This window comes from Streptomyces sp. NPDC051173 (genome assembly GCF_040689515.1).
Classification (GTDB): Bacteria; Actinomycetota; Actinomycetes; order Streptomycetales; family Streptomycetaceae; genus Streptomyces.
In genome coordinates this window covers 1-55,157 of sequence record NZ_JBFBBD010000008.1, presented here as the reverse complement: position 1 = coordinate 55,157, position 55,157 = coordinate 1, and the positions used below count along the sequence as shown (strand labels likewise).

51 protein-coding genes and 7 tRNA genes are annotated in these 55,157 nt (G+C 72.8%); 21 read left to right on the top strand and 37 right to left on the bottom strand.

The window, feature by feature from the left end:
* The first annotated feature begins 1 nt into the window (after position 1).
* Positions 2 to 724 (top strand): 3'-5' exonuclease, encoded by a 723-nt coding sequence (locus AB0435_RS07690; RefSeq protein WP_366426441.1) that lies wholly within the window; start codon positions 2 to 4, stop codon positions 722 to 724.
* Between the two features lie 88 nt (positions 725 to 812).
* Here AB0435_RS07690 and AB0435_RS07685 read toward each other — a convergent pair.
* From AB0435_RS07685 to AB0435_RS07670, 4 genes are all read right to left on the bottom strand, one after another.
* Positions 813 to 884, bottom strand: a tRNA-Val gene (locus AB0435_RS07685).
* A 62-nt stretch (positions 885 to 946) separates the two neighbouring features.
* Positions 947 to 1,429 (bottom strand): SRPBCC family protein, encoded by a 483-nt coding sequence (locus AB0435_RS07680; RefSeq protein ID WP_366003008.1) that lies wholly within the window; start codon positions 1,427 to 1,429, stop codon positions 947 to 949.
* A 67-nt stretch (positions 1,430 to 1,496) separates the two neighbouring features.
* A tRNA-Val gene (locus tag AB0435_RS07675) sits at positions 1,497 to 1,568 on the bottom strand.
* A gap of 60 nt (positions 1,569 to 1,628) precedes the next feature.
* Positions 1,629 to 2,096: a TIGR02611 family protein gene (locus AB0435_RS07670; protein ID WP_366426440.1), complete on the bottom strand. Its 468-nt coding sequence runs from the start codon at positions 2,094 to 2,096 to the stop codon at positions 1,629 to 1,631.
* 192 nt (positions 2,097 to 2,288) lie between these two features.
* Here AB0435_RS07670 and AB0435_RS07665 point away from each other — a divergent pair, with 192 nt between their 5' ends.
* Together AB0435_RS07665 and AB0435_RS07660 are read left to right on the top strand one after the other, a co-directional pair.
* Entirely contained in the window at positions 2,289 to 2,702 is a 414-nt protein-coding gene (locus tag AB0435_RS07665) for an SsgA family sporulation/cell division regulator (protein WP_003959770.1), read from the top strand.
* A 200-nt stretch (positions 2,703 to 2,902) separates the two neighbouring features.
* Positions 2,903 to 3,469 carry a CGNR zinc finger domain-containing protein gene (locus tag AB0435_RS07660; protein ID WP_366003010.1) on the top strand — a complete coding sequence of 189 codons (567 nt, stop codon included), beginning with the start codon at positions 2,903 to 2,905 and terminating at the stop codon, positions 3,467 to 3,469.
* Positions 3,470 to 3,642: 173 nt separating this feature from the next.
* Here the strand turns inward: AB0435_RS07660 and AB0435_RS07655 are convergent, their stop codons facing one another.
* A complete protein-coding gene (locus AB0435_RS07655) occupies positions 3,643 to 4,101 on the bottom strand; it encodes a hypothetical protein (protein ID WP_366003011.1) in 459 nt (152 codons plus the stop codon).
* Positions 4,102 to 4,290: 189 nt separating this feature from the next.
* On the opposite strand from AB0435_RS07655, the gene AB0435_RS07650 reads away from it, so the two are divergent.
* Complete coding sequence (locus tag AB0435_RS07650; protein WP_366003012.1) at positions 4,291 to 4,806, top strand: DsbA family protein; 516 nt, start codon at positions 4,291 to 4,293, stop codon at positions 4,804 to 4,806.
* A 185-nt stretch (positions 4,807 to 4,991) separates the two neighbouring features.
* Here the strand turns inward: AB0435_RS07650 and AB0435_RS07645 are convergent, their stop codons facing one another.
* The 3 genes from AB0435_RS07645 to AB0435_RS07635 are packed head-to-tail and all read right to left on the bottom strand — an operon-like array spanning position 4,992 to position 7,721.
* Positions 4,992 to 5,819, bottom strand: a complete 828-nt coding sequence (locus AB0435_RS07645; protein ID WP_366426439.1) for a GNAT family N-acetyltransferase — start codon at positions 5,817 to 5,819, stop codon at positions 4,992 to 4,994.
* A gap of 40 nt (positions 5,820 to 5,859) precedes the next feature.
* On the bottom strand, positions 5,860 to 6,681 hold the full coding sequence (locus tag AB0435_RS07640; RefSeq protein WP_366426438.1) for an aminodeoxychorismate lyase: 822 nt from the start codon (positions 6,679 to 6,681) through the stop codon (positions 5,860 to 5,862).
* Positions 6,678 to 7,721: a chorismate-binding protein gene (locus tag AB0435_RS07635; RefSeq protein WP_366003067.1), complete on the bottom strand. Its 1,044-nt coding sequence runs from the start codon at positions 7,719 to 7,721 to the stop codon at positions 6,678 to 6,680. Before AB0435_RS07635 ends, AB0435_RS07640 begins: the two co-directional genes overlap by 4 nt.
* 175 nt (positions 7,722 to 7,896) lie before the next feature.
* On the opposite strand from AB0435_RS07635, the gene AB0435_RS07630 reads away from it, so the two are divergent.
* The 4 genes from AB0435_RS07630 to AB0435_RS07615 all read left to right on the top strand — a co-directional run bounded on the left by AB0435_RS07630 (position 7,897) and on the right by AB0435_RS07615 (position 8,248).
* A tRNA-Gly gene (locus AB0435_RS07630) sits at positions 7,897 to 7,969 on the top strand.
* A 37-nt stretch (positions 7,970 to 8,006) separates the two neighbouring features.
* Positions 8,007 to 8,080, top strand: a tRNA-Cys gene (locus tag AB0435_RS07625).
* A gap of 1 nt (position 8,081) precedes the next feature.
* Positions 8,082 to 8,153, top strand: a tRNA-Val gene (locus AB0435_RS07620).
* 23 nt (positions 8,154 to 8,176) lie between these two features.
* Positions 8,177 to 8,248, top strand: a tRNA-Val gene (locus AB0435_RS07615).
* A gap of 218 nt (positions 8,249 to 8,466) precedes the next feature.
* Here the strand turns inward: AB0435_RS07615 and AB0435_RS07610 are convergent.
* Positions 8,467 to 8,673, bottom strand: a complete 207-nt coding sequence (locus tag AB0435_RS07610) for a hypothetical protein (protein ID WP_366003015.1) — start codon at positions 8,671 to 8,673, stop codon at positions 8,467 to 8,469.
* 609 nt (positions 8,674 to 9,282) lie between these two features.
* Between AB0435_RS07610 and AB0435_RS07605 the strand changes: the two genes are divergently transcribed.
* Complete coding sequence (locus AB0435_RS07605; protein ID WP_366003017.1) at positions 9,283 to 10,569, top strand: serine/threonine-protein kinase; 1,287 nt, start codon at positions 9,283 to 9,285, stop codon at positions 10,567 to 10,569.
* Positions 10,570 to 10,585: 16 nt separating this feature from the next.
* On the opposite strand, the gene AB0435_RS07600 is transcribed toward AB0435_RS07605, so the two are convergent.
* The 8 genes from AB0435_RS07600 to AB0435_RS07565 form a co-directional block, all read right to left on the bottom strand.
* The gene (locus AB0435_RS07600; RefSeq protein WP_366003020.1) at positions 10,586 to 11,404 is read right to left on the bottom strand and encodes an RNA methyltransferase; all 819 of its coding nucleotides are present in this window, start codon (positions 11,402 to 11,404) and stop codon (positions 10,586 to 10,588) included.
* A 31-nt stretch (positions 11,405 to 11,435) separates the two neighbouring features.
* Entirely contained in the window at positions 11,436 to 12,686 is a 1,251-nt protein-coding gene (gene cobA / locus AB0435_RS07595; RefSeq protein WP_366426437.1) for a uroporphyrinogen-III C-methyltransferase, read from the bottom strand.
* A 385-nt stretch (positions 12,687 to 13,071) separates the two neighbouring features.
* The gene (cobT, locus tag AB0435_RS07590; RefSeq protein ID WP_366426436.1) at positions 13,072 to 16,962 is read right to left on the bottom strand and encodes a nicotinate-nucleotide--dimethylbenzimidazole phosphoribosyltransferase; all 3,891 of its coding nucleotides are present in this window, start codon (positions 16,960 to 16,962) and stop codon (positions 13,072 to 13,074) included.
* 218 nt (positions 16,963 to 17,180) lie between these two features.
* Entirely contained in the window at positions 17,181 to 18,434 is a 1,254-nt protein-coding gene (gene cbiE, locus AB0435_RS07585; protein WP_366003023.1) for a precorrin-6y C5,15-methyltransferase (decarboxylating) subunit CbiE, read from the bottom strand.
* Positions 18,435 to 18,598: 164 nt separating this feature from the next.
* Complete coding sequence (locus tag AB0435_RS07580; RefSeq protein WP_366003024.1) at positions 18,599 to 19,240, bottom strand: GNAT family N-acetyltransferase; 642 nt, start codon at positions 19,238 to 19,240, stop codon at positions 18,599 to 18,601.
* A gap of 187 nt (positions 19,241 to 19,427) precedes the next feature.
* A complete protein-coding gene (locus AB0435_RS07575; RefSeq protein WP_366003025.1) occupies positions 19,428 to 20,294 on the bottom strand; it encodes a MetQ/NlpA family ABC transporter substrate-binding protein in 867 nt (288 codons plus the stop codon).
* Between the two features lie 89 nt (positions 20,295 to 20,383).
* Entirely contained in the window at positions 20,384 to 21,160 is a 777-nt protein-coding gene (locus AB0435_RS07570) for a methionine ABC transporter permease (RefSeq protein ID WP_366003026.1), read from the bottom strand.
* Complete coding sequence (locus AB0435_RS07565) at positions 21,157 to 22,206, bottom strand: ATP-binding cassette domain-containing protein (protein ID WP_366003027.1); 1,050 nt, start codon at positions 22,204 to 22,206, stop codon at positions 21,157 to 21,159. Before AB0435_RS07565 ends, AB0435_RS07570 begins: the two co-directional genes overlap by 4 nt.
* A 614-nt stretch (positions 22,207 to 22,820) precedes the next feature.
* Here AB0435_RS07565 and AB0435_RS07560 point away from each other — a divergent pair.
* Together AB0435_RS07560 and AB0435_RS07555 are read left to right on the top strand one after the other, a co-directional pair.
* On the top strand, positions 22,821 to 23,180 hold the full coding sequence (locus tag AB0435_RS07560) for a hypothetical protein (RefSeq protein ID WP_366003028.1): 360 nt from the start codon (positions 22,821 to 22,823) through the stop codon (positions 23,178 to 23,180).
* A 2-nt stretch (positions 23,181 to 23,182) separates the two neighbouring features.
* A complete protein-coding gene (locus AB0435_RS07555) occupies positions 23,183 to 23,614 on the top strand; it encodes a hypothetical protein (protein WP_366003029.1) in 432 nt (143 codons plus the stop codon).
* Positions 23,615 to 23,749: 135 nt separating this feature from the next.
* On the opposite strand, the gene AB0435_RS07550 is transcribed toward AB0435_RS07555, so the two are convergent.
* The 3 genes from AB0435_RS07550 to AB0435_RS07540 all read right to left on the bottom strand — a co-directional run bounded on the left by AB0435_RS07550 (position 23,750) and on the right by AB0435_RS07540 (position 26,156).
* Positions 23,750 to 24,244, bottom strand: coding sequence for a GNAT family N-acetyltransferase (locus AB0435_RS07550; protein ID WP_366426435.1), 495 nt, complete (start codon positions 24,242 to 24,244; stop codon positions 23,750 to 23,752).
* Positions 24,245 to 24,326: 82 nt separating this feature from the next.
* Complete coding sequence (locus tag AB0435_RS07545; RefSeq protein ID WP_366003032.1) at positions 24,327 to 24,851, bottom strand: sigma-70 family RNA polymerase sigma factor; 525 nt, start codon at positions 24,849 to 24,851, stop codon at positions 24,327 to 24,329.
* 105 nt (positions 24,852 to 24,956) lie between these two features.
* The gene (locus AB0435_RS07540) at positions 24,957 to 26,156 is read right to left on the bottom strand and encodes a glycerophosphodiester phosphodiesterase (protein WP_366426434.1); all 1,200 of its coding nucleotides are present in this window, start codon (positions 26,154 to 26,156) and stop codon (positions 24,957 to 24,959) included.
* A gap of 234 nt (positions 26,157 to 26,390) precedes the next feature.
* On the opposite strand from AB0435_RS07540, the gene AB0435_RS07535 reads away from it, so the two are divergent.
* Positions 26,391 to 27,068 (top strand): lysophospholipid acyltransferase family protein, encoded by a 678-nt coding sequence (locus AB0435_RS07535; RefSeq protein ID WP_366003034.1) that lies wholly within the window; start codon positions 26,391 to 26,393, stop codon positions 27,066 to 27,068.
* Positions 27,069 to 27,098: 30 nt separating this feature from the next.
* On the opposite strand, the gene AB0435_RS07530 is transcribed toward AB0435_RS07535, so the two are convergent.
* From AB0435_RS07530 to AB0435_RS07510, 5 genes are all read right to left on the bottom strand, one after another.
* Positions 27,099 to 27,926: an alpha/beta fold hydrolase gene (locus AB0435_RS07530; RefSeq protein ID WP_366003035.1), complete on the bottom strand. Its 828-nt coding sequence runs from the start codon at positions 27,924 to 27,926 to the stop codon at positions 27,099 to 27,101.
* 326 nt (positions 27,927 to 28,252) lie between these two features.
* Complete coding sequence (locus AB0435_RS07525; RefSeq protein WP_366003036.1) at positions 28,253 to 29,803, bottom strand: MFS transporter; 1,551 nt, start codon at positions 29,801 to 29,803, stop codon at positions 28,253 to 28,255.
* On the bottom strand, positions 29,800 to 30,348 hold the full coding sequence (locus tag AB0435_RS07520; RefSeq protein ID WP_366003038.1) for a helix-turn-helix domain-containing protein: 549 nt from the start codon (positions 30,346 to 30,348) through the stop codon (positions 29,800 to 29,802). The genes AB0435_RS07525 and AB0435_RS07520 overlap by 4 nt, the downstream gene beginning before the upstream one ends.
* Before the next feature lie 73 nt (positions 30,349 to 30,421).
* Positions 30,422 to 31,858: an argininosuccinate lyase gene (gene argH / locus AB0435_RS07515; protein WP_366003040.1), complete on the bottom strand. Its 1,437-nt coding sequence runs from the start codon at positions 31,856 to 31,858 to the stop codon at positions 30,422 to 30,424.
* Positions 31,859 to 31,945: 87 nt separating this feature from the next.
* A complete protein-coding gene (locus AB0435_RS07510) occupies positions 31,946 to 33,139 on the bottom strand; it encodes an argininosuccinate synthase (protein ID WP_366003041.1) in 1,194 nt (397 codons plus the stop codon).
* A gap of 160 nt (positions 33,140 to 33,299) precedes the next feature.
* Here AB0435_RS07510 and AB0435_RS07505 point away from each other — a divergent pair, with 160 nt between their 5' ends.
* Both AB0435_RS07505 and AB0435_RS07500 read left to right on the top strand, forming a co-directional pair.
* Entirely contained in the window at positions 33,300 to 33,842 is a 543-nt protein-coding gene (locus tag AB0435_RS07505; RefSeq protein WP_366426433.1) for a Uma2 family endonuclease, read from the top strand.
* Positions 33,843 to 33,938: 96 nt separating this feature from the next.
* A tRNA-Pro gene (locus tag AB0435_RS07500) sits at positions 33,939 to 34,012 on the top strand.
* A 63-nt stretch (positions 34,013 to 34,075) separates the two neighbouring features.
* Here the strand turns inward: AB0435_RS07500 and AB0435_RS07495 are convergent.
* From AB0435_RS07495 to argC, 7 genes are all read right to left on the bottom strand, one after another.
* Positions 34,076 to 35,260, bottom strand: coding sequence for an amidohydrolase family protein (locus tag AB0435_RS07495; RefSeq protein WP_366426432.1), 1,185 nt, complete (start codon positions 35,258 to 35,260; stop codon positions 34,076 to 34,078).
* A gap of 168 nt (positions 35,261 to 35,428) precedes the next feature.
* Positions 35,429 to 35,971: an arginine repressor gene (locus AB0435_RS07490; protein WP_361526946.1), complete on the bottom strand. Its 543-nt coding sequence runs from the start codon at positions 35,969 to 35,971 to the stop codon at positions 35,429 to 35,431.
* Between the two features lie 68 nt (positions 35,972 to 36,039).
* The gene (locus tag AB0435_RS07485; protein ID WP_366003044.1) at positions 36,040 to 37,224 is read right to left on the bottom strand and encodes an acetylornithine transaminase; all 1,185 of its coding nucleotides are present in this window, start codon (positions 37,222 to 37,224) and stop codon (positions 36,040 to 36,042) included.
* Positions 37,221 to 38,186 (bottom strand): acetylglutamate kinase, encoded by a 966-nt coding sequence (gene argB, locus AB0435_RS07480; protein ID WP_366426431.1) that lies wholly within the window; start codon positions 38,184 to 38,186, stop codon positions 37,221 to 37,223. The genes AB0435_RS07485 and argB overlap by 4 nt, the downstream gene beginning before the upstream one ends.
* Positions 38,183 to 39,334: a bifunctional glutamate N-acetyltransferase/amino-acid acetyltransferase ArgJ gene (gene argJ / locus AB0435_RS07475; protein ID WP_366426430.1), complete on the bottom strand. Its 1,152-nt coding sequence runs from the start codon at positions 39,332 to 39,334 to the stop codon at positions 38,183 to 38,185. The genes argB and argJ overlap by 4 nt, the downstream gene beginning before the upstream one ends.
* A complete protein-coding gene (locus AB0435_RS07470; RefSeq protein WP_366426429.1) occupies positions 39,331 to 39,489 on the bottom strand; it encodes a hypothetical protein in 159 nt (52 codons plus the stop codon). Before AB0435_RS07470 ends, argJ begins: the two co-directional genes overlap by 4 nt.
* Positions 39,486 to 40,514, bottom strand: coding sequence for an N-acetyl-gamma-glutamyl-phosphate reductase (argC, locus tag AB0435_RS07465; RefSeq protein ID WP_366426428.1), 1,029 nt, complete (start codon positions 40,512 to 40,514; stop codon positions 39,486 to 39,488). Before argC ends, AB0435_RS07470 begins: the two co-directional genes overlap by 4 nt.
* A gap of 98 nt (positions 40,515 to 40,612) precedes the next feature.
* Between argC and AB0435_RS07460 the strand changes: the two genes are divergently transcribed.
* From AB0435_RS07460 to AB0435_RS07440, 5 genes are all read left to right on the top strand, one after another.
* Positions 40,613 to 41,569, top strand: a complete 957-nt coding sequence (locus AB0435_RS07460) for a helix-turn-helix domain-containing protein (RefSeq protein ID WP_366003051.1) — start codon at positions 40,613 to 40,615, stop codon at positions 41,567 to 41,569.
* Positions 41,570 to 41,672: 103 nt separating this feature from the next.
* Entirely contained in the window at positions 41,673 to 42,671 is a 999-nt protein-coding gene (gap, locus tag AB0435_RS07455) for a type I glyceraldehyde-3-phosphate dehydrogenase (RefSeq protein ID WP_366003052.1), read from the top strand.
* Positions 42,672 to 42,835: 164 nt separating this feature from the next.
* Positions 42,836 to 44,020 (top strand): PP2C family protein-serine/threonine phosphatase, encoded by a 1,185-nt coding sequence (locus AB0435_RS07450; RefSeq protein ID WP_366426427.1) that lies wholly within the window; start codon positions 42,836 to 42,838, stop codon positions 44,018 to 44,020.
* Positions 44,021 to 44,155: 135 nt separating this feature from the next.
* Entirely contained in the window at positions 44,156 to 45,355 is a 1,200-nt protein-coding gene (gene rodA / locus AB0435_RS07445; RefSeq protein WP_366003054.1) for a rod shape-determining protein RodA, read from the top strand.
* A gap of 98 nt (positions 45,356 to 45,453) precedes the next feature.
* Positions 45,454 to 47,673 carry an NADP-dependent isocitrate dehydrogenase gene (locus AB0435_RS07440; RefSeq protein WP_366003055.1) on the top strand — a complete coding sequence of 740 codons (2,220 nt, stop codon included), beginning with the start codon at positions 45,454 to 45,456 and terminating at the stop codon, positions 47,671 to 47,673.
* Positions 47,674 to 47,929: 256 nt separating this feature from the next.
* On the opposite strand, the gene AB0435_RS07435 is transcribed toward AB0435_RS07440, so the two are convergent.
* From AB0435_RS07435 to AB0435_RS07420, 4 genes are read right to left on the bottom strand one after another with little or no spacing between them, the layout of a single operon-like run.
* Positions 47,930 to 48,598, bottom strand: coding sequence for a response regulator transcription factor (locus AB0435_RS07435; protein ID WP_366003056.1), 669 nt, complete (start codon positions 48,596 to 48,598; stop codon positions 47,930 to 47,932).
* Positions 48,595 to 49,881 carry a sensor histidine kinase gene (locus tag AB0435_RS07430; RefSeq protein ID WP_366003057.1) on the bottom strand — a complete coding sequence of 429 codons (1,287 nt, stop codon included), beginning with the start codon at positions 49,879 to 49,881 and terminating at the stop codon, positions 48,595 to 48,597. The genes AB0435_RS07435 and AB0435_RS07430 overlap by 4 nt, the downstream gene beginning before the upstream one ends.
* Positions 49,882 to 49,892: 11 nt before the next feature.
* Positions 49,893 to 51,047, bottom strand: coding sequence for an acyltransferase (locus tag AB0435_RS07425; RefSeq protein WP_366426426.1), 1,155 nt, complete (start codon positions 51,045 to 51,047; stop codon positions 49,893 to 49,895).
* Entirely contained in the window at positions 51,040 to 52,008 is a 969-nt protein-coding gene (locus AB0435_RS07420; protein WP_366426425.1) for an alpha/beta fold hydrolase, read from the bottom strand. The genes AB0435_RS07425 and AB0435_RS07420 overlap by 8 nt, the downstream gene beginning before the upstream one ends.
* Before the next feature lie 314 nt (positions 52,009 to 52,322).
* Here AB0435_RS07420 and AB0435_RS07415 point away from each other — a divergent pair, with 314 nt between their 5' ends.
* A complete protein-coding gene (locus AB0435_RS07415; RefSeq protein ID WP_366426424.1) occupies positions 52,323 to 53,546 on the top strand; it encodes a beta-ketoacyl-[acyl-carrier-protein] synthase family protein in 1,224 nt (407 codons plus the stop codon).
* Positions 53,547 to 53,606: 60 nt separating this feature from the next.
* Here AB0435_RS07415 and AB0435_RS07410 read toward each other — a convergent pair whose 3' ends face one another.
* The gene (locus AB0435_RS07410) at positions 53,607 to 54,062 is read right to left on the bottom strand and encodes a carboxymuconolactone decarboxylase family protein (protein WP_366003061.1); all 456 of its coding nucleotides are present in this window, start codon (positions 54,060 to 54,062) and stop codon (positions 53,607 to 53,609) included.
* A gap of 91 nt (positions 54,063 to 54,153) precedes the next feature.
* Between AB0435_RS07410 and AB0435_RS07405 the strand changes: the two genes are divergently transcribed.
* The gene (locus AB0435_RS07405) at positions 54,154 to 55,014 is read left to right on the top strand and encodes a sigma-70 family RNA polymerase sigma factor (RefSeq protein WP_366003062.1); all 861 of its coding nucleotides are present in this window, start codon (positions 54,154 to 54,156) and stop codon (positions 55,012 to 55,014) included.
* Positions 55,015 to 55,157 lie beyond the last annotated feature (143 nt).

Sequence of the window (55,157 nt, the reverse complement as noted above, 5' to 3'; positions counted from 1 at the left end):
CATGTGCTGGTTCGAGGGACCACTCGCCGCTTTCGACACCGAGACCACGGGAGTCGATGTCGAGCACGACCGGATCGTCTCGGCTGCGCTGGTGGTGCAGCCGTCGGAGGGGGCGACGCCGTTGGTCACGCGCTGGCTGGTGGATCCGGGGGTTCCTGTGCCACCGGGGGCGATAGCGATACACGGCTTGACGGACGAGCACCTCCAGCGGAACGGGCGCTGGCCGGCGCCGGTGATGGAGGAGGTGGCGCGGGCCCTGGCCGAGCAGTCGGCGCACGGCATACCCCTGGTGGTGATGAACGCGCCGTTCGATCTGACCTTGCTGGACCGGGAGTTGCGGCGGCACCGGGCCTCGACGCTGGCGAGGTATCTGGGGCCGCACGCGCTGTGCGTGCTGGATCCATGGGTGCTGGACAAGCACCTGGACCGCTATCGCAAGGGCCGTCGTACGCTGACGGATCTGTGCGCGCAGTACGGCGTGGAGCTGACGGGCGCGCACGACGCGGCCGCGGACGCCTTGGCCTCGCTGGAGGTCGTGCGGGCGGTGGGCCGTCGTTTCGCGGCGCGGCTGGAGCGGCTGACGCCGGCGGAGCTGCACACGCGGCAGGCGGTGTGGCACGCGGCGCAGGCGCGGGGGCTCCAGGCGTGGTTCGCCCGCAACGGCTCGGAGGAGGAGTGCGACCCGGCGTGGCCGCTGCGGCCGGAGCTGCCCGCCGCGGCGTGAGGGTCGGCGGGGGCCGCCCGGGCCGACGACAGGTCGCCGGTCAACGCACAAGGCCGGTGCGTCAGTTGACGTACCGGCCTTCTCGGGGTGGGCGATACTGGGTTCGAACCAGTGACCTCTTCGGTGTGAACGAAGCGCTCTCCCACTGAGCTAATCGCCCGAGTGTGTTTCGGGGTCTCCCCCGGCAACGCACTGAACAATACAGGCCGTGGCGGCGCTTCATCAAATTCGGTCGGCTCCGGCCTCCAGCCGGGTGCGCAGTCCGCGCCGGCCGGCGCGCATCATCCAGGCGTGATTGGCGACGAAGAGCGGCCGCGCGGGTATGGCGAGGCGTCTCATCAGGGGTTTGCGTACCTCGACGTCCTGCTCGAAGCGGGCCTGGCTGCCGGCGCGGCCGTACGGCAGGACGGTCCAGCGCGCCCAGCCCTCCAGGTCGCCGGTCATGGCGATCTCCAGGGTGCGGGCGACGGGGTCGCGGCTCGCGCCGTGGACGGCGAAGGCCAGCTCGTACGGCAGGAAGGAGCGGACCCGGAGGGTGCCGGTGTCGGCGCCGGTGCGCGTGGCCTCCCGCACCTGCGGCCACCAGGAGGGGTAGCTCTCCGGGATCTCCAGGCAGGCGTAGAGGACGTCGGGTGCGACGGCGAAGGTCCACGTGGCGCGGAAGCGGTACCGGTTCGGGGCGATGAGCGCCGACGGCAGGGGCATGGGCTCAGGACACACCTAAAAACCGAGGGTCCGCAAGGGGTGAACCTTGCGGACCCTCGGTCCTGTGTGGGCGATACTGGGATCGAACCAGTGACCTCTTCGGTGTGAACGAAGCGCTCTCCCGCTGAGCTAATCGCCCGGGCGCACCGCAAACATTACCGCATGTCAGACGGTGTTCGGTACCGGTTCGGGCGGGGGCTCAGCGGCGGGCGTTCCACGGCATGGTCAGGCCGTAGCGCGAGAGATAGACGCCCACGAGCACGCCGGCGACGGCGAGTCCGGTGACGGTGAGCGCGATGTTGCGTCTGCGGACGGCGGGGTCGAGGGCGTGCTGGGCGGCCTCGGTGACCTTGCGCCTGGTCCAGCGGAGCACGAGCTGCGCCCAGACGAACTCGGTCGCCCAGATCGCCATGCCCGCGAAGATCACCAGCCAGCCGGGGCCGGGCAGGGGCAGCATGATGACGCCGGCCACGACCACGGCGAGGCCGGCCACGAAGACCCCGGCCTGCCAGCTGATGTGCAGGGCGCGGGAGCGCTTGATGAAGTGCGGGGCCCGGGAGCCGAGGGCCGGCGGCCGGTCCGTGGTCCGCTCCCCGGGCGCGGGTGCCTCGGCCCGATCGCCGGCCGCCGTCGCGCGGGGCCGCCGCTCGTCACTCTCCGCATTCATGCTCCCCAACGTACCGGACCGAACCGGATCTCACCGGAATGGCGGTATTCGCCGGAGAACGGCTCCGCCGTACGAGGTATCCGAACAGTCCCAAATCGGTCAGAGGGGTTTACAACGACACCGTAGGTGGCATGTCGATTTCGCCGACGTGCGAATCCCCGAGCGCACACTGAGCGAAAGGCCCTGGCGCTTATGAACACCACGGTCAGCTGCGAGCTGCACCTGCGCCTCGTCGTGTCGAGCGAATCCTCACTGCCTGTTCCCGCAGGCCTGCGGTACGACACGGCCGATCCGTATGCCGTGCACGCCACCTTCCACACCGGAGCCGAAGAGACGGTCGAGTGGGTCTTCGCCAGAGATCTGCTCGCCGAGGGCCTGCACCGGCCCACCGGCACCGGCGACGTCCGTGTCTGGCCGTCCCGCAGCCACGGTCAGGGCGTCGTCTGCATCGCCCTGAGCTCGCCCGAGGGCGAGGCCCTGCTGGAGGCCCCGGCGCGGGCCCTGGAGTCGTTCCTGAAGCGGACCGACGCCGCGGTGCCGCCGGGCACCGAGCACCGTCACTTCGACCTGGATACGGAGCTCTCGCACATCCTGGCCGAGAGCTGAGCCCGGGCCGGGGCTGACACCGGCGCGCCCGCCCACTCGGGGGGTCGGGTGCGCACACCTCGCACAGTGCGGGCCGTACGGCGCCGTCACCGCGGATCCACCGCGGGCGACGGCGCCGTCGCGTTGTGGAGCCGCTAGAGTCGGTCCTCCGATCGAACACATGCCGCCCCAACCCCCGTCGGCCAGGGAGCGAACGAACCGTGCTGATCAACCACGACACCCGGTGCGCGCTCGACGCGGTGGTGGACCTCGTGAACACCGCGACCGCGGGGCCCGAGGGCGGACCGCCGGACACGCTCACCGGCCTCGCCGAGCTGCGGCAGTTCGTCGAGCGGCACGTCATCAGCGGTGTCGGCGCCCTCGGGCAGCGGGATCTGGCGGCCGTACGGGCGGTGCGGGAGCGGTTCGCACTGGCATTCGAGGCCGAGGATTCGACGGCGCTGGCGGAGCTGCTGAACGCCATGGTGGCCGAGGCCGGCACGACGCCCCGGCTGACCGACCACGACGGCTACGACTGGCATGTGCACTACTTCGCGCCGGGCGCCTCCCTGGCCGAGCACCTCGCGGCGGACGGCGGGATGGCGCTGGCCTTCCTCGTGGTGGCGGGCGAGCGCGAGCGGCTGCGGCGCTGCGAGGCGCCGGACTGCGGGCGCGCCTTCGTGGACCTCTCCCGCAACCGCTCGCGCCGCTACTGCGACGGGCGCACCTGCGGGAACCGGCTCCACGTCGCGGCCTACCGGGCCCGCCGCAAGGAAGCCACGAGCTGACGGAGGCGCCGCTTCCGGAGAGGCGTGCGAAGAGGGCCGGAATAACGCGCGGAAAAGCGGGTGGGGAAATGCGGCAACGGGCGCGATAAGCCGCTTCGGCAGGCCCGCATTCCGTCGCCCGGGGCATCCATATCTGACGGTGCGACAAGTGGGCGGCCACCGGGGCGGGTTCGCTAAATTCCGTGCTTTTTCAGAATGGCCTCGATATCCGAGAAGTCGTCAGCTCCGCCCGCCCGCTTGCCCTTGGCCTGAGGCCGGGTCACGGTGCGCGACGGATCCAGTGACGGAGCGGAGGCCCCGGGGGCCAGCGCCTCCCGGCTCGCGGCCGCCTCGGCGGCCTTGCGCTCCTTGCGTCCGGCCTTCCCGCCGTCGGCTCCGCGCCGCTCCACCGCTCTGGTGATCATGAAGAGCACGGCCGAGAGCGCCAGCACGCCGAAGCCCAGCCAGACCCCGGGGTCGAAGACCAGGCCGGTGAGCCACCGCAGGATCCCCGTCATGGCCAGGCCGACCGGGACGAGGGCGAACGCTGCTATTCGGGTCGCGGCGAGGAAGCGCTTGCGGTATGCCGTGAGCGCCGCGATGCCCAGGCCTGCCACGGACACCGCCGTGGCACCGATCGTCGAGGCCAGCATCCTGCTCCTCCTGCTTCTCGCGCTGCGCGGGGCTCCCCGGGCGGGGCGCCTCCTTCCATCCTGCACCGGGCCGCGCCGCATCGGCCACGATCGGCCGGGGACTCCGGGGGATCTGGGGGTCATCTCGGGGGCGCGCTCCTCCCCAGGGCTGACGCACCCCCCGGCCACCCCGGCTGGGAGACTGGCCCCATGAGCGACCCCAACACCGGCACCACCGCGCGTGCCACCCTCGATGTCTGGTGCGAGTTGCAGTGCCCGGACTGCCGTACGGCCCTCACCGACCTGCGTGCCCTGCGCGAGCACTACGGCGACCGGCTGGACATCCGGCTGCGGCACTTCCCGCTGGAGAAGCACAAGCACTCCTACGCGGCCGCGCAGGCCGCCGAGGAGGCCGCCGAGCAGGGCAAGGCGTGGCCGTACGCGGAGGCGGTGCTGGCCCGCGTGGAGGAGCTGGCCGCCCGGGGCGACGAACTGCTCGTCGAGGTGGCGGGCGAGCTGGGCCTGGACGCCGACGAGGTGGACACCGCGCTGATCGACGGCCGCCACCTGCTGATCGTCGACGCGGACCAGGCGGAGGGCAAGGCGATCGGCGTGAAGGGCACGCCGACGTACGTCATCGGCGGCGAGCTCCTCGACGGCAGCAAGTCCCAGGAGGGCCTGCGGGCCCGGATCGAGGAGATCGCGAACGGCTTGCTGGCGGGCTAGCGCGAGGGCCTGTCCGGCGGATCTTGTGGCCGGTCCCGCGGGTGGTGTCGTCTGCGCACCACCGCTGCGCGGCGGTGTCCTCAAACGCCGTCCTCGAACGCCGGACGGGCTGGATACGGGTGGTGTCGTCTGCGCGATTCAGCCCGTCCGGCGTGCGGACGGCACACCCGCAGAACCGGCACCTCCTACAGCAACCGCTTCGAGAAGTGCAGCTCCATGTTCCGGTAACCCAGCGACTCGTACAGCCGCAAGGCGACCGTGTTGCCCGCGAAGACGTTCAGCCCCAGTGCCGCCGCCCCGGCGGCACCCGCCTCCGCCTCCGCCAGCAGCATGAGGGAGCGGCCGTGCCCCCTCCCCCGGTGGCCCTCGGCGACCTCGACGTCGAAGACGTAGGCGTCCGGCTCGCCCAGGCGGCCGACCCAGAGCGTGCCGACCGGCGTGCCGTGGTGGGTGAGGACCCGCAGCGCCGCGTCCGTGGTGTCCAAGCCGTCGGTGAGGAGCTGCCGGTGGTCGGCCAGGGCCTTGGCGTGCGCCCGGTCGGCGGGCACGCCGCGGTCGGTCCAGCTCCGCGCGTAGTTCTCCAGCCCGCGCTCCGTCCAGGGCGTGAACTCGGCCTCGGTCATCCGCCGCCCCTCGGTGCCCTCGGGCAGCCGGGGCGCGGTGGCGGTGAGCGCCTTGGTCATGTTCCGGTTGCGCTCGGCGTAGCCCAGCGCGCCGGCGAGCCCGAGGGCCACCTCGGCGTCCGCGGGGACGGACACCTCGACGCTGTCGCACCCCCAGCCGCGCAGGACCTCCTCGGCGGCGAGGGCGGCCACGGTGCCGCGCCCGCGGTGCCGGTCCCGTTCGTCGATCCCCAGCCGGAGTATCCGGCCGGCCCGGGGACCGAACCGGTCGTCGGTGGCCAGGTCGACGCGGCCGACCGGTCTGCTGTTGACACAGACCTCGTACGACCGGGACCGGACTCCGGCGGCGGTGCGCTGTTCGGGTGCGGTGGGGCGCAGGGTGGTGGTCACGGGTTTTTTGTACCTTCCCCGCGCCCGTACGTCACGGGCTTTACGGATCGATGTCCGCCGCCGACCGCTCCTCGAAGATCCGCGTGGCCTTGGCCGTCACCGGGCCGGGTGCGGCGGGCAGGGGGCGGCCGTCCACGGCGCTGACGGCCTGGACGTCCCGCAGGGTGGAGGTCAGGAAGACCTCCTCGGCGCGGTCCAGGACGTCGGCGGGCAGGGTCGTCTCCTGGGCGCCGGTCCACTCCAGGACGAGGGCGCGGGTGATCCCGCCGAGGCAGCCGGAGGCGAGGGGCGGGGTGTGGAGTTCCCCGTCGAGGACGACGAAGACGTTGGAGCCGGTGCCCTCGCAGAGGTCGCCGACGGTGTTGGCGAAGAGGGCCTCGGTGGCGCCGTGTTCGCGGGCGCGGGCGAGGGCGACGACGTTCTCGGCGTACGAGGTGGCCTTGAGCCCGGCGAGCGCGCCGCGTTCGTTGCGGGTCCAGGGGACGGTGACGGCGGTGGTGGTGTCGGCCCGCCGGGTGACCGGGCCGAGGGCGACGACGAGGGTGGGGGTGGTGCCCTCGCGGTCGGAGCCGAGGGGGGCGAGGCCGCCGGTGTACGTGATCCGGAGCCTGCCGAGCGGCATGGGGTCGGCGTCGAGCACCGCCGCGCAGGCCCGGCGGACCTCGTCGAGGTCGGGTGCGGGCAGGCCGAGGCCGCGGGCGGAGGCGGCCAGCCTGGTGAGGTGGCGGGTCAGGGCGAAGGGGCGGCCGTGGACGGCCTTGAGCGTCTCGAAGACGCCGTCGCCGACCGTCAGCCCGTGGTCGAAGACCGAGACGCGGGCGCTGTCGTCGTCGTACAGGGAGCCGTTGAGCCAGATCGTCACAGTTTCGTCCCTCCGAGCGGCTGGTGTGTGCCCGACGCTATCGCGAGCAGTCGGGACGCCTTCAGTTCCGTCTCGGCCCACTCCCGCTCGGGGTCCGAGCCCCAGGTGATCCCGGCGCCCGTGCCGAAGCGCAGGGTGGGGCGGGCGGTGCGGTCGATCCAGAAGGTGCGGATGCCCACGGCGAGTTCCCCGGTGCCGCGGTCGGCGTCGACCCAGCCGACGCCGCCGCAGTACGGGCCGCGGGGCGCGGTCTCCAGGGACCGGATGATGTCCATGGCGCTGGACTTGGGGGCGCCGGTGACCGAGCCGGGCGGGAAGGTCGCGCCGAAGAGGCCGGCCCATCCGGCGCCGTCGGCGAGGGTGCCGCGGACGGTGGAGACCAGGTGGACGAGGCCGGGGTGCGGTTCGACCGCGCAGAGTGCGGGCACGGTCACGGATCCGGTGGCGCAGACGCGCCCGAGGTCGTTGCGGACGAGGTCCACGATCATGACGTTCTCGGCGTGGTCCTTCTCCAGCAGGTCCGCCTCGGTGCGGCCGGTGCCCTTGATCGGCCCGGATTCCACCGTGCGGCCGTCGCGGCGCAGATAGAGCTCCGGGGAGGCGGTCGCGACCTCCACGCCGTGGGCGGGGAGGCGGACGGTGCCCGCGTAGGGGGCGGGATTGCCGTGGGCGAGGAGCGCCGTCAGGGCGTCGATGTCCGCGGGGGTGCCGTCGGCGGTGTCGGGCAGCGGCGCGCTGAGGACGCGGCAGAGGTTGGCCTGGTAGACCTCGCCGGCCGCGATGTGCTCGCGTATGCGGCGCACGCCCGTGACGTAGGCGGCCCGGTCCAGGGAGGACGTCCAGTCCTCGCGCGCGGGTCCGCGCCAGCGGCCGGGGACCGCGGTGGGGGCGGGCGCGGGCCGTACGTCCCCGAAGCGGGCGCACAGCAGTCCGCCCTCGAAGTCCGCGACCACCGCCCACCAGCCCGTGGAGTCCAGGGCTGCCGGATCGCGGGTGACGTCGCGGAGATCGGTGGCGAGGAGGCCGCCGAAGCGGGCCATCGGGAGGGACACCGGAGGGGAGCTGTGCACGTCAACGAGTCTATGGCGGGGCCACGGCGGGTGGCCGGGACGAACAATCAGCGCAGCACGCTGCGGAAACGGAATTTGAGCTGGCGCTGGAATCCGCTAGAGTTCAACACGTCGCCGGGACGCGGAAGCGAAACGGACAGACACTGCGGACGTAGCTCAGTTGGTAGAGCACCACCTTGCCAAGGTGGATGTCGCGAGTTCGAGTCTCGTCGTCCGCTCGCAGTCTGGGGGATCTTCCCGAACCCCCGCACTCCTGGTGGAGTGGCCGAGAGGCGAGGCAACGGCCTGCAAAGCCGTCTACACGGGTTCAAATCCCGTCTCCACCTCCAAGGACGATTAGCTCAGCGGGAGAGCGCTTCCCTGACACGGAAGAGGTCACTGGTTCAATCCCAGTATCGTCCACCGAGATCCGCACGGATCTCCCCGCGCGATTAGCTCAGCGGGAGAGCGCTTCCCTGACACGGAAGAGGTCACTGGTTCAATCCCAGTATCGCGCACACCGATCGGCCGGAGGCCGGGGCCCAGAGCTCCGGCCTCCGGCCGTTTCCCGTTCCGGGAGGCACGACCGTTCCGGAAGGCACGACCGAACGCGCGAGGGGCCGGGCACCTCCCCAGGTGCCCGGCCCGTCGTGCCGTCCGCCGTTCCCCCGTCCCCACGGGGCTGATCAGCCGGTCCTGTCCCCGGCCCGGGCCGCTCTCCCGGGCCCGGGGCGCCTCAGCGCCCCAGCATTCCGGCCACGGACGACGCTTGTACGACGACGGCGTCCCAGCCGCCGAAGATCACGGCGAGGAATCCCGCGAGGGGCAGCACCATGGCCGCCGCGACGAGGGGGTGGCGGGTGCCGGACGGACGGGGGCCGAAGGCGTCGACGGCCCGCTGGGCCTGTGCCCGGATGACCGAACGTCCCGCGGTCTCCGCCATGGTCCTCCCCCTCCGTGCGTCCCTCTGACGCCTTCACGCCTGCCGTGATCACGAGCGGCGGGCGTCTGACCTCGGGGGACGAGTACGTCACCCGCCGCTCTTCCTCAAACACTAGGCGCGGGGGACCGCGGGGGCGTCATGCCCTCGTACCGATTGGCGGGCCTCCCGGAGGATGAGCGGCCCCGGGCGGCTACTCCTCTGGTTGGAGACCGGCGGGCCGGGCCCCAGGGTCTTCCCCGAAGGGGCGCGCGAGGCCCGTACGCCCGCCGGGGGCGTGACTTCGCTCACTTCCGACCCGTGCGACTGCTGACTGATCTTCATTTTTTCCGCTCCCCCGCCGGTGGCCGCTCCGCACGCCCCGGCCGCGTCCGCCGGGCCCGCGGGGACCGTGTCCGACGGGCCGACAGGCCGCTCAATCCCCGTGCTCCGGCCGCCGCTTGGGAGTTCACGTCCGCTCCGGCGGGAGGCAACCCGCTCCCCCGGACCGGGCGTCGGGGGTTCCCCGGGGCTCCGGCAAACCGGTCGCCGACGCATGCGCGGCCTATCAGCGCGTGCGCCCGGCAATCCGTAAGCTGGGCACGTCAGACGGACCGGGCAGCGGGGATGAAGATGGCGATGATGCGGCTCCGGCGCGAGGACCCGCGTGTCGTCGGCTCGTTCCGGCTTCACCGCCGGCTGGGCGCGGGCGGCATGGGCGTGGTGTACCTCGGCTCCGACCGGCGCGGACAGCGGGTGGCGCTCAAGGTGATCCGGCCGGACCTGGCCGAGGACCAGGAGTTCCGGTCGCGGTTCGCGCGCGAGGTGCAGGCGGCCCGGCGGATCCGCGGCGGCTGCACGGCGCGGCTGGTGGCCGCCGATCTGGACGCGGACCGCCCGTGGTTCGCCACGCAGTACGTACCGGGCCCCTCGCTGCACGACAAGGTGAACGAGGAGGGGCCGCTGTCGGCGGCTCAGACCGCCTCCATCGGGGCGGCGTTGGCCGAAGGTCTGCTGGCCGTGCACGACGCGGGGGTGGTGCACCGCGACCTGAAGCCGTCGAACATCCTGCTGTCGCCCAAGGGCCCCCGCATCATCGACTTCGGCATCGCCTGGGCGACCGGGGCGAGCACGCTGACGCACGTCGGTACGGCGGTCGGCTCGCCCGGCTTCCTGGCGCCGGAGCAGGTGCGCGGCGCCGCCGTGACGCCCGCGACCGACGTCTTCGCGCTGGGGGCGACCCTCGCGTACGCCTCGATGGCGGACTCGCCGTTCGGCCAGGGCAGTTCGGAGGTCATGCTCTACCGCGTCGTGCACGAGGAACCGCAGCTCATGGCCGTGCCGGACGCGTTGGCCCCGCTGGTGCACGCGTGCCTGGCCAAGGATCCCGAGGAGCGGCCGAGCACGCTCCAGCTGTCGTTGCGGCTGAAGGAGATCGCGGCGCGCGAGGCGCACGGCGTGACGGACAGCAGGCATCCGTCGGTGCGGCGGGAGCCCGAGCGCCCCTCGGGCCGGCGGGCCGCGGAGTACGCGGAGCAGCGCACCGAGCGGCGTGCGGTCCAGGCGCACACACCGCGCCCGCAGCCGCCGCGCCAGGCCGGCGGCCCGGCGGCGCGCCCTGCCGTGCCGCGCCCGGCGAGCCGGCCGGGCGGCCCGCGGGGCGCGGCGGGGCGCGGCGGGGCGCGGCCCGGTGCGCGGACGGGGTCCGGCGCCCGGCGCCCGGGGCCGGACCGGCGGCTGCTGCGGCAGCGCCTGACGGTCTTCGTCGTGGTGACGCTGCTGGTCGCGCTGGGCATCGCGGTGGCGCAGGGCTGTCAGGGTCCCGCGCACAGCATGGGTGAGCTCCCCCGGGTGCCCGTGACGCCACAGGGCCCGGCGGTGCCGCCCGGTGACGTGCCGTCGGCTCCGGGCTCTTCCTGACGCCCCGTCCGGGGAGTCAGCTCTCCGGACGGCCCGTCGTCACGGCGTAGAAGGCCACAGCCGCGGCCGCGCCGACGTTGAGGGAGTCGATGCCGTGGGCCATGGGGATGCGGACCCACTCGTCGGCGGCCCGCAGGGCGCGGGCGGACAGGCCGTCACCTTCCGCGCCGAGCATGAGCGCCACCCGGTCGAGCCGGTGCGGTGCGGCGGTGTCCATGGAGACGGCCTTCTCGGCCGGGGTGAGGGCCAGGACCTTGAACCCGGCCGCCCGGACGGTCTCCAGGTCGTGCGGCCAGGTCTCCAGGCGGGCGTAGGGGACGGAGAAGACCGCGCCCATGGAGACCTTCACGGAACGCCGGTAGAGCGGGTCGGCGCAGTCCGGGGAGAGCAGGACGGCGTCCATGCCGAGTGCCGCCGCGCTGCGGAAGATCGCGCCGATGTTGGTGTGATCCACGAGACTCTCGAGGATCGCGACGCGCCGGGCGCCCCGCAGCAGCGTGCCCGCGTCCGGGAGCGGCTTGCGCGCCATGGAGGCGAGGGCGCCGCGGTGGACGTGGTAGCCGGTGACCCGCTCGGCGAGTTCGGGGGTGACGGTGTAGACGGGGGCGTCGGCGGCCTCGATGACGTCCCGCATGACGTCGGCCCACTTGGCCGTGAGCAGCATGGACCGCATCGCGTAGCCGGTCTGTCCGGCGCGCCTGATGACCTTCTCGCCCTCGGCGATGAAGAGCCCCTCGGCGGGCTCGCGCCTGCGCCTCAGCTCCACGTCGGTGAGGCCGGTGTAGTCGTGGAGCCTGGGGTCGGCGGGGTCGTCGATGGTGATGAGTTCGGCCATGCTGTGTCCTGGTCCTCGTTGGTGCTGCGGGTCAGCCGCGGGGTTCCGGGCCGACCGTCACGACGTCGCCGACCACGATGACGGCCGGGGGACGTATGCCCTCCGCCGCGACCCGCTCCCCCGCGGTGGCGAGGGTCGCGTCGACGCGGCGCTGGGCGGCGGTGGTGCCTTCCTGGATCACCGCGACGGGCGTTCCGGCGGGGCGGCCGTGCCGGACGAGGGCGGCGGCGATGGCTCCGATGTTCTCCACCGACATCAGCAGCACGAGGGTGCCGCGCAGCTTGGCGACGGCGGCCCAGTCGACGAGGGAGCGCCCGTCGTCGGGGGCGACGTGGCCGCTGACGACGGTGAACTCGTGGGCCACGCCCCGGTGGGTGACCGGGATCCCGGCCGCCGCGGGCACGCTGATGGTGGAGGAGATGCCGGGTACGACGGTGCAGGGGATGCCCTGGTCGGCCAGCGCCTGGACCTCTTCCATGCCGCGGCCGAAGACGTAGGGGTCGCCGCCCTTCAGCCGGACCACGTTCTTCCCGGCGCGGGCGTGCTCGACGAGGGCGTTGTTGATGGCCTCCTGGGCCATGAACCGGCCGTACGGGATCTTCGCCGCGTCGATCACCTCGACGTGCGGCGGGAGTTCGTCGAGGAGGTCGCGGGGGCCGAGGCGGTCGGCGATGACCACGTCCGCCTCCGCGAGGAGCCTGCGGCCGCGCACGGTGATCAGGTCGGGGTCGCCGGGGCCGCCGCCGACGAGGGCGACGCTGCCGGTGCCGCCGGAGGAGGCGGTGCCCGCGCGGTAGCGCGGGGCGGCGAGGGAGCCGTCGCGCAGGCCCTCGACGACGGCGTCGCGCACGGCGGCGGAGCGGCGCGGGTCCCGGCCGGTCAGCACGGCGACGGTGACGCCCTCGCTGCGGCCGGTGGCCGGGGTCCAGGCGGTGGCCGCGTCGGCGTCGTCGCTGCGGACGGCCCAGACGCGGCGGGCCTCGGCCTCGGCGGAGGCCGCTTCGTTGGCGGCGGGGTCGTCGGTGGAGATCAGGGCGTACCAGGCGCCGTCCAGGTCGCCGTCCTGATAGCGGCGGCGTTCCCAGCGGAACCCGCAGGTCTCGGCCAGCGCCTCGACGGAGGGGGTGGCGGACGGGGAGATCAGCAGCACGTCCGCGCCGGCCGCGAGGAGGGCGGGCAGCCGGCGCTGCGCGACCTGTCCCGCACCGAGGACGACGACGCGTCGGCCGGAGAGCCGCAGTCCGACGGGGTATGCGCTTTCGCTGGGCGCGTGCGGGGCCATGGTCTCCTCCGGAGCTGCTGGTCAGAGTGCTGGTGACACTCTATGGGCTCCCCCATCGGCACTCGGCCGCGCTCCGGTTTCCCCTGTGTTACAGCCTGCGGCGGGAGCGGCCTCCGGCCGCGTCCTCAAACTCCCCCAGCTACCTCCCCCAGACTCCGTCCGGGGGTGCCCCCAGAGGTGCCCCCAACGGGCTGGACGGGAACCGTAAGGAGGAAAGGGGGCTGCGCCTCCTGGACCCCCGCCTGCCCGGTCCGGGCGACGGTGTCACGCCCCGTCAGGGGCGCGGGGAACGGCGCGACCGGCCACACACAACCCGCGGACGCGCACCGCGCTGAAGCCCCACCCCAGTGGGCGCACCCACCGAGGCGAAGCCCCGAGAAAGGCCTCAGCCCTTCTCGGTGACCCCGGCCGTATCGAAGGTGGCCACCTCATGCATCGCCCGCGCAGCACTCTGCACAACCGGCAGCGCCAGCAGCGCCCCCGTGCCCTCGCCGAGGCGGAGGTCGAGGTCGACCAGCGGGCGCAGGCCCAGCTTGGTGAGGGCCGCGACGTGGCCCGGCTCCGCGCTGCGGTGTCCCGCGATGCACGCGGCCAGCGCCTCCGGGGCGATGGCCCGCGCCACCAGCGCGGCCGCCCCGGCGCTCACACCGTCCAGGATCACGGGCGTGCGCAGCGACGCGCCGCCCAGGATCAGGCCGACGAGCGCGGCGTGCTCCAGCCCGCCGACCGCGGCGAGGACGCCGATCGGGTCCTTCGGGTCCGGCTGGTGGAGTTCGAGGGCGCGCCGGACGACGTCGACCTTGCGGGCGTGCATCTCGTCGTTGATGCCCGTGCCGCGGCCGGTGATCTCGGCGGGGTCCGCCTCGGTGTAGACGGCGATGAGGGCGGCCGACACGGTGGTGTTGGCGATGCCCATCTCGCCGGTCAGCAGCGCCTTGTTGCCCGCCGCGACGAGATCGCGGGCCGTCTCGATGCCCACCTCGACGGCGCGCAGCGCCTCTTCGCGGGTCATCGCGGCACCGGTCGTGAAGTCGCTCGTGCCGGGCCGGATCTTGCGCGGGACCAGGCCGGGGGTGCTGGGGAGGTCGCCCGCGACACCGACGTCCACGACGCAGACCTCCGCGCCGACCTGGTTGGCGAAGGCGTTGCACACGGCGCCGCCGCCCAGGAAGTTGGCGACCATCTGCGAGGTGACCTCCTGCGGCCACGCCGTGACGCCCTGGGCGTGCACCCCGTGGTCGCCCGCGAAGATCGCCACGGCGGCGGGCTCCGGGATCGGCGGCGGGCACTTGCGGGAGAGCCCGCACAGCTGCGCGGAGATGATCTCCAGCATGCCGAGCGCGCCGGACGGCTTGGTCATCCGCTTCTGGCGCTCCCACGCCTCGCCGAGCGCCTTGGCGTCCAGCGGACGGATGCCGCGCAGGGTCTCCGAGAGCAGGTCGTGCGGGTCCTCGCCGGGCAGCGCGCGCCGCCCGTACGTCTCCTCGTGCACCACCCACGACAGCGGGCGCCGCTTGGACCAGCCGGCCTGCATCAGCTCGGGCTCGTCGGGGAATTCGTCGACGTAGCCGACGCACAGATAGGCGACGACCTCCAGGTGCTCGGGCAGCCCGAGTTCGCGCACCATCTCCCGCTCGTCGAAGAAGCTGACCCAGCCGACGCCGAGTCCTTCGGCGCGCGCGGCGAGCCAGAGGTTCTCGACGGCGAGCGCGGAGGAGTACGGCGCCATCTGCGGCTGGGTGTGCCGGCCGAGGGTGTGCCGGCCGCCGCGGGTGGGGTCGGCGGTGACGACGATGTTGACGGGGGTGTCGAGGATGGCCTCGATCTTCATTTCCTTGAACTGCTTGGCCCGCGCCTTGGGCAGGGACTTCGCGTAGGCGTCGCGCTGACGCACCGCCAGCTCGTGCATCGTCTGCCGGGTCTCGGCGGAGCGGATGACGACGAAGTCCCAGGGCTGGGAGTGCCCGACGCTCGGCGCGGTGTGCGCGGCCTCCAGGACGCGCAGCAGCACCTCGTGCGGGACGGGGTCGGTGCGGAAGCCCTTGCGGATGTCGCGCCGTTCCCGCATCACGCGGTGCACGGCGGCGCGCTCGGCGTCGCCGTAACCGACGGCGGCGGGGCCGGCGGGCTCCTCGTACACCTCGTCCGGTGCCTCCTCGGAGGCCGGAGCGGGCTGCGCGGGCTCGGCGTGCGCCGCCTCGGCGTCGGCGGTACGCGGCGCGGGGACGGCCACGGGCTCGGCGGCGGGGACCGGCTCCTGCTGCGGGGCGGGGATGTGCACGGCGGCGGGCGCCGGCTGCTCCTCCTGCGCGGGTACGGGCTCCGCAGGTACGGGCTCCACGGCCTCGGGCACGGGGGCCTCGGCCACGGCGGCCTGCGGCTCGGCGGGCGCGGGGACGGCGACGTGCGTGACCACCATGTCCTCCGGGACTGCCGTGGCCTGCGTGACCAGCGTGTCCTGGGGGCGGGGGACGAGGAGCACGTCCTCGGAGACCTGCTCCTGCGGCGCGGCGTCCTGCGCGGCCGCGGGGGCCTGCTGGACGACGGCCTCGACGGGCGCCTCGGCCACGGCGGGCTGCGGCTGCTGTGCGGCGGCCTCGGGGGCCGGGTCGATCGGTTCAGCCGGTACGGCCGGTACGGCCTGCGGCTCGGGGGCGACGGCCGGCACGGGAGCGGCCGGCGCGGGCTCCACGGCCTCGGCGGCGACGGGGGCCTGGACCTGCTGCTCGGGAGCGGCGGCCGGGGCCTCCTCGGAAAGCGGTGCCGCGACGGGAACCGGCTGTCCGGAACCGGCGTCTACAGATGCGGGCGCGTCCACGACGGCCGGCGCGGGCTGCGCGAACTCTGCGGGAGCCGCCGCTGCGGGGACCTGCTCCGCGGTCGCCTCGGTGACGACAGCGGTTTCGGCGACGGCTTCGGTGGTGACGTGCCCGTCAACACCGTCGTCGGCGACAGCAGGAGCCTCAGTGACGGCAGTGCCCTCGGCGGCGACCGGAGCGGGCTGCGCGCTTTCGGCGGCCGGTGCCACGGCGGCGGGGATCCGCTCGCCGGAACCGGAGTCCCCGAACGCCTGGTGGGCCTCTGCGGGCGCCTGCCCCTGCGGTACGGGCGCGGGCTGCACGGCCTCCTGGACGGGCTCCACCGGTGCAGCTTCCTGCGGCTCCGGCGCGAAGTGCGCCTCGGCGGGCGCGACCTGGGGCACCTCGGCAGGCACGGGCGCGGCCTCCGCGACAGCGGTGACGACGGGCTGGGGCGCGGCCTGGGGCGCGGGCGCCTCCGGCTCTGCGACGAGCTGCGGGGCCACGGCGGCTGACGTCATGTCAACGGACGCCACGACAGGCGCGGCGGCCGGCGCCTCGGCAGACGCCTCGACAGGTGCGACGGCCGGCGCCTCGACGGGTGCGGCGGCGGCCGCGGGCTCGTCCTGCGCCACCGTCGGGGCGGCGGCCTGCTGCGGGGTGACGACCGGGTGTTCGGCGGGGGCCTGCTCGGCGGCGGTGACCGCCGCGCCCGGCGCGGTGTGTCCGGAACCGTCGGCGACTATCCCGTGACCGGTGTCGGCCGGGTGCGTGGCGGTGCTCTGCGCCGGCACGAAGGCGACGGCGGGAGCTGCGGCGGGCTCCGCGACGGGCGCGGGCGCGGCCTGTACCGCGGGTTCGGCGACGGCCTCGGCGGCGGGCGCGGCCGGGGGCTGCGCGGTCATGTGCTGCGGCTGCGCGTCCCAGGTGCCCGGCTGCTGCTGCGGCACCTCGCCGAGGCGCGGGACCTGCGGGACGTCCGCGCCGTCCTGCGGGACGTCGAGGTATTCGGGGCCCTGACCGGGCGTCACCGGCGGCACGGCCCGGCCCGGCGCGGGCGCCTGGTGCGGGGCCGCCGGGCCGCGGTCGGCGAGGGAGCGCACGACGCCGCCGGTGGGGTCCGGCACGGGCGGGCCCATGTGCAGGGGGCGGCGCGGGGCCACGGGCGCCGCCGGAGTGGCGGGCGCGGGCGGCTGTCTGACGTCGCCGTAGTCGACGGAGGCGGTGTCGCGGCCGCCGGTCTCGTGCGTACCGCCCTGGACCGCGGGCTGCTCCATCCAGGCGCCCTGGGCGCCCGGCATCAGCAGGAGGTCGTCCTCCTCGGCGCCGTCCGCCTCACCCCCGTGGTCCAGGAAGGTGTAGGCGGCCGGGGCGCCGGGATCGGCGGGGGCTGCGGGATCCGCGGGGAACGAGGGGCCGGGAAGCTCGCCTGCGTTCTCCGGCTGTCCCTCGCCCGGGAACTGGCCGGTGTCGGTCATGCGTACCCCTCGCCCATCGGTAGTGCTCCTTCCAACCGCTCACGCCCATAGTCAAGAACGAGCGTCCGTGCCTCGCGGCACGTTGCATGTCGCCCGCCCCTACCTTGCCGTGCTCCCGCCAAAAGGAGGGAACGTTCGGGACATTGACGACTGTGGTGTCGGACACCGAGGGGCGGTACAACGATCCGCAACCCTACCCTCCGCCCGGCGAACCGGGCTCACAGGTGGGTATGGCGACCACTCAGGAGGAAGGCCACGGCGCGCTCGCGCTCGGTCCAGGCGCCGGTGTCGAGCTCCACCGCCTGGAGCAGCGCGCACTCCACGGCGTAGCCGCCTTCGGCGAGCGCCCGGCCGATGGCCTCGGCCTCGTCGCGGGTCGCGGCGTGGGCGACGATCCGCTCGGGCCTGCGGGCGGCGCACGCGGCGACGACGGGCGCTCCCCCGCCGCCGACGCGGACGACGTCGGGCTCGGGGAGGTCCTCCAGGACGTGGGGCGCGGTGCCGTGGACGACTTGGAGCTGTACGCCGTAGCGGCGGGCGGCGGCGGTGGTGCGGGCACAGGCGTCCGCGTCGCGGTCGACGGCGATGACGGCGGCGCCGAACCTGGCGGCCTCGACGGACGCGGCTCCGCTCGCGGAGCCGATGTCCCAGACGAGGTCGCCCACGCGGGGCCCGAGCCGGGCCAGTTGGGCGGCGCGCAGCTCGGCGGACTCCCCTTCGCCGAGGTCCGTGCCGTAGGCGTCGGACGGCAGGGCCCAGCCGCGTACGGCCGGGGGGTAGCCGGGGTCGCGGCCGGCGATCCAGCCGCCCGCGGTGCGCTGCCGGGTGACGCCCCAGCCCTGGGCCGCGGGCTGGGCGGTGCCGGGTCCGGCGCCGCCGATGACGATGACGACGTTGGGGTCGCGCCAGGTGTGGTCGGGGACCTTGTCGGAGGTGAGGACGGTGACCTGCTCGCGGGCGGTGCCCAGTTCCTCGCAGATGACGAAGGTGCGGTGGACGGGCCCGAGGAGGAGGGCGAGTTCGGCCGGCCCGGCGCCGGGCGAGGTGAGGACGGCGACCTTGGTGTGGGCGCGGCAGACGTTGACGGCGCGCCGCAGGTCGCGGCTGTGGGCGACGACGACCTGGGCGTCGTCCCAGGGCATGCCCACGCGGGCGAAGGCGGTGGCGACGGCGGAGACGGCGGGGACGACCTCGACCTCCAGGCCGTGCTGGGGGGCGCGCAGGGCGCGTACGACGCCGAAGAAGCCGGGGTCGCCGTCGGCCAGGACCACGGCGGAGCCGCGGTGTCCGGCGATGCGGCGGGCGGCGAGGTCGACGCTGCCGAGCCTGACGCGCTCGGCCGTGGGCGGGATCTCGGGCAGCGCCAGGTGGTGTCCCGCGCCCGCCACCAGGGTGGCGGCGGCCAGGGCCGAGCGGGCCGTGTCCGTCAGCGGTGAGCCGTCCCACCCGATCACCGTGACCCGGTCGGCCATCGTCGTCAGTCTCCTGGGGCTCGTGTGTCGCGGGTCGGAGGCCCACACACGCGTGGGCAGGGTGAGGTTACCCCGCCCGGTCCGGGCCCGAGGGCGCGCGGACGGTCCGGGGTGGGTGCGTGCGGTCGTACGGGGCGGTGTGCCCGGACCGGCCGCGCGCCGGTTCAGCGCCAGTCGTGGAAGGCGCCCGCGTAGCCGGGGCCGCCGGCGTGCTGTTCGCGGACCTCGTCGAGGTCCTCGGGGAGCAGGCTCCAGACGATGAGGTCGCTGCGGGTCTCCGTCCAGCCGCCGTCGGCCGTGCGGCCGCGGCCTATCCAGGCGTTGCGCAGGACTCCCTCGCTGATGCAGCCGATCTTCTGGGCGACCTGCTGGGAGGCGGTGTTGTCGGCGGCGGTGCGCAGTTCGAGGCGCTCGAACCGCTGGTCGCGGAAGAGCCATTCGGCGACCGCGAGCACGGACTCGCAGGCGTAGCCCTCGCCGCGGGCCCAGGGCGCGACGACATAGCCGACCTCGGCGGAGAGGGTGCGCCAGTCGGTGTGGTGCAGGTGCACGCAGCCGACGAGGCGGTGGGTGAGGAACTCGGTGACCGCAAAGACGATTCCGCGACCCTGGGTGCGCTCGGCGGGCGCCTGGCGCAGCGCCCAGTCGCGGGCCTCGGCGGTGGTGTAGGGGTGGGGCGCGGAGGTCCAGGCGGTGACGAGTTCGTCGCTCATCATCTCGGCGAGCGCGGGCACGTCCTGGGCGTCGAACGGGCGCAGCACCAGCCGGTCCGTACTGATGGAGATGTCCGGGAAGGTGGATGTCATGTGCTGCTCCAACGCCGGTGAGGTGGGCTCGGGACGGTCTCGGTCCGGGCTTGAGTGCACCAGCATGCAGCATGGGTGCGCGGGTGCGCCAAGCGCGACCCGGTACGGCCGCAGGCCCGCGCGTGCGAGGGGTGCGCGGGCCTGCGGCCGTACGGGCGGGGGCGGGTGCCCTGGTGAGGGGGCGGGGTCAGCCCTTCACGGGCCCGAAGGCGGGCAGGACGGCGCCGTTGCTGAACTTCTGCTCGATGAACTTCTTGACCTCGTCGGAGTTGAGGAGCTTCGCGAGCTTCACGATGCGCGGGTCGTCCTCGTTGCCCTTCTTGACCGCGAGGAAGTTGGCGTAGGGGTTGCCCTGGGCCTTCTCCAGGGCGATGGAGTCCCTGGCCGGGTTGAGCTTGGCGCCGATGGCGAAGTTGCCGTTGATGACGGCGGCGGCGACGTCGTCGAGGCGGGAGGGGATCTGGTCGGCGGCGAGCTCGGTGAACTTGACGCCCTTGTTGTCCTCGACGTCGGAGAGCTTGGCCCCGGAGCCCACGCCGTCCTTGAGCTTGATGACGCCGTTGTCGGCCAGCAGCTTCAGGGCGCGGCCCTCGTTGGTGGCGTCGTTGGGCACGGCGACGGTGTCGCCCTCGCCGAGGTCGGAGACCTTCTTGCCCTTCTTGGAGTAGAGGCCCAGCGGCTCGAGCTCGACGTCGACGACGGGCACGATGTCCGTCTTGTTCTTCTTGTTGAAGTCGTCGAGGTAGGGCTTGTGCTGGAAGAAGTTGGCGTCGACCTCACCGTTCTGGGTGGCGGTGTTGGGCAGGACGTAGTCGCTGAACTCCCGCACCTTGAGGTTGAGGCCGGCCTTCTTGGCGAGGTTGTCGCGCACGAAGTTGAGGATGTCGGCGTGCGGGGTGGGGCTGGCGGCGACGGTGAGGGTGGCCTCGGGGTCGGCGTCCTTGCCCTTCTTCCCCGAGCCGGAGGAGGTGTCGGACGGGGCGCTGCACGCGGCCAGGCCGAGGGTGAGGGCGGCCGCGGCGGCCGCGGTGGTGATCTTGATGGTGGTACGCACGAAGAGTGCCTCTTTCCTGATGTCACGAGGTGTTGCCGCCCGGCAAAGGGTCCGGGCTCGTGGGGTTGTGGTCCGTGGGGCGTCGGGCCTCAGCGGGTCTCGGTGAGCGCGGGGGCCTCGGCGGCGGCCGCGTCCGGCGTCCCGGCGGGGGCCGGCCTGCGGGCGGAGGGCAGGAGTCCGCGCAGTCCGACGGTGGCCGCCTGGCGGGCGCCGCGGCCGGCGATGCGGCGTACGACGAGGTCGCCCGCGAGCTGGACGGCGGTGACGATGACGATGAGCAGCACGATGGTGATGTTCATCAGGCCGGTCTCGTGGCGCTGGAAGCCGTAGGAGATGGCGAGGTTGCCGAGCCCGCCGCCGCCGACGGCGCCGGCCATGGCGGAGTAGCCGATGAGGGCGATCACCGTGGTGGTCAGGCCCGCGACGATCGAGGGCAGCGCCTGCGGGAGCAGCACCTTGAGGACGACGGTCCAGGTGCCGCCGCCCATCGACTGGACGGCCTCGACCAGGCCCTGGTCGACCTCGCGCACGGCGGTCTCCACCAGGCGGGCGAAGAAGGGTATGGCTCCGACGGCGAGGGCGACGACCGCGGCGCTGGGGCCGATGGAGGTGCCGACCACGAAGCGGCTGAAGGGGATCAGCCAGACGAGGAGGATGATGAAGGGCAGGGAGCGGCCGAGGTTGACGACCGTGCCGATGACCTTGTTCACCACGACGTTCTGGAGCAGTGCCCCGCGGTCGGTGAGGACCAGCAGGATGCCCAGCGGCAGGCCGCCGACGATGGCGTAGACCGTGGACCACCACACCATGAAGAGGGTGTCGAGACACGCGTCGCGCAGCAGGGGCTGCATTTCGGACCAGGTCACTTGGCACCTTCCTTGAGGAGCTCGTCGGCGGGTGCCGGGGTCTTGAGGGGGGCGACCTCGACCTGGAGGCCCTGCTCGCGCAGGAAGCCGATCGGGACGACGTTCTCCTCGAAGCGGCCGGGGAGCTCGATGCGCATCCGGCCGATCTGCTTGCCGCAGACGGTGTCCATCGCGGCGCCCAGGATCGAGATGTCGACGTTGTAGGTGCGCGACAGCTGGGAGATGACCGGCTGGGTCGCGGCCTCGCCGTGGAAGGTGATGTCGACGACCGTGCGGTCCTCGCCGGAGGGCTCGCCGCCGACGGGGAAGAGCTCGGCCGCCAGCTCGGAGCCGGGGGTGGCGAGCAGCTCGGAGACGGTGCCGGACTCCACGACGCGGCCGCCCTTCATGAGGGCCGCGGAGTCGCAGATGGTCTTGACGACCTCCATCTCGTGGGTGATGAGGAGGACGGTCAGGCCGAGCTGGCGGTTGAGGTCGCGCAGCAGCGTGAGGATGGAGCGGGTGGTCTCCGGGTCGAGCGCGGAGGTCGACTCGTCGGAGAGCAGCACCTTGGGGTCGCCGGCCAGGGCGCGGGCGATGCCGACGCGCTGCTTCTGGCCGCCGGAGAGCTGGCCCGGGTAGGCCTTGGCCTTGTCGGCGAGGCCGACGAGGTCGAGGAGTTCGAGTGCCTTGCGGCTGCGCTCCTTGCCGGAGACGCCCAGGATCTCGAGCGGGAGCTCGATGTTGCTCTGGACGGTGCGCGAGGAGAGCAGGTTGAAGTGCTGGAAGACCATGCCGATGCGGCTGCGGGCCTTGCGCAGTTCGGCGTTGGCGCGGGGGCCGCGCCCGGCGAGTGCGGTGAGGTCCTGGCCGGCCACGGTGACCGTGCCGGAGCTGGGGCGCTCCAGGAGGTTGACGCAGCGGATGAGGGTCGACTTGCCGGCGCCGCTCTGGCCGACGACGCCGTACACCTCGCCCTCGCGCACGTGCAGGTCGACGCCGTCGAGGGCGGTGACCTCGCGGCCACGTGAGCGGTAGACCTTTGTCAGGCCCGTAGTGGTGATCACAGGGGATTCCGTCACTGTCGAGTGCGCGGCGTGGGTGGTGCCGGCACGGGAATTCATTGCGGAACGCGGCATCGGTGATCCCCGGCGGGCGCGTGGCGCGCGGCTTCGGGGTCCTGGTGACGCGGGGCGGAGCTCCGGTCCGGTCCTGCTGGATCCGGGTCGGGCTCTACGGGTCTCGCTTCGGGGCGCGAGGCACAGAACGGGGGCCCTCAGCGGTCACACATTCGACACATGCAACGAGCACCGGGCGTCATCATCGCCTCGGTCGCAAGGGTGCGGCTGCTCGTCGTGGTCATGCGGGAAAGTAAAACAGAAGCGTGTGCGAGTCGGCCAAGCCTGTCCGAATAGCGGACGCGACTGGCCGAAGCGTGGACGTCACCGGCCGATTCCGGATGATCTCCGGGTTGCCCCGTGGCCTGCGCGGACGCGGGCCGGGGGCGTGTCCGCCGGGTGTGCCGGAGGAGCCGGCGACCCGCCGTATGTGGCCAAGACCACGGCTCCTGGCGCGGCGGGACGGGGCCGGGGGCCGGTCCCGGGGCGCCCGCGGCGGGCCACTAAAGTCGTCCCATGCTTGTCCAGCCCCCTCCGCCCGCCCGCGCCGCCCGGCGGCCGCGGTGATCGACGCGCTGACGCTCGCGGTCGGCCTGACCGCCCTCGCGCTCGCCGCCTGGTGCGGCTTCGCCTTCTCGCGTGACCAGTCCACCAAGGACTGGCACTTCATCGGCATGGCCGTGGTGTCCGTCCTGGCCCTCGTCCAGCTCGTCGTCGGCGTGGTGCGGCTGGCGGGCGGCGACAGGCCCGCACAGGGCATGGCCATCTTCGTCGCCTATCTGATCGGGTCGGCGGCGGCCGTCCCCGCCGCCGGGTTCATGTCGCTCGTGGAGCGCACGCGCTGGGGCTCGGCGACCGTGGCGGCCGGCGGTGTGATCCTGGCCGTGCTCGAAGTCCGGCTCTACGACATCTGGGGAGGCTGACCATGACCGAATCCACCGAGCCGCCCGCCAAGGCGGCCTTCGACCTCGGCCAGGGGCCCGGGCGGCTGCTGGTCTGGCTCTACGGCGTCTTCACCGTCGCGGCGGCCTCCCGCTCGATCGTCCAGATGATCCTGCACTTCGGGAAGGCGCCCCTGGCGTACTCCCTGTCCGCGGTGGCCGCGGTGGTCTACGCCTTCATCACGTACTCGCTGGTGCGCGGCGGGCCCGCGGCCCGCAGGGCGGCGCTGGTGTGCTGCGCGGCGGAGCTGGCCGGCGTGCTCGTCGTCGGGACCTGGACCCTGGCCGCACCGTCGGCCTTCCCCGACGCGACGGTGTGGTCGGACTACGGCATGGGCTACCTCTTCATCCCGGTCATCCTCCCGGTGACGGCGATGATCTGGCTCCGCCGCGCGGCCCCGGCGGGCCGCGAATAGCCGAGGGTTCCCCAGGGCTTGGATGTGCCGCAGGTCGACGATCACCTGCAGCACACCCAAGCCCGTGGGGGCACCTCCCAGCGGTAGCTGGGGGAGGCAACAGACCCGCGCCTTACCGCGAACCGCAGCCAACCATCAGGCGAAAGCCGCCGCAGGCACCCGCTTCTCCAGCGTCACCAGCACCAGCTTGCGGGTCACCTGTTCCGTGCCCACCTGCGCGTAGCCCCACTTGCGGTACAGCCGCAGGTTGCCCTCGTTGCGCTGGCCCGTCGCCAGCCGGAAGCACCGGGCCGACCGCTCGTCCGCGAGCCGGTCCTCGACCGCGCCCAGCAGGCGCCCGCCCAGCCCGTGCCGCTGCATCCGGGGGTGGACGATCAGGCCCGCGATGGTCGCCGTGCCGTCCCCGTCGACCGTGGCGCGCACCGAGCCGACGACCTCGTCGCCGAGCCGGGCCACCAGCACACAGCCGCCGGCCAGCTCCGTGCGGAGCCCGTCGAGGGTCTGGGTGAGGGGTTCGATGGAATAGTCGCCGTAGAGCTCGGCCTCGCCCTGATAACAGAGGTACTGGAGCTTGAGGATCTGCTCGGCATCGTCTTCGGTCGCCGCAGAGATGGTCACGCTCATGCCCATGTGCGCACGCCTCCCCTATGTCGGTTCGGTCCGCCCTGACAGGAGCCGTCGCGTGGAACGCCGCCTCCGTGGCGCCGGCTGTCTAACGCTCCTTTCCCCCACGTTCAGGAGCCGCAACCTCCGCCGTGAGCATTCTGCGCAGACAACCAAGGCAACGGGAACGCACGGGCCCCAAAGATCCTTGTGAGATACCCAACTCACCTGCGATTTCCCGGTAGGTGGGGTCGCTGCGGGAGAGCAGGGCCCCCAGCAGCCCGGGGCATCTTCCGGGCAGACGGCGTACGACGGCGCGCAGCGCGCGGCTCTCCTCGGCGGCGAGCACCGCCTGCTCCACGCAGGACTCGCCGGCCGGTTCCTCCATGGTCGGGTCGTAGAGCACCTCACGGCGGGCCCGGCGGCGCGCGACGCGGGCCTCGGCCCGTACGGCGGCGCGCAGCCGCAGGGCGGAGACGGACCACCGGCCGCGGGCGGTGCGCCGGTCGCTCAGCAGCCGTACCCAGACGGACTGTTCGAGGTCGGCGGCCTCGATGCCCGCGGCCGGTGCCTCCGCCGCGCACTCGGCCGCCAGGAGCGGCCGCAGTGCGGTCAGAAGATCGTTCGGTGTCATGACGGGCGGGACGTGACCGGCCCGCCCGCCGGTTGCCACCGGGGCGCGCGCTCACCCTCGCGGGTGAGATCGCGCGCCGTGCTTACGGTTGACGGCTGTGCGCCACTACTTACGGAAGTCCGCCGCCGCGAGCGCCGCCGTGTCGCAGTTGTCGGAGAAGATCCCGTCAATGCCGGTGGCGAAGTACGCCTTGAAGGCGCCGAACGCGTCGCCGTAGGCGTTGGGGTCCGTGCCGCGCCGGAAGTCGGCGGGCAGGAAACTGTTCTCGTTGCGCATGGTGTAGGGGTGCAGGAACAGGCCCTGCGCGTGCGCGTCGTGGACCAGGGTGGTCGGCTCGGTGAGCCGGTCGTTCTTGTCGCGGGGGATGATCTGGTTCACCCACGGGCCGATGCCCTGCGCGAAGCCGGCTATCCACTTCAGGCCCTTGGGCGTGATGAGGTCCTTGACCGTGCGCGGGTCCTTGGCCTCGACGAAGTCCCAGGGGCGGGTGGGCAGGTCGTCGAGCAGCAGCACCTTGGGGCCGTCCACGCCCAGCCTGCCCAGCCGCTGGAGGCTGCTCGGCTCGAAGGACTGGAGGAAGGTGTGCCCGTTGCGGCCGGCCCGTCCGTAGCGGCGCAGCAGCTTGGCGAGGGGCTCCTCCAGGCCGAGGCCGGCCTTGCGGAAGTACGTGGGGTGCTTGGTCTCGACGTGCAGCCAGATCTTGCGCCCGCGCTTGCGGCCCTGCTCGTCGGCCCACTTGAGGACCTCTTCGAAGGTGGGCACGTCCCAGCGGCCGTCGTAGAGGGTGTTGCGCTGCCGGGTGCCCGGGATGCGCTCGATCGCCCGCAGCGTCTTGAGCTCGGCCAGCGTGAAGTCCTCGGTGAACCAGCCGGTGTGCGCCTCGCCGTCGACCGTCTTGGTCGTCTTGCGCGAGGCGAACTCCTTGCGCGTGGCGACGTCGGTCGTGGCGGTGATGTCGTTCTCGTGCCGGCAGACCAGGTGCCCGTCCTTGGTGGGCACGACATCCTGCTCGATGACGTCCGCGCCGTTGGCGAGGGCGTACTCGTAGGAGCCGAAGGTGTGCTCGGGGCGGTAGCCGCAGGCGCCGCGGTGGCCGACGACGACCGGCGTCGGCAGGTCCTTGTACGAGCCGGAGTCGCCGTGCCCGCGCCCGTACGCCGCGGGGGTCCCGCCGGACGGCGTGCCCGGCCCGCGCTGCGCGGCGGCCGCCGTGCCCGCCGTGCCGCCGAGGACGACCGCCCCCGCCCCGAGGGCCGCCGCGGCCCCCAGAAGGGTGCGCCTGCCCGGCCGCTGCTCCTGCTCCATGAACACTCCTAGCGATGTGTTGCTTTTCGGGTGCCTGTCCGGCACCTGTGAGACGCGCCGATCGTAGGCACGTACGACTTTCCGATGGGAAGACGAAGGTCAAACAGGGTGCAAAGTCACGTCAACACTGCGTATCAGGTCGATGAACCCGGCGTGCGCGCTCGGGGTACCGGCGAGTATGGTCAGCCCCTGCGCAGGAGTGCGCCACCTCGACCACCACGACCGGAGGGCCCGTTGTCCCGCATCTTGCTCAAGGCGTTTCTCGGATTGCTCATGCGCGTCCTGTACCGCCCCAAGGTCGAGGGCGCGGAGCACATCGCCGAGAGCGGCCCGGTGATCCTGGCCGGCAGCCACGTCACCTTCGTCGACTCGCTTTTCCTCGCGCTGGTGGTCAAGCGCCAGGTGTTCTTCATCGGCAAGGACGAGTACGTCACGGGCAAGGGGATCAAGGGCCGGCTGATGGCCTGGTTCTTCGGCAGCTCCGGGATGATCCCGGTGGACCGCGACGGCGGTCACGGCGGTGTCGCCGCGCTGATGACGGGCAAGCGGGTGCTGGACGAGGGCCAGGTCTTCGGGATCTACCCCGAGGGCACCCGCTCCCCCGACGGCCGCCTCTACCGCGGCCGCACCGGAATCGCCCGGCTGACGCTGATGACCGGCGCGCCGGTGGTGCCGTTCGCGATGCTCGGGATGGACAAGGTCCAGCCGGGCGGCAAGGGCAAGCTGCGCATCTCCCCGGTGACGATCCGCTTCGGCGAGCCGCTGGACTTCTCCCGCTACGAGGGCATGGACCGCGACCGCTACGTCCTGCGGGCCGTCACCGACGAGGTGATGACCGAGGTGATGGAGCTGTCGGGCCAGGAGTACGTGGACATCTACGCCACCAAGGCCCGGGAGACCAAGGCCGCCTGACATACCGTCACTCCTGACCCGGGGACCGCTCTAGGCCCGGCCGAAGCACGCGGGCTGGAAGCCCGGGTCGGCCGGGCCCTTGCGTGCCAGGGCGTTGAGCACCCACTGGGCGACGACCGGGTCCTTGGTCGCCTGGTCGTGCATGAAGGGGTCGAGCGGGCACTTGTCCTGGAGCACGACGTTGGTGAGGTGCTCCGCGGGCCCGGTCAGCAGGGCGCTGGTGTAGGGGATGACGACCTCGTCGTGCCGGGTGGTGATGACCGTGTAGTCCGGGCCGGCCGGGGTCTCGTCGCCCGCGTTGAGCTTCTTCATCAGGTCGGAGCCGACCTGCTGGTCCACGCAGGACGGGCAGAAGGTCCAGCCCGCGGGGATCGCGAGCGGGTTCTTGGTGCCGTGGTTGGAGGGCACGATGCCGATGAGGTCGTCGACCTTGTCCGCGCCGCCCAGGAACTTCACGTAGTAGCGCGGCATCATGCCGCCCTGACTGTGGCCGACGATGTCGACCTTGGCGGCGCCCGTCGCGCCCCGCACGGCCTCGACGAAGTCCCGCAGCTCGGCGGCGGCCTGGGGGATCGGGTCGGTCTCCATGTGCCCGTAGTTGAAGGCGAAGACGCAGTAGCCCGCCTCCTTCAGCTTCGGGGAGAGCGCCGCCCAGTTCTCGGCCATCAGCTTGAACGTGCCGTTGACCAGCACCACGGGCTGGGGGTGGGCCGAATCCGGCTTGCACGACCAGTCGTTGGCGCCGCGCGGCGGGATGTCGAGGACGGAAGCGGAGGCGGGGGTCGCGAGCCCCGCGAGGCCGAGGGTCGCGGTGGCCGCGGCGGCGAGGAGGAGCCTGACAGTTCTGCGCAGACGCATGGGGGGTCCTTAAGCACGGGACTCTCGTCCGAACCATGTTCGACAATGTCGACCAGTGGACGAGATGGTTGCCTGCGCATAAGGATCACGTCAAGGGCAATTGTTTCCGGGAAATGTCACACGGGCCGAGGCTTGCCACCCCGGCCCGTGTGCGATTTGCTGCTCACTTGAGCCACGTTGCGCTCAGCGCTGCCCGGTTCTGCGGGTGGTGCCGTCTGCGCACCACCGCTCCGCGGCGGTGTCCTCAATCGCCGGACGGGCTTGAGTCGGCTGATGCGGATGGGCAATTCAGCCCATCCGGCGTTTGAGAACCCGCCGGACACGGACTAGTGGCCTCCGGAGCCCTCCTCCAGGCGCTGGCCGCGCAGCAGGAACCAGGCCGCGACCGCCGTCGCCAGCAGCACCGCCGCGCCGATCCCGGAGGCGATCCGCAGGCCCTGGACGAAGGCGTCCTGCGCCGAGGAGAGCAGGGCGTCGCCCGTCCCGCCCGGCAGCCCGGCCGCGGCCTCGACCGCGCCGCCCAGCGAGTCGTGGGCTTCGGCGGCGGCCCGGTCCGGCACCGCGGCCGGCGTGTGGAAGCCGCGGTAGACGCCGGTGACGATCGACCCGAGCAGGGCGATGCCGAGCGCCGCGCCCAGCTCGTACGCCGTCTCGGAGACCGCCGAGGCGGCGCCCGCCTGCTCCTTGGGGACGCTGGAGAGGATCACGTCGGCGGTGACGGTGAACGAGAAGCCCGCGCCCACGCCGACCATCAGCAGCACCACGCCCAGCACCGGGTAGGCGGTGTCCGCGTGCAGCCAGGCGAGCACGGCGAGCGCGGCGCCTATCGCCGCGAGGCCGCCCGCCACCACCGACCGTACGGACCAGCGCCTGGCGGCCCGCCCGGCGAGCAGGCCCGCGGTCACCGCGCCCACGGCGGCGGGCAGTTCGGCGAGCCCGGCCTCCAGCGGGTTGCGGCCCTGGACCAGCTGGAGGAACTGCGACAGGAAGAACACCAGCCCGGACAGGCCCAGGATGGTCAGCAGGTCGGCGAGTACCGCCCCGGAGAAGCCGCGGTGGTGGAAGAGCCGCATGTCCAGCAGCGGCTTGGACAGCTTGAGCTGGCGCCGTACGAACCACACCATCACCAGCAGTCCCGCGAGGCCGGCCAGCAGGTAGTACCAGCGGAAGCCGTACGCCGCCGCCTCCTTGACCGCGTAGACGACCGCCACGATGCCGACCATCGACAGGGCCACGCTGAGCAGGTCCCAGGGGCCCGGCGAGGGGTCCTTGGACTCGGGCAGCAGCTTGACGCCGACGAGGACGAGCACGGCCATGACCGGCAGGTTGATCAGGAAGACCGAGCCCCACCAGAAGTGCTCCAGCAGGAAGCCGCCCACCACCGGGCCCACGGCCGCGCCGGCGGAGGCCATCGCGCCCCAGATACCGATGGCGAAGCTGCGCTCCTTGGGATCGTGGAAGAGATTGCGGATCAGGGCCAGCGTCGAGGGCATCAGGGTCGCGCCCGCCACGCCCAGCAGGGCACGGGCGGCGATCATCATCTCGGGGCTGCTCGCGTAGGCGTTGAGCACGGAGACGCCGCCGAACGCCACGGCGCCCGTGAGCAGCAGCTTCTTACGGCCGATGCGGTCGCCGAGGCTGCCCATGGAGACCAGCAGACCGGCGATGACGAAGGAGTAGATGTCACCGATCCACAGCAGCTGGGTGCCCGAGGGGCGCAGATCCTCGCTGAGGAAGGGGGTGGCGAGGCCCAGCACGGTCGCGTCGACGGCGACCAGCAGGACGGCCAGGACGAGGACGGCCAGCGCGAGCCAGCGGCCCGGACGCGGCGCTTCCGGCGCGGCGGCCCGCTGCGGGGTGACGGTGTGGCCGGTCACGGTTTCATCCTCCGCTCGGCGCCGCCGAGCAGCAGCTCGGCGACCATACGGGTGCGGTCCTTGGCCGCGACCCTGCCCTCCTGCACGGCCCAGGCGCCGGAGCCGATCAGGCCGTAGAGCGCCTCGGTGAGCCAGGCGGGCGAGAGGTCGAGCCGGAAGGTGCCCTCTTCCTGGCCGCGCAGGAAGAGCGCGGTGACGCGGGCGTCCAGCCGGTTCCAGCCCTCGTTGACCCCGGCTTCGTAGAGCTGGTTCTCGGTGAAGAGGAAGGCCATCAGTCCGGCCGCCGGCTCGGTCCTCGCGATCAGGCGGCGGAGCGCTTCGGCGGCGTCGCCCTCCTCGGTGCGGGCCTCGTCCAAGGCGTGCTCGAACTGCCGGATGCTGAGGTCCTCCAGCGCGCGGACGAGCGCGTCGCGCCCGGCGAAGTGGCGGTGGAGGGTGGCGCGGCTGATTCCCGCGGCCCGGGCGATCTCGTCCATCGACGCGGTCGCCTTGCGGGTGAGCAGCCCTGCGGCCGCTTCGAGCACATGGTCCGGTTCGACACTCATGAGACGACCATAACCCGAATGAGACATGGATGTCTCATTCGGGTGGTCGACGTCTCAGGATCGACGTGCGTGTCTAGCCGCGCTTGGCCTCGGCCCATTCACGCTGGACCGCCAGATCCGCCTTGACCTCGCCCAGCTGCACCGCGACCGCCGAGGGCGCCGTGCCGCCCCGCCCGCTGCGCGAGGCGAGCGCCCCGGGCACGTCGAGGACCGTGCGGACCTCGGGGGTGAGGTGCGGCGAGATCGCGGCGAACCGCTCGTCCGTGAGCTGGTCGAGCTCGATGCCGTGGGCCTCGCACTCCTTGACGCACTCCCCCGCGACCTCGTGCGCGACCCGGAACGGCACACCCTGCTTGACCAGCCACTCCGCGATGTCGGTGGCCAGCGAGAAGCCGGCCGGGGCCAGCTCCTCCATCCGGGCGCGGTTGACCGTGAGGGTCGCCATCATCCCGGTGAAGGCCGGGAGCAGGACCTCCAGCTGGTCGCAGGAGTCGAAGACCGGCTCCTTGTCCTCCTGGAGGTCGCGGTTGTAGGCGAGCGGCAGCGCCTTGAGCGTCGCCAGCAGGCCGGTCAGATTGCCGATGAGCCGGCCGGACTTCCCCCGCGCCAGCTCGGCGATGTCGGGGTTCTTCTTCTGCGGCATGATCGAGGAGCCGGTGGAGAAGGCGTCGTGGAGGGTCACGAAGGAGAACTCCTTCGTGTTCCAGATGATCACCTCCTCGGCGATCCTCGACAGGTCCACGCCGATCATCGCCGTGATGAAGGCGAACTCCGCGACGAAGTCCCGGGCGGCCGTCCCGTCGATGGAGTTGCCGGACGAGCCGCGCTCGAAGCCCAGGTCGGCGGCGACCGCCTCCGGGTCCAGGCCGAGCGAGGAACCGGCGAGCGCCCCCGAGCCGTACGGCGAGACGGCCGTGCGCGTGTCCCACTGCCGCAGCCGCTCCGCGTCCCGGCCGAGCGCCTGGACGTGGGCGAGCACGTGGTGGGCGAAGAGCACGGGCTGGGCGTGCTGGAGGTGGGTGCGCCCCGGCATGGCGACGTCCGCGTGCGCCTCGGCCAGGCCGACCAGCGCCTCCTGGAGCTCGGTGAGCAGCCCGCCGATGATCCGGGCGTGGTCCCGCAGATACATCCGGAAGAGGGTCGCGACCTGGTCGTTGCGGGACCGCCCGGCGCGCAGCTTGCCGCCGAGGTCGGGGCCGAGCCGCTCCAGCAGTCCACGCTCCAGGGCGGTGTGCACGTCCTCGTCGGCGATCGTGCCGGTGAAGGTGCCCGCCGCGACGTCGGCCTCCAGCAGCCCGAGGCCGTCGGTCATCCGCTGGAGCTCGTCGGCCGTCAGCAGACCGGCCTTGTGCAGCACGCGCGCGTGCGCGCGGGAGCCCGCGATGTCGTACGGGGCGAGGCGCCAGTCGAAGTGGACGGAGGCGGAGAGCTTGGCCAGTGCCTCGGCGGGTCCGTCCGCGAAGCGGCCGCCCCACAGCCGTACGTCGCCGCCGCTGTTGCCGTTGCTCACTTGCTGCTCCTCAAGGCTGGTGGTGTGCGGCCGCCTCCCCGCCGTGGGGCGGGGAGGCGGCTCCGTGCAGGGTGCTAACCGCTGGGATCAGACCAGGTCACGCTTGGCCGCGATCTTCGACGAGAGGCCGAAGATCTCGATGAAGCCCTTGGAGAGCGACTGGTCGAAGGTGTCGCCGGTGTCGTAGGTGGCGAGGTTGAAGTCGTAGAGCGACTTCTCGGACTTCCGGCCGGTGACGACGGCCCGGCCGCCGTGCAGCGTCATCCGGATGTCGCCGGAGACGTGCTCGTTGGCCTCGGCGATGAAGCCGTCCAGCGCCCGCTTGAGCGGCGAGAACCACAGGCCGTCGTAGACCAGCTCGCTCCACCGCTGCTCGACCTGCCGCTTGTAGCGGGCCAGCTCGCGCTCGACGGTGACGGCCTCCAGCTCCTGGTGGGCGGTGATCAGCGCGATCGCGCCGGGCGCCTCGTAGATCTCCCGGGACTTGATGCCGACCAGCCGGTCCTCGACCATGTCGAGCCGGCCGACGCCCTGGGCACCGGCCCGCTCGTTGAGCTGCTGGATGGCCTGGAGCACGGTGACGGGCTTGCCGTCGATGGCGACCGGGACGCCCTGCTCGAAGGTGATGATCACCTCGTCGGCCTCCCGGGGGGTGGCCGGGTTCGCGGTGTAGTCGTAGACGTCCTCGATCGGGGCGTTCCAGATGTCCTCCAGGAAGCCGGTCTCGACGGCCCGCCCGAAGACGTTCTGGTCGATGGAGTACGGCGACTTCTTGGTGGTCGCGATCGGGAGCTGCTTCGCCTCGCAGAAGGCGATGGCCTTGTCCCGGGTCATGGCGTAGTCCCGGACCGGGGCGATGCAGGTGAGCTCCGGCGCGAGGGAGGAGATGCCCGCCTCGAACCGCACCTGGTCGTTGCCCTTGCCGGTGCAGCCGTGGGCGACGGTGCTCGCGCCGTGCTTCCTGGCGGCGGCGACGAGGTGCTTGACGATCGTCGGCCGGGAGAGCGCGGAGACCAGCGGATAGCGGTCCATGTAGAGGGCGTTGGCCTTGATCGCCGGGAGGCAGTACTCCTCGGCGAACTCGTCCTTGGCGTCGGCGACCTCCGCCTCCACCGCACCGCAGGCGAGCGCGCGCTTGCGGATGACGTCCAGGTCCTCGCCGCCCTGGCCGACGTCCACGGCGACGGCGATGACCTCGGCGCCCGTCACCTCGGCGATCCAGCCGATGGCGACGGAGGTGTCCAGGCCGCCGGAGTAGGCGAGTACGACGCGCTCGGTCACGGGTTTCTCCTTACGATGCATGCGGTGATGGGTATAACTATGCACTGCTCCGTATGTTTCGTCAATAGCTCATGGGGGTGAATCGAGCGGGCGTTCCTGTCGACCGGGCGGTCTACGATGCGACTATCGAGAGGCCCGACTAGGGGAGGTTGTCTTGACCATGGCCGTGCAGATCGATTCACTGCAGAACGCCATCGACCGCATCGCCTCAGTGATCAAGGGCTTCAAGATCGAGGCAGTGGGGGACCGGATCATCATGACGCCGCAGAGCAGCGTCCAGAGCCTGACCATCTTCGATGTCCGTGACGCCGCCCTGGCAGCCGGTGTCGACCGGGAACGCGTGCTGTCCGACGTGGAGTTCACATTCCCGGGAGAACCCAAACGCTGCCCGGACGTATCGGTCATCGAAGGCGGCGCAACAGATCCGCTCTCGTACGAGGACCTCCTGGCCGCCGTCGAGATCGTTTCCTCGAAGAACGACAAGAACGACTACGCGATCAAGGTCCAGCAGTACGCCCACTTCGGCGTACCCCTCTACCTGATCATTGACCCGTTCCGCGGCGAGTGCGACCTGCTCACCCGGCCCGAGGGCGACACCTACGCCTCCCGCGAGCTGTACAAGTACGGCGACACCGTCCCGCTCCGCCTGACCGACGGAAGCTCCGTCGACATCCCCACACACACCTTCAAGCGCCGCACCTGACCGGGTCCCGCACCCCGGATTTGGATCACGGCGCCAAACAGGATATTTTCTTCTTGCACGCCCCGCCGGGAAGAAAAGCCCGGAGGGACGCGGCACCGGGACGTGGCGCAGCTTGGTAGCGCACTTGACTGGGGGTCAAGGGGTCGCAGGTTCAAATCCTGTCGTCCCGACGGTGCAGTAGAGGTGAGCGGCCCGGAGGTTTTCCTCCGGGCCGCTTGTTTGTGTGTGTGGGCTCAGACGATGCGCACGCCGCCGCGGAAGACCGCCCTCACCGCGTGCACGGCCGTGATGTCGGTGAGCGGGTCGCCGGACACGGCGACGAGGTCGGCGTCGTAGCCGGGGGCGATGGAGCCCTTGTGGCAGGCGACGCCGCAGACGCGGGCCGCCGTGGAGGTCACGGCGCGCAGCGCCTCCAACGGGCTGAAGCCCAGGTCCACCATGGCCGTGACGCAGCGGGGATGGCTGCCGTGCGCCTTGGCCGGGAGGGTCCCGGAGTCGCTGCCGCACGCCATGACCACGCCGGCCTGCCGCATCGCGGCCAGTCCCGCGATCATTTCGGGGATCATTTCGGGGATCCGCCGGGCGGTCCCGGGCGGCGGTGGCACGCCGGGCAGCGAGCCCGGGGTGAGCGAGGCGACGATGCCCGCCCGGACCATCTCGTCGATCACCCGGCGGTCGTAGTGGACCCCGGCCTCGTCGTCGGTGACGAAGGAACAGTGCTCGATCGAGTCGAACCCGGCGGCGACGGCGTGCGCGATGCCGGAGACCGTGTGCGCGTGCGCGGTGATGGGCAGTTCGTGCCGGTGCGCCTCGCGTACGGCCGCGCGCAGTTCGGCGTGGCCGTACTGCGTGCGGTACGGGTCCGGGCCGGGCGTCGGATCGCCGCCGGTCACCATCACCATCACCACGTCCACGCCGCGCTCCGCGCGCTCGCGCACCGCCGCGCGCACCGCTTCGATCCCCTCTGCCTCGCCGCCGAGGAACCAGTGGTGCCCGCGGGGCGTGGTGAGCGGCGGGCCGGAGGCGAGCACCCGCGGGCCCGCGGCGGGGTCCTTCGCGGTCTCCTCGCGCAGCCGCAGCGCGAGATAGCCGCGGTCGCCCAGGTCGCGTACGGTCGTCACGCCCGCCGCGAGCGTGGCGCGGGCCGCGGCCCGCATGCGCATCAGCAACTCCTCGTCGGCGGCGCGCCGCAGGCTGCCCACCACGTCGTCGCTCGCGTCGAGGGCCAGGTGGACGTGGGTGTCCACGAATCCGGGGAGCAGTGCGGCCTCGCCCAGGTCGACCGGCTCGGCGCCGGCGGGCGGCTCCCCGCCCGCGCGGACGTCGACGATCCGCCCGCCCTCCACCAGCACCAGCGGCCGCTCCACGGGCCCCGGCCCCGCCCCGTCGAACAGCGATCGCGCGCGTACGGCGAGCATGGCTCCTCCTGTGTTCAATTGGCTGTGTTCAACTCACTGATGACTCCCGTCAACTGCCCGGTGGAAGCCTCGTGTTAAGCCCGGCGACATCATGATTTCCCCGTGGGGCGGGAGAACAGCACAAAAGGGGTGCGGACCGGTGGTCCGCACCCCTTTCGGCGAAGAGTGTCAGCGTTCCTTCTGGGCCAGTCTCAGGAGGTGGTCCGCCAGGGCCTGGCCGCCCTTGGGGTCGCGGCTGATGAGCATGACCGTGTCGTCGCCCGCGATGGTGCCGATGATCTCGTGGACGCCCGCCTGGTCGATGGCCGAGGCGAAGAACTGCGCGGCGCCCGGCGGGGTGCGCAGCACGACGAGGTTGGCGGACGCCTCAGCCGAGATCAGCAGCTCGCCCGCGAGGCGGCCCATGCGGGCCTCCGTGGCGGACTCCCCCAGCGGGGCGCGGGGGGTGCGGTCACCGCCCTCGGAGGGGACCGCGTAGATCAGTTCACCGCCGGTGTTGCGGATCTTCACGGCGCCCAGCTCGTCGAGGTCCCGGGAGAGGGTCGCCTGGGTGACGGACAGTCCGTCGTCGGCGAGCAGCTTCGCGAGCTGGCTCTGCGACCGCACCGGCTGCCTGCCGAGGATGTCCACGATCCGCCGGTGGCGGGCGGTGCGGGTCTGCGGTACGGCCTGTCCGCCGTGGAACGGCTCGGCTTCCTGCGCCTCGGTCATCGTCTCGTCAGTCTCCGCATTCGTCTTTCCCTTGGCCCCCGTCGGCCGGTCGCACGTGTCACCCCGCGCTACGCACCCCCGCCGGCGGCGGTGTCCAGGACCCCGGGCAGGGCCCGGAGGAACGTTTCCACCTCATCTTCGGTGATGATCAGCGGTGGGGCCAGCCGCACCACGTCGGGTGCGACCGCGTTCACCAGGAGCCCGGTGTCCTGTGCCGCTTGCTGCACCTTCGGTGCGAGGGGCTCGGAAAGGACAATACCCAGCAGCAGGCCGGAGCCACGGACGTGGTCGACGAGGGGGTGGGCGAGCGCAGCGATCCCGTCACGCAGCCGCTCTCCCGTCCGCTTCACCCGGTCCAGGATTCCCTCCGTCTCCAGGGTGTCCAGGACGGCCAGGGCGGCGGCGCAAGCGACGGGGTTGCCGCCGAACGTCGAGCCGTGCTGACCGGGCGTCAGCAGGTCGGCGGCCGGGCCGAAGGCCAGGGTCGCGCCGATCGGCAGGCCCCCGCCGAGCCCCTTGGCGAGGGTGACCACATCGGGCTCGACGCCCTGCGCCTGGTGCTCGAACCAGTGGCCGGTGCGGCCGATACCTGTCTGGATCTCGTCCAGCACGAGCAGCGTCCCGGTCGCCCGGGTGATCTCGCGGGCGGCGGTCAGATAGTCCCGGGGCGGCACGACGACGCCGTTCTCGCCCTGGACCGGCTCCAGCACCACGAGCGCCGTGTCGGTGGTGACCGCGGCCCGGAGCGCCTCGGTGTCCCCGTACGGCACATGCGTCACCTCCCCCGGCAGCGGCAGGAACGGCTCCTGCTTGGCGGGCTGGCCGGTGAGGGCGAGGGCGCCCATGGTGCGGCCGTGGAAGCCGCCGGCGGCCGCGACCGTGCGGGTGCGGCCCGTACGCCGTCCGATCTTGAACGCGGCCTCGACGGCCTCCGCGCCGGAGTTGGCGAAGTAGACGCGGCCGGGGCGGCCCGCGAGGTGCAGGAGGCGCTCGGCGAGGGCGACGGTGGGCTCGGCGGTGAAGAGGTTGGAGACGTGGCCGAGGGTGGCGATCTGCTCGGACACCGCGCGCACGACGGCCGGGTGGGCGTGGCCGAGGGCGTTGACGGCGATCCCGCCGACGAGGTCGAGGTAGGCCCGGCCGTCGGCGTCCCAGACGGTGCTCCCCGCGCCGCGCACGAGCGGGATCCGGGGGGTGCCGTAATTGTCCATCAGGGCGCCCTGCCAGCGCCGGGTGAGCTCGGCGTTGCTCATGCTTCCCTCTCCTGGGGCTCGTCGGGTACGACCATGGTGCCGATGCCCTCGTCGGTGAAGATCTCCAGCAGGATCGAGTGCTGGACCCGGCCGTCTATGACGCGGGCGGTGGTGACGCCGTTGCGCACGGCGTGCAGGCAGCCCTCCATCTTGGGGACCATGCCGCTGGTCAGCTCGGGCAGCAGCCGCTCCAGCTCGCTCGCGGTGAGCCGGCTGATGACCTCGTCGCTGCGGGGCCAGTCCTCGTAGAGGCCCTCGACGTCGGTGAGGACCATCAGCGTCTCGGCGCCGAGCGCGGCGGCGAGGGCCGCGGCGGCGGTGTCGGCGTTGACGTTGAAGACGTGACCCTCCACGTCCGCGGCGTCCGCGCTGCGGGCGATGGAGGAGATGACCGGGATCCGGCCGTCGTCGAGCAGCGCCTGCACGGCACCGGTGTCGACGTGGGTGATCTCGCCGACCCGGCCGAGGTCCACGCGCTCGCCGTCGATCTCGGCGTAGTGCTTGGTGGCAGTCATGGTGTGGGCGTCCTCGCCGGTCATGCCGACGGCGAGCGGGCCGTGCCGGTTGAGCAGGCCGACCAGTTCGCGCTGCACCTGTCCGGCGAGCACCATCCGTACGACGTCCATCGCCTCCGGCGAGGTGACCCGCAGGCCCGCCTTGAACTCCGAGGCGAGGCCCAGCCGTTCGAGCTGCGCGCTGATCTGCGGCCCGCCGCCGTGCACGACGACGGGGCGCAGGCCCGCGTGACGGAGGAAGGCGACGTCCTGGGCGAAGGCCGACTTCAGCTCCTCGTCGACCATGGCGTTGCCGCCGAACTTGATGACCACGGTCTTGCCGTGGTGCCGCGTCAGCCAGGGCAGTGCCTCGATGAGAGTGCGGGCCTTGGGCAGGGCGGTGTGCTTGCGGGTGCCCGTGGCGGCGGGACTTGTGGCGGCGGGAGTTGTGGCACCGGGAAGGCTCATGAGGAGTACGCGCTGTTCTCGTGGACGTAGTCGGCGGTGAGGTCGTTGGTCCAGATGACCGCACTCTCCTCGCCGGCGGACAGGTCGGCGGTGATCCGGATCTCGCGGTAGCGCATGTCGACGAGGTCGCGGTCCTCGCCCACGGAGCCGTTCTTGCAGACCCAGACGCCGTTGATCGCGACGTTGAGCCGGTCCGGGTCGAAGGCGGCCGTGGTGGTGCCGATGGCGGAGAGCACCCGGCCCCAGTTGGGGTCCTCGCCGTGGAGGGCGCACTTGAGGAGGTTGTTGCGGGCGATGGTGCGGCCGACCTCGACGGCGTCGGCCTCGGTGGCGGCGCCCACGACCTCGACGCGGATGTCCTTCGAGGCGCCCTCGGCGTCGCCGATGAGCTGGCGGGCGAGGTCGTCGCAGACGGCCCGCACGGCCTCGGCGAAGTCGTCGTGGGCGGGGACGGCACCGGAGGCGCCCGAGGCGAGGAGCAGCACGGTGTCGTTGGTGGACATACAGCCGTCGGAGTCGACCCGGTCGAAGGTGGTGCGGGTGGCGGCGCGCAGCGCCCGGTCGAGGTCGGCGGAGTCCACGTCGGCGTCGGTGGTGAGGACGGCCAGCATGGTCGCGAGGCCGGGGGCGAGCATGCCCGCGCCCTTGGCCATGCCGCCGACGGTCCAGCCGTCGCCCTGGGCCACGGCGGTCTTGTGGACGGTGTCGGTGGTCTTGATGGCGATGGCGGCCTTCTCGCCGCCGTGCGGGGAGAGTTCGGCGGCGGCCTTGCCGATGCCGGGGAGCAGCTTGTCCATGGGCAGCCGGACTCCGATGAGGCCGGTGGAGGCCACGGCGATCCCGGCGGCGTCCGTGCCGAGCACTTCGGCTGCCTTCTCGGCGGTGGCGTGGGTGTCCTGGAAGCCCTGCGGGCCGGTGCAGGCGTTGGCGCCGCCGGAGTTGAGGACGACCGCGCCGACCCGCCCGCCCTTGAGGACCTGCTCGGACCACAGGACCGGGGCGGCCTTGACGCGGTTGGAGGTGAAGACTCCGGCAGCGGCCAGGCGGGGCCCGGTGTTGACGACGAGGGCGAGGTCGGCGCCGCCGCTCTCCTTGATCCCGGCGGCGATGCCCGCCGCCGTGAACCCCTGTGCTGCGGTCACGCTCACGGTGTCTTCTCCTTCTCCGTGCCGCCGTGGGGGCGGCTGCTGGTGACGTTCAGGGTGGTGCCGGCCCGTTCGCAGGGCGCCGACCTGGTGAGCATGACGGCCAGGGCGCGGCGGATGTGCGCGGCCCTGAAGCGGGCCGGGTGACGCGACCTCATGGCGCCACTCCCGTGGCGGGGAGCCCCAGCTCCTCGGGGAGCCCGAGGGCGATGTTCATGCTCTGCACCGCGCCGCCCGCGGTGCCCTTGGTGAGGTTGTCGATGGCGGCGACGACCACGATCCGGCCGGCCGCCGGGTCGTACGCGACCTGGAGGAGCGCGGCGTTGGAGCCGAGGACCGCGGCGGTGGAGGGCCACTGCCCCTCGGGGAGGAGGTGGGCGAACGGCTCGTCGCGGAACGCCTTCTCGTACGCGGCCCGCAGGCTTTCCGCCGTGACGCCGGGCCGGGCCTTGGCGCTGCAGGTGGCGAGGATGCCGCGGGGCATCGGCGCCAGGGTGGGGGTGAAGGAGACGGTGACGGGCTCGCCCGCGGCCGCGGTGAGGTTCTGGATCATCTCCGGGGTGTGCCGGTGGCCGCCGCCGACGCCGTACGGGCTCATGGCGCCCATGACCTCGCTGCCGAGCAGGTGCGGCTTGGCGGCCTTGCCCGCGCCGGAGGTGCCGGAGGCGGCGACGATCACGGCCTCGGGCTCGGCGAGCCCGGCGGCGTAGGCGGGGAAGAGCGCGAGGGAGACGGCCGTCGGATAGCAGCCGGGCACCGCTATTCGCCTGCCGCCGCGCAGGGCCTCCCGCGCACCGGGCAGCTCGGGCAGGCCGTACGGCCAGGTGCCGGCGTGCGGCGAGCCGTAGAACCGCTCCCACTGCCCCGCGTCCTCCAGCCGGAAGTCCGCGCCGCAGTCGACGACCAGCACCTCGTCACCGAGCTCCGCGGCGACGGCGGCGGACTGGCCGTGGGGCAGTGCGAGGAAGACGACGTCGTGCCCGGCGAGCGCCTCGGCCGAGGTCTCCTCCAGCACGCGGCCGGCGAGCGGCAGCAGGTGCGGCTGCACCGCGCCGAGCCGCTGCCCGGCGCTGGAGTGCGCGGTGAGGGCGCCGACGCGCACCTCGGGGTGCGCGAGCAGCAGGCGCAGCACCTCGCCGCCCGCGTATCCACTCGCTCCTGCCACTGCCGCACGGATTGCCATCGGGCCCCTCCTGGTCGATGGCATGACTATACGAAGTATTGAAGTTTTATGCAATGGTGCCCCGGAGCCCGGCCGGGAGCTCGCTTAGCCTCTTCCCTGTGCCAGCCTCCCGCCTCCATCGCGTCGCCGTCCTTGTGCTCGACGGTGCGAAGCCTCTCGACGTCGGAATTCCCGCGCAGGTCTTCACGACCCGCGCGAGCATGCCGTACGAGGTGCGGGTGTGCGGGGCGGCGCCCGGTCCCGTGGCCGGCGGCGACGGACTCGCGTACCACGTCGCCCACGGCCTCGACGCGCTCGCGTGGGCCGACATCGTCTTCGTCCCCGGTTACCGGTCCCCGGGCCGCGACGACCCGCCGCGGGCCGTGGTCGACGCGCTGATCGCCGCCCACGACCGGGGCGCGCGGCTCGCCGCCATCTCGACGGGCGCCTTCGCCCTCGCCGCCACGGGCCTCCTCGACGGCAAGCGCGCCACGACGCACTGGCACTACGCACGGGCGCTCGCGGCGAAGCACCCGCTCGTCCAGGTCGACGAGAACGTGCTGTTCGTCGACGAGGGCAGCGTGCTGACGTCGGCCGGCGCGGCGTCGGGCATCGACCTGTGCCTGCACATCCTGCGCGGCGACCTCGGCGTGGCCGCGTCGAACCACGCGGCCCGGCGCCTGGTCGCGGCCCCCTACCGCAGCGGCGGTCAGGCGCAGTACGTACCGCGCAGCGTGCCCGAGCCGCTCGGTGAGCGGTTCGCCGCCACCCGCGAGTGGGCGCTGCACCGGCTGGGCGGGACCCTCACCCTCGAACTGCTCGCCCGGCATGCCGCGGTGTCGCCGCGCACCTTCTCGCGGCGCTTCGTCGAGGACACGGGATACACGCCGATGGAGTGGGTCATGCGCGCCCGCATCGACCTGGCCCGTGAGCTGCTCGAACGTTCGGAGCGGCGCGTCGAGCAGATCGCCGCCGACGTCGGTCTGGGCACCGGTGCCAATCTGCGACTGCACTTCCAGCGCGTCCTCGGCACGACGCCGAGCGAGTACCGGCGCACCTTCACCCGGGGCGAGTGACCCACCGCCGCCTGGCGCGATCCTTTTGAACCCTGGCGATCGCGCCACTGTCGCGGGCGGAGGCGGCGCGCGAAATTGATGGGGAACCGAAGGGACACCATTCATGACGCGCATCGCCATCAACGGATTCGGCCGCATCGGACGCAATGTGCTGCGTGCGCTGCTGGAGCGTGACAGCGACCTGGAGATCGTCGCGGTCAACGACCTCACGGAGCCCGCCACCCTCGCGCGGCTGCTCGCCTACGACACGACGGCCGGCCGGCTCGGTCGCCCGGTGACCGTCGACGGGGACGCCCTCGTCGTCGACGGCCGTCGCATCACGGTGCTCGCCGAGCGTGAACCGGCGCGGCTGCCCTGGGCCGGACTCGGCGTCGACATCGTGCTGGAAGCCACCGGCCGCTTCACGTCGGCCGGGGCCGCCCGCGCCCACCTCGCAGCAGGCGCGAAGAAGGTGCTGGTCGGTGCGCCGTCGGAGGGCGCCGATGTCACGCTGGCGTTCGGGGTCAACACGGACGCGTACGACCCGGACGCGCACACGATCGTCTCGAACGCCTCGTGCACGACCAACGCCCTCGCGCCGCTGGCCGCGGTGCTCGACGAACTCGCCGGTATCGAGCACGGCTTCATGACGACGGTGCACGCCTACACGCAGGAGCAGAACCTGCAGGACGGTCCGCACCGCGACGCCCGCCGCGCCCGTGCCGCCGCCGTCAACATCGTGCCGACCACGACGGGAGCCGCCAAGGCGATCGGCCTCGTGCTGCCGAACCTCGACGGCAAGCTGTCGGGCGACTCGATCCGCGTGCCGGTCCCGGTGGGCTCGATCGTCGAGCTCAACACGACCGTCACCCGCGACGTGACGCGCGACGAGGTGCTCGCGGCGTACCGCGCCGCGGCGGAAGGGCCGCTCGCCGGCGTCCTCGAGTACTCGGACGACCCGCTCGTGTCGTCCGACATCACGGGCAATCCGGCCTCGTCGATCTTCGACTCGGCCCTCACCCGCGTCGAGGGCCGTCACGTCAAGGTGGTCGCGTGGTACGACAACGAGTGGGGCTTCTCGAACCGCGTGATCGACACACTCGAGCTCCTCGCCACCCGCTGACCGGCGCCGGGGCCGTACCCCGCCTCCGGCGGCCGCGTCGCCCAGTGGCTCCTGTGAGCGCTCCAGTCGGCCCGTCGGGTCGACCGGAGCGCTCGGTCACCCTCAGGCCGAGGTGAGCGCAGGGCATCGAACAGGCGCAAAATGGGCACGTGGGCGTCCGGCGCATGTCAGTGGACCGCCTCCTGGAGCAGCCGTCGGGCCGCGGACTGGTGGCGATCCCCCTCGTGCTGATCGTGGTGATCACCGCGGTGGACCTCCGCTCCGGGACGGACGTCCACCTCGGTCCGCTGCTGGTCATCGCGCCCGCCCTCACCGCCTCCTTCGCCGGGCCGCGGCTGACCGCCCTGATCGGGGCGCTGGCCGTCGCCGCCCAGGTCTTCATCGCCGTCTTCCACGGCGGGCTGGGCACGACCAACCACGTGGCGCAGATCATCGCCCTGGCCGTGCTCTCCGCGGTGGGGGTGTTCGTCTGCGCCCTGCGGGAGCGGCGCGGCCGGGAGCTGAGCCGGGTGCGGTCGGTGGCCGAGACGGCGCAGCTGGCCCTGCTGCGGCCGCCGCCGCGCCGGATCGGGCCGTTGCGGGTGGCCTGGCTCTATCTGGCCGCCGAGGACGAGACCCGGATCGGGGGCGACCTCTTCGCGGTCGCCCGCGCCGCCCGCCCCGCCACCCGGGTGCTCATCGGCGATGTACGGGGCAAGGGCCTGGCCGCCATCGGCGAGGCGTCCGTGGTGCTGGGCGCGTTCCGCGAGGGCGCCCACCGCTACGCCACCCTGCCCGAGCTCGTCTCCGCCTTGGAGGAGAGCGTCTGCCGGGATCTGGAGGAGGTCGCCGACACCGCGCACGACCCGGGCGAGCACTTCGTCACCGCCCTCCTGCTCGACATCCCGGACGAGGGCCCCGAGGCCGAGATGATCAGCTGCGGCCATCCGCCGCCCCTGCTGGTCCACGATCGGCAGGTGACGGTCCTGCACCCCCGCAGCCCCACGCCCCCGCTGGGCATGTGCGGGCCGCCCGGCCCGGGCCACCGCACCGACCCGTTCCCCTTCGCGCCCGGCGACACGCTCCTCCTCTACACCGACGGAGTCATCGAGGCCCGCTCGCCGGCCGGGGACTTCTACCCCCTCACCGAGCGGCTCGCCTCCTTCCCCGCCGCGGGCCCGGAGGCGCTGCTGCGCCACATCCACCGCGACCTGCTCTCGCACACCGGCGGGCAGCCCGCCGACGACACCGCCCTGCTGGCCGTCGAGCGCGCCCCCGACCGGCTCCCCCACCTGCCGCACGGGCCGGGCGACGACGCCGGTTCCCGACGCCACGGATATCCACCTGGACGGGCCGCGCGACCGTCATGATGTTGTCGGCCCCCGCCCCGGCCGTGTGAAGGCCTCGACGTTTCGCTATTTGCGCAAGCGCGAAACTGTAGGGTGCTGACGTTCCACGGCCCGGTCACGGGCCGTTCGACATGTCCCTTCTCCGAGCCGAGGGCCGTGACCGTGAACATCTCGCTCGCCGCGCGCCCCGTGAGCGGCAGCCGCCGCATGCGCCTGTGGGGCCACCTGTCCCCGCTGTGGCGCCTGGACTGGATCCTGCTCGGCGCCGTCGTGGCCCTGGGCGCGACCGGGGCGCTGCTGGCCTGGTCGGCCACCCGCTACCGCCAGGAGGCCCTGGGCGCCGACCCCGCCCTCTACCTCGAACGGCACCTGCTCAACCTGGCCCTCGGCCTACTGCTGTGCGCGGCGGTCACCGCGGTCGACTACCGCAGGTCACGCGGCTACGCCCCCGTGCTCTACGGCGCGGCCGTGCTGTTCCTCTTCACCGTGCTGACCCCGCTGGCCAGTACGGTCAACGGCGCGCACTCCTGGATCGTGCTGGGCGGCGGCTTCTCGCTCCAGCCGTCGGAGTTCGTCAAACCGGCCGTGGTGGTGATGCTCGCGGCGCTGCTGACGGAGGCGCGCGAGGCCCGCTGCGGCGAGGCGCCCCGCACCCGGCAGGTCGCGGCCTCCCTCGGCCTGGTCGCCGTCCCGGCGGCGGTCATCATGGCCAGCCACGAGCTCGGCACCAGCCTGGTGCTGGTCGCCATCACCGTGGGCCTGCTCTACGCGTCCGGCGTCCCGGGCCGCATCCTCGGCGTCCTCGGCGCCCTGGCCGCGGCGGCGGCCACCGCCGTCGTCACCCTGCACCTGCTCAGCGCCTACCAGCTCAACCGCTTCGCGGCCTTCGCCGACCCGCACCTCGACCCCTCCGGGGTCGGCTACAACACCCAGCAGGCCCGGATCGCCATCGGCGCCGGCGGCCTGCTCGGGCAGGGCCTCTTCCACGGCGACCAGACCAACGGCGGCTTCGTCCCCGAGCAGCAGACCGACTTCATCTTCACCGTCGCCGGCGAGGAGCTCGGCTTCCTCGGCGCGGGCGCCGTGATCGCCCTGCTCGGCATCATCCTCTGGCGCGCCATGGCCATCGCCCGCCGCGCCGAGGACATGTACGCCACGCTGCTGTGCGTGGGCATCGTCTGCTGGCTGGCCTTCCAGTCCTTCGAGAACATCGGCATGACCCTGGGGATCATGCCCGTCGCGGGCATCCCCCTGCCGCTGGTCTCGTACGGAGGCTCCTCGATGTTCGCCGTCTGCCTGGCCGTCGGACTGCTCCAGTCCGTCCAGCTCGTCACCACCCGGCCCCGCAGCCTCTGACGGCCCGGCCCGCCCGGAGGCGGACCCCTGTCGAGAGGGGGCCGGTCACGAGATATCTTGATGTCGAGCAATGTTACAGACGTGGAGCGGAGCACCCGGTGACTGACTCGACCATCATCTATACGCACACCGACGAGGCCCCGGCCCTGGCGACGTATTCGTTCCTGCCCGTGGTCCAGGCGTACGCCTCGACGGCAGGTGTCACTGTGGAGACCCGTGACATCTCCCTGGCCGGGCGGATCATCGCCGGTTTCCCCGAGTACCTCGAAGAGGGCCAGCGGATCGAGGACGCCCTCGCCGAGCTCGGCGAGCTGGCGAAGACGCCCGGTGCGAACATCATCAAGCTGCCGAACATCTCGGCCTCGATCCCGCAGCTGAAGGCGGCCGTCGCCGAGCTCCAGCAGCAGGGCTACGCGCTGCCGGACTACCCGGACGACCCGAAGACCGACGAGGAGCGCGACATCCGCGCCCGCTACGACAAGGTCAAGGGCAGCGCCGTCAACCCGGTGCTGCGCGAGGGCAACTCCGACCGCCGCGCCCCCGCCTCGGTCAAGAACTACGCCAAGACCCACCCGCACCGCATGGGCGTGTGGACGGCCGACTCCAAGACCAACGTCGCGACCATGGGCGCCGACGACTTCCGCTCCACCGAGAAGTCCGCGGTCGTCCCGGCGGACGGTTCGCTGCGCATCGAGCTGGCGGGCGCGGACGGCAGCACCACCGTGCTGCGCGAGTCCGTCCCCGTCCTCGCGGGCGAGGTCGTGGACGCATCGGTGATGCGCGCGGCCGCTCTGCGCACGTTCCTCACCGCGCAGATCGCCCGTGCCAAGGCCGAGGGCGTGCTGTTCTCCGTGCACCTGAAGGCCACGATGATGAAGGTCTCCGACCCGATCGTCTTCGGCCACGTGGTGCGCGCCTTCTTCCCGAAGACGTTCGCGGCGTACGGCGAGACCCTGGCCGCCGCCGGCCTGAGCCCGAACGACGGCCTCGGCGGCATCCTCAAGGGCCTGGACGCGCTGCCCGAGGGCGACGCGATCAAGGCGTCCTTCGACGCCGAGCTCGCCGAGGGCCCGGCCCTGGCGATGGTCGACTCCGACAAGGGCATCACCAACCTGCACGTCCCGAGCGACGTCATCGTCGACGCCTCCATGCCGGCGATGATCCGCACCTCGGGCCACATGTGGGGCCCGGACGGCCAGGAGGCCGACACCCTCGCCGTCCTCCCGGACAGCAGCTACTCCGGTGTCTACCAGGCCGTCATCGAGGACTGCCGCGCCAACGGCGCCTTCGACCCGTCGACCATGGGCTCGGTGCCCAACGTCGGTCTGATGGCGCAGAAGGCCGAGGAGTACGGCAGCCACGACAAGACCTTCGAGATCGCCGCCCCGGGCACCGTGCGGGTCGTCGACGGCGCGGGCACCGTCGTGCTGGAGCAGCCGGTCGCCGAGGGCGACATCTTCCGCATGTGCCAGGCCAAGGACGCCCCGATCCAGGACTGGGTCAAGCTCGCCGTCACCCGTGCCCGCGCGACCGGCGCCCCGGCCGTCTTCTGGCTCGACGAGAGCCGCGCGCACGACGCGAAGCTCATCGAGAAGGTCCGCGCCTACCTCGCCGAGCACGACACCGAGGGCCTGCGGATCGAGATCATGTCGCCGGTCGAGGCGACGAAGTTCTCCCTGGAGCGCATCCGCCGGGGCGAGGACACGATCTCGGTCACCGGCAACGTGCTGCGTGACTACCTCACGGACCTCTTCCCGATCCTCGAGCTGGGCACGAGCGCGAAGATGCTCTCGGTCGTCCCGCTGATGAACGGCGGCGGCCTGTTCGAGACCGGTGCCGGCGGCTCCGCGCCCAAGCACGTCCAGCAGCTCGTCAAGGAGAACTACCTGCGCTGGGACAGCCTGGGCGAGTTCTTCGCGCTGGCGGCCAGCTTCGAGCACCTCGCCCAGACCACGGGCAACGCGCACGCCCAGGTGCTCGCCGACACCCTGGACCGCGCGACCGCGACCTTCCTCGACGAGGACAAGTCGCCGAGCCGTCGCCTGGGTGGCATCGACAACCGCGGCAGCCACTTCCACCTGGCGCTGTACTGGGCGCAGGAGCTGGCCAAGCAGACCGACGACGCGCAGCTCGCGCAGGCGTTCACGGCCCTGGCCGAGTCGCTGACCGCGCAGGAGCGGACGATCGTCGACGAGCTCGTCGCGGTGCAGGGCGAGCCGGCCGACATCGGCGGCTACTACCAGCCTTCGACGGAGAAGGCGGCGGCCGTCATGCGGCCGAGCGCCACGTTCAACGCGGCGCTCGCGATCCTCGGCTGATCCAGCCTGATCCGCTTCTGACCCGCCCTGGTCGGCCTCGCGCCGGCCGGGGCGGTTCTTTTTTCGCCTGCGGCGGGCTCGTTCCCCACCCCGCCCCTTCCCGAACCGGGGCTCCGCCCCGGACCCCGAAGCACGCTTCGCGCGCTGTCCTCAAACTCCCCCAGCTACCTCCCCCAGACTCCGTCCGGGGGTGCCCCCAAGGTGCCCCCACGGGCTGGATTTGCGCACCCCGGGGGTCTGGGGGCGGGGCGCGTGCTCAGTACCCCGCCGGGCGCACCAGCCCCGTCTCGTACGCGAAGACCGTCGCCTGCGTGCGGTCGCGCAGACCCAGCTTGACCAGGATGCGGCTGACGTGGGTCTTCACCGTCTGTTCCGCCACCACCAGGCGCTCGGCGATCTCTCCGTTCGACAGGCCCTGGGCCACCAGGGACAGGACCTCGGTCTCGCGTTCCGTCAGGCCGCCGACGCGGTCCTTGAGCGGGGCGCGGGGCGTGCCGGTCATCCGGGAGAACTCGGCGATCAGGCGCTTGGTGACGTTCGGGGCGAGCAGGGCGTCGCCCGCCGCCACCACGCGTACGGCCTGGGCGAGTTCGGCGGCCGACGCGTCCTTCAGCAGGAAGCCGGACGCGCCCGCGCGCAGCGCCTCGTAGACGTACTCGTCGAGGTCGAAGGTGGTCAGGACGAGCACCTTGACGGCGGCGTCCGGGCCGGTGACGCGGCGGGTCGCCTCGATGCCGCCGAGGCCGGGCATCCGGATGTCCATCAGGACGACGTCGGGGGCGAGTTCGGCGACCTTGGCGACCGCGTCGATGCCGTCGACGGCCTGGCCGACGACCTCGATGCCGGGTTCGGCGTTCAGCAGCACCGTGAAGCCCTGACGGACCATCATCTGGTCGTCGGCTATCAGGACGCGGATCGTGGTCATGGGGTGTCCTCGACGGGCTCGGCAGGGGGCTGCGTGGGCAGGAGTGCGGTCACTTCCCAGCCGCCGTCGGGGGTGGTGCCGGTGGCCAGTTCGCCCCCTAGCATCGCAGTGCGCTCACGCATGCCGAGCAGGCCCTGGCCGGTGCCCGGCGAGGGCGGGGCGGCCCGGCCCGGCGGGCTGTTGGTGACCCGTACGGTCACACCGGTCCGCCGGTATCCGATCTCCACCCGGACCTCGGCGCCGGGCGCGTGCCGCATCGCGTTGCTGAGTGCCTCCTGCACGATACGGAACGCCGACAGCTCGACGCCCGGCGACAGCGTGCGCGGTGCGCCGGTGGTCTCGGTGACGACCGCGAGCCCGGCGGCGCGGACGTTGCCGACCAGCTCGTCCAGCCGGTCGAGCGTGGGCTGCGGGGTGTGCCGTACGCCGTCGGCCAGGGCGTCCTCGGAGCGCAGCACGCCCAGCACGCGGCGGAGTTCGGTGAGTGCCCCGACCGCGTTCTCGCGGATGCCGGCGAGGTTCTCCTTGAGCTCCTCGGAGGGGTTCTCGACCAGGTGCGGGGCGACCTGCGCCTGGATGGAGATGACCGACATGTGGTGCGCCACGACGTCGTGCAGCTCGCGGGCGATCCGGTTGCGCTCCTCCAGGAGGGTGCGCCGGGCCCGCTCCTCGGCGGTGAGCTCCTCCTGCACGACCAGTTCCGTACGGGCCACTTGGCGGCCGCGCAGGGCCGCGCCGACCACGACCGCGGTGGTGAGGATCGCGACGGCCCGGCCGATGTCGTAGTTGTGAGGCCCGGTGAACCGGCTGCAGGCGGCCGGCCCCGCGAGGAGGCTGATCGTCAGCGCCTCGGCCGCCGCCCGGGGGCGGAGCCGCAACGCCAGCAGGAACAGCACCCCGGTCTGCGCGGCGAGTCCGCCGATGGTCCAGGGGAACAGGACGTCCCTGGTGGCGGTCTGCGAGACCTCCGCGACGACGACCATGACGACCGTCACCGCCCACCAGGCGGCCACCGGCCGGAACATCGCGACGACGAGTGCCACCGCCGGGATCAGACCGAGCGGCACACTGGGCCATCCCCGTACCCCGTAATCCTGGCTGAGTTGGCGCACGCTGACGATGCAGACGGCTGCCGCGCACAGCACCAGCAGTGGCACGAAGGCCGGCCGCCAGGCCAGCCAGCGGGGCCGCCCCGCGTGCGGCGGATCGACGGGCTCCCCCCACAGGTCCTCGCGCAGCGTGCGCGGTGCGGCCCGCAGGGCCGCCACCAGGAGCTTTGTCATGTTCCCCCCATTCACAGGAGCACTTTAGGCCGTGTCCGGTGGATCGTTGCCCGGCCGCGGGCCGCCTGCTGCCTCCCCTGTTCGTACGTGCGGAACGCCGCCACGCAGATCAGCAGCGCCGCCCCGAACACCGGCAGCCACAGCAGGCGGGCGAGTATCCAGCCCGGCCCGTCCGGGAGGGTGTGCAGGCCGGGCAGGGCGCCGCCCGTGAGCAGGCCCGTCGCGGAGACCGCCATCATCGCCGTCTGGTGCCAGAGGAAGATCGTCATCGCGGAGAGGTTCACCAGCGCCACCGCGGCCCAGGCGGCGGGCCGGGCGAGCACCCGGCGCAGCGGGCCGAGGAGCAGCAGGGCCGCGCCGCTCTGGGCGAGGCCGAAGGTGACGGCCGCGAGGGTGGGCGGGTTGAGGTTGGATATCGCGGCGCCGGGGACCCCGACCATGGAGGCCGGGTAGCCCGCGAACAGCACGAGCAGGGCCGTGGCGGCGCCGCCGCCGAGCAGCAGCGCCCAGCCGGTCGCCCGGCCTCCGGCACGGCCTCGCGCCCAGGCCGCGCCCAGGCAGTACGGGACCAGCCAGCCCGCCGCCACATTGATCCAGCCGAGCCAGGCGGGCCCGCCCAGGCCGAACCGGACGATGTCGACGTGCAGCACGACGGCCAGCGGCCACAGCGGGTGCAGCCTCGCGACCAGCGGGGTCGCCGCCGTCAGCACGGCGAAGACCAGCAGGAACCACAGCGGGGACAGCACCAGCTTGACCAGCGTGTGTACGGTGTCCGGGGCGACCCCGGAGGCGAGCATCCCGCCCGTCGCCGCGGCCCACACCACCAGCACGGCGGCGACCGGCCGGAAGAGCCGGGCCAGCCGGGCGCGGAGCCACTGTCCGTACGTCACTCCCTTGGCCACGGCCGAGGCGTGGCTGCTCGCCCCCACCCTGCCTCCCACCAGGAAGAACACCGCGAGGGTCTGGACCGTCCAGGAGACCGGTGCCAGGCCGGGCATGAACTGGAGCGGGCTGGCGGCGCGCACCGTGCCGCTGTCGGCGACCAGGGCGGTCACCAGCCAGTGGCCGAGCACGACGCCGAGGATGGCGAAGGCGCGCAGGGCGTCGACGGCGCGGTCGCGGCCGGGCGGGGTGGCGGCGTCGATCCGCCGGACGAGGTCACGCATGACGGCCCTCCTCGGAAGGGAGCTCTCCGGAGACGATCCGGGCGATGTTCTTCAGGGCGGTGGAACCGGGCTTGAGGTAGTCGCTGTGGCCGCCGTCGCCCGCGTCGAAGACCCGGGCGCCGAACTCCGGGGAGACCGGGTCCGTCCCGAAGCCGACCGTGGCGAAGGGCAGGTCGAGCCGGACGTGCGGCACGTCGGCGATCCAGTCGTCGGCCCCCCGGCCCGCCCAGACGGCGGCCCGGGTGCGCAGCGCGGCGACGTCGTCGGCACCGGTGCCGGGGCTGCCGTAGAGGACGATGCCGTCGACGTCCATGCCGGGCGCGGCCCGCCCGCAGACCACGGAGCCGTAGGAGTGGCAGAGGAGGGAGGTCCGGGCGCTGGGCTTGAGCGCGCCGAGCTGCCGTACGAAGGCGCGCAGCCCGCTCGCGGCGCTGTCGGCCCGTCCCGGGGTCAGCACGTCGGTGCTGATCGTTCCCGGCGTCTTGTAGCCGAGCCAGGCCACGACGGCGGCCCGGTCGCCCAGCTCCTGCCGGAGTGCCGTGGCGCCGGCGCGGAAGCGCTCGTACGTGTCGAGGTTGGTGTCCGAGCCCGGTACGAGGACGGCGACGCGGTCGGCCCGGGAAAGGTCGCCGAAGACCTCGACGGTGCGGCCGCCGTCGCGGCCGTCGAAGGAGAGGAAGTGGCGCGCCGGGTCCGCCATGGCCCGCAGGGCGGCGGCCCGCCTGTGGTCGCCGTGGCCGTCGGCCGCCCGTTCCGCCTCCTCGACGGCGCTCCTGTTGGCGGCGTACCGCTCGGCGAGCACGTCCGGTGCCGCGGTCCGCAGCGGGGCGAGGGCGGCGGGGGCCGGTGCCGGTACGGCCGCGGGGCGGGCCATGCCCGACACGGGCACCGCCACCGAGGCGGCGACGAGCGCGGCGAGGAGAGTGCGGCGCAGTCGGCTGCGGCGCGGGCGGGGCGTCATGGCGGGAGGTTCCTTCCGTACCGGATGCCGGTCGTGCATCCGGTACGGAAGTTATGGATCGGGCCGTGTGGTCGGCGTCCCACCACGGAGCCCACTTCGGCGTAGCTCCCCGGTATGACGGGTACGGGGTCGCGCGGCTGCCCACCTGCCGCTCCGTGAATAGCCGGACCCTACAAAACCGGCGCGCCGGAATCCGTGGATCACCGCATCCGGCCGGTCACGTTCCCCTTGGCAGAGTGGCTGGCGAGCCGATCTCCTCCCGCGGCCTCTTCGCGCGAGGAGTTGTATCTCTACGACAAATGGGGGTTTCGTCAATGAGTGCCGAGAACAAGGACGTGGTGGTCACCGGCCTCGGGGCCACGACACCGCTGGGCGGGGACGTCGCCTCGACCTGGTCCGCGCTGCTGGCCGGGCGGTCGGGGATCAGCGCCATCGAGGAGGAGTGGGCGGCCGGCCTGCCGGTGCGGATCGCGGGCAGGCTCGCGGTCGAGCCGACCGAGGTCCTGGATCGCGTACAGGCCCGCCGCATGGACCGCTGCGAGCAGATCGCGCTCGTCGCGGCGCGCGAGGCGTGGGCGGACGCGGGCGCGCCGGACGTCGATCCGGAGCGCCTGGCCGTGGTGATCGGTACGGGCACGGGAGGCGCCCTCACCCTGCTCGGCCAGGACGACGTCCTGGAGGCGTCCGGCGTGCGGAAGGTCTCGCCGCACACCGTCCCGATGCTGATGGCGAACGGCCCGGCGGCCTGGGTCAGCATCGAGCTGGGGGCGCGCGGTGGCGCGCACACCCCGGTCAGCGCCTGCGCGTCCGGGGCCGAGGCGATCGCGATGGGCCTGGACCTGATCCGGCTGGGCCGGGCCGACGTGGTCGTCGCGGGCGGTACGGAGGCGTGCGTGCACCCGCTGCCGCTGGCCGGGTTCGCGCAGGCCAAGGCCCATTCGACGCGCAACGACGACCCGCAAGGGGCGTCGCGGCCCTTCGACGTCGACCGGGACGGGTTCGTCATCGGCGAGGGGGCGGTCGTGGTCGTCCTGGAGCGCGCCGGCTTCGCGGCCGCCCGCGCGGCCCGGCGGCACGCCCGCCTCGCCGGGGCCGGAGTGACGTCGGACGCCCACCACATCACCGCCGCCCACCCCGAGGGCCAGGTGCGCGCCATGCGGATGGCCCTGGCCACGGCCGGGCTGTCGCCGCTGGAGATCGACCACGTGCACGCGCACGCGACGTCCACGCCCAAGGGCGACCTGGTCGAGGCCGGGTCGGTCGCCGAGGCCATCGGCGCGCACCCGGCCGTGACCGCGACCAAGTCGATGACCGGCCACCTCTTCGGCGCCGCGGGGGCGATGGGCGCGCTCGCCTCGGTCCTCGCGGTCCGGGAGGGGGTGATCCCCGCGACGCGGAACCTCGGCACACTCGACCCGGCCGTGAAGCTCGATGTGGTCACCGGCCGGCCGAGGCGGGGCACGGTGCGGGCGGCCCTGACGAACTCGTTCGGCTTCGGCGGCCACAACGCGTCGCTCGTCTTCACCGCCGCTTCGTAGGCCGCTCGACCGGCCCGACGGCGCGGTCACGTCATGAGGTGACCGCGCCCTCCGGTCCCATCACCAGCCCGCGCCGGCCGGCTGCTTCGTGGTGACGTTGACGCGGTTGAAGAGGTTGGTCAGGCCGATCCACAGGGTCAGGCCGGCGAGCTGCCGCTCTTCGTAGTGCCGGGCGGCCTCGGCCCAGACGTCGTCCGGCACCGGGTCGGGGCGGTCGCTGAGCCGGGTGGCGCACTCGGCGAGGGCCAGCGCGGCCCGCTCGGCGTCGGTGAAATAGGGGGTGTCCCGCCAGGCCGCCACGGCGGCGAGCCGGTCGTCGCTCTCGCCCGCCTTCCTGGCGTTCTTCACTCCCCCGTCGACGCAGTAGCCACAGCCGTTGATCTGGCTGACCCGGAGGTGGACGAGGTCGAGCGTCGCGTCGGGCACACCGCCCTTCTTCGCCGCCTTCATCACGCTGAGGACGGCCGGCAGGGCCTCGGGGATGACCGTTGCGGGGTTCTGTATCCGTGCTTCCATGTCGCGTCTCCTGTCGTCTCGCGTTTCTTGTCACACCGGCGGACCTTCATCCGTCAACGCACTGACGGATCACGACGGGAGAATGTGACAGATGACGGAGAAAGAGCTGCTGGCCGAGCGTTTCGAGGCCCACCGCACCCATCTTCGCGCAGTGGCCTACCGAATGCTCGGCTCACTGAGCGAGGCCGACGACGCCGTGCAGGAGGCATGGCTGCGGCTCAGCCGCTCGGACGCCGACAGCGTCGAGAACCTCGGCGGCTGGCTGACCACCGTCGTCGGCCGCGTGTGCCTGGACATGCTGCGTTCGCGCAGGTCGCGCGGCGAGGAGCCGCTGGAGGCGCGGGTGCCCGACCCGATCGTCGACAGCCCGGACGGCATCGACCCCGAGCACCAGGCGCTGCTCGCCGACTCGGTCGGGCTCGCGCTGCTCGTCGTCCTGGAGACGCTGGCGCCCGCGGAACGGCTCGCGTTCGTGCTGCACGACATGTTCGCCGTCCCGTTCGACGAGATCGCCCCGATGGTCGGGCGCACCCCGGCGGCGGCCCGCCAGCTGGCCAGCCGGGCGCGGCGCCGCGTACGCGGGTCCGCGCCGGCGCCCGACAGCGACCTCACCCGGCAGCGGCAGGTCGTGGACGCCTTCCTCACCGCCGCCCGCGGCGGCGACTTCGACGCGCTCGTCGCCGTGCTCCACCCGGACGTCGTCCTCCGCGCGGACACGGGCGCGGGAGCCCCGCAGGAGGTGCACGGCGCGGCGGCCGTCGCCGGCCGGGCCCTCACCTTCCAGCGCCTCTCCCACTTCGCCCGCCCGGCCCTTGTGAACGGCTCCATGGGCATCGTGACCGATGTGGACGGTGTCCCGATGGCGGTCATGGGCTTCACGATCGTGGACGGCAGGGTGCGGACGATCGACATCTTGGCGGACACGGGAAGGCTGCGGGGGCTTTCGCTTTAGGGCTGGTTGTTGTGCGGGTTGCTTGCGCCTGCGGCGGGCTTTCCCCCACCCCGCCCCTTCCCGAAACCGGGGCGCCGCCCCGGTTTCGGCCCCAGGATGCGACGAGCCGACATCGAGGTGCCAAACCATCCCGTCGATATGGA

Excerpts from the sequence above, each read along its gene's own strand:
- AB0435_RS07430 (WP_366003057.1), bottom strand. The coding sequence starts at position 49,881 with ATGACAAAGCTCCTGGTGGCGGCCCTGCGGGCCGCACCGCGCACGCTG.
- AB0435_RS07680 (WP_366003008.1), bottom strand. The coding sequence starts at position 1,429 with ATGCCCCTGCCGTCGGCGCTCATCGCCCCGAACCGGTACCGCTTCCGC.
- argB (WP_366426431.1), bottom strand. The coding sequence starts at position 38,186 with ATGAGCCTTCCCGGTGCCACAACTCCCGCCGCCACAAGTCCCGCCGCC.
- AB0435_RS07530 (WP_366003035.1), bottom strand. The coding sequence starts at position 27,926 with ATGCGTCTGCGCAGAACTGTCAGGCTCCTCCTCGCCGCCGCGGCCACC.
- AB0435_RS07505 (WP_366426433.1), top strand. The coding sequence starts at position 33,300 with ATGGCCGTGCAGATCGATTCACTGCAGAACGCCATCGACCGCATCGCC.
- AB0435_RS07540 (WP_366426434.1), bottom strand. The coding sequence starts at position 26,156 with ATGGAGCAGGAGCAGCGGCCGGGCAGGCGCACCCTTCTGGGGGCCGCG.
- AB0435_RS07580 (WP_366003024.1), bottom strand. The coding sequence starts at position 19,240 with ATGACATCCACCTTCCCGGACATCTCCATCAGTACGGACCGGCTGGTG.
- gap (WP_366003052.1), top strand. The coding sequence starts at position 41,673 with ATGACGCGCATCGCCATCAACGGATTCGGCCGCATCGGACGCAATGTG.
- AB0435_RS07550 (WP_366426435.1), bottom strand. The coding sequence starts at position 24,244 with ATGGGCATGAGCGTGACCATCTCTGCGGCGACCGAAGACGATGCCGAG.
- AB0435_RS07610 (WP_366003015.1), bottom strand. The coding sequence starts at position 8,673 with ATGGCGGAGACCGCGGGACGTTCGGTCATCCGGGCACAGGCCCAGCGG.
- AB0435_RS07495 (WP_366426432.1), bottom strand. The coding sequence starts at position 35,260 with ATGCTCGCCGTACGCGCGCGATCGCTGTTCGACGGGGCGGGGCCGGGG.
- AB0435_RS07690 (WP_366426441.1), top strand. The coding sequence starts at position 2 with ATGTGCTGGTTCGAGGGACCACTCGCCGCTTTCGACACCGAGACCACG.
- AB0435_RS07415 (WP_366426424.1), top strand. The coding sequence starts at position 52,323 with ATGAGTGCCGAGAACAAGGACGTGGTGGTCACCGGCCTCGGGGCCACG.
- AB0435_RS07665 (WP_003959770.1), top strand. The coding sequence starts at position 2,289 with ATGAACACCACGGTCAGCTGCGAGCTGCACCTGCGCCTCGTCGTGTCG.
- cobT (WP_366426436.1), bottom strand. The coding sequence starts at position 16,962 with ATGACCGACACCGGCCAGTTCCCGGGCGAGGGACAGCCGGAGAACGCA.
- AB0435_RS07410 (WP_366003061.1), bottom strand. The coding sequence starts at position 54,062 with ATGGAAGCACGGATACAGAACCCCGCAACGGTCATCCCCGAGGCCCTG.
- AB0435_RS07655 (WP_366003011.1), bottom strand. The coding sequence starts at position 4,101 with ATGCTGGCCTCGACGATCGGTGCCACGGCGGTGTCCGTGGCAGGCCTG.
- AB0435_RS07545 (WP_366003032.1), bottom strand. The coding sequence starts at position 24,851 with ATGACACCGAACGATCTTCTGACCGCACTGCGGCCGCTCCTGGCGGCC.
- AB0435_RS07490 (WP_361526946.1), bottom strand. The coding sequence starts at position 35,971 with ATGACCGAGGCGCAGGAAGCCGAGCCGTTCCACGGCGGACAGGCCGTA.
- AB0435_RS07650 (WP_366003012.1), top strand. The coding sequence starts at position 4,291 with ATGAGCGACCCCAACACCGGCACCACCGCGCGTGCCACCCTCGATGTC.
- AB0435_RS07405 (WP_366003062.1), top strand. The coding sequence starts at position 54,154 with ATGACGGAGAAAGAGCTGCTGGCCGAGCGTTTCGAGGCCCACCGCACC.
- AB0435_RS07470 (WP_366426429.1), bottom strand. The coding sequence starts at position 39,489 with ATGAGGTCGCGTCACCCGGCCCGCTTCAGGGCCGCGCACATCCGCCGC.
- AB0435_RS07520 (WP_366003038.1), bottom strand. The coding sequence starts at position 30,348 with ATGAGTGTCGAACCGGACCATGTGCTCGAAGCGGCCGCAGGGCTGCTC.
- AB0435_RS07670 (WP_366426440.1), bottom strand. The coding sequence starts at position 2,096 with ATGAATGCGGAGAGTGACGAGCGGCGGCCCCGCGCGACGGCGGCCGGC.
- cobA (WP_366426437.1), bottom strand. The coding sequence starts at position 12,686 with ATGGCCCCGCACGCGCCCAGCGAAAGCGCATACCCCGTCGGACTGCGG.
- argC (WP_366426428.1), bottom strand. The coding sequence starts at position 40,514 with ATGGCAATCCGTGCGGCAGTGGCAGGAGCGAGTGGATACGCGGGCGGC.
- AB0435_RS07485 (WP_366003044.1), bottom strand. The coding sequence starts at position 37,224 with ATGAGCAACGCCGAGCTCACCCGGCGCTGGCAGGGCGCCCTGATGGAC.
- cbiE (WP_366003023.1), bottom strand. The coding sequence starts at position 18,434 with ATGGCCGACCGGGTCACGGTGATCGGGTGGGACGGCTCACCGCTGACG.
- AB0435_RS07635 (WP_366003067.1), bottom strand. The coding sequence starts at position 7,721 with ATGGCCCGCTTCGGCGGCCTCCTCGCCACCGATCTCCGCGACGTCACC.
- AB0435_RS07605 (WP_366003017.1), top strand. The coding sequence starts at position 9,283 with ATGGCGATGATGCGGCTCCGGCGCGAGGACCCGCGTGTCGTCGGCTCG.
- AB0435_RS07450 (WP_366426427.1), top strand. The coding sequence starts at position 42,836 with ATGTCAGTGGACCGCCTCCTGGAGCAGCCGTCGGGCCGCGGACTGGTG.
- AB0435_RS07435 (WP_366003056.1), bottom strand. The coding sequence starts at position 48,598 with ATGACCACGATCCGCGTCCTGATAGCCGACGACCAGATGATGGTCCGT.
- AB0435_RS07555 (WP_366003029.1), top strand. The coding sequence starts at position 23,183 with ATGACCGAATCCACCGAGCCGCCCGCCAAGGCGGCCTTCGACCTCGGC.
- AB0435_RS07600 (WP_366003020.1), bottom strand. The coding sequence starts at position 11,404 with ATGGCCGAACTCATCACCATCGACGACCCCGCCGACCCCAGGCTCCAC.
- AB0435_RS07425 (WP_366426426.1), bottom strand. The coding sequence starts at position 51,047 with ATGCGTGACCTCGTCCGGCGGATCGACGCCGCCACCCCGCCCGGCCGC.
- AB0435_RS07420 (WP_366426425.1), bottom strand. The coding sequence starts at position 52,008 with ATGACGCCCCGCCCGCGCCGCAGCCGACTGCGCCGCACTCTCCTCGCC.